The sequence below is a fragment of the Limnobacter sp. genome, assembly GCF_036846585.1.
Lineage (GTDB): Bacteria > Pseudomonadota > Gammaproteobacteria > Burkholderiales > Burkholderiaceae_B > Limnobacter.
Genome location: NZ_DAIUBR010000003.1, coordinates 1 through 57671, shown reverse-complemented (window position 1 = coordinate 57671; position 57671 = coordinate 1). Strand labels below are relative to the sequence as shown.

Annotated in this window: 50 protein-coding genes (1 of these 50 running past the window's edge); 21 read left to right on the top strand and 29 right to left on the bottom strand. The window is 54.1% G+C overall.

The features are described from left to right. From V7028_RS02185 to V7028_RS02175, 3 genes are all read left to right on the top strand, one after another. A protein-coding gene (locus V7028_RS02185) for a DUF1302 domain-containing protein (protein WP_334118472.1) crosses the window boundary here: on the top strand, positions 1-1554 show its 3' portion. 396 nt of this gene lie to the left of the window's left edge; 1554 of the gene's 1950 nt are visible here — the last part of the coding sequence; its start codon lies beyond the left edge, outside the window; the stop codon is at positions 1552-1554. A 288-nt stretch (positions 1555-1842) separates the two neighbouring features. Then, the gene (locus V7028_RS02180) at positions 1843-2301 is read left to right on the top strand and encodes a mobile mystery protein A (protein ID WP_334118471.1); all 459 of its coding nucleotides are present in this window, start codon (positions 1843-1845) and stop codon (positions 2299-2301) included. Next, on the top strand, positions 2301-2900 hold the full coding sequence (locus V7028_RS02175; RefSeq protein WP_334118470.1) for a mobile mystery protein B: 600 nt from the start codon (positions 2301-2303) through the stop codon (positions 2898-2900). Before V7028_RS02180 ends, V7028_RS02175 begins: the two co-directional genes overlap by 1 nt. Before the next feature lie 83 nt (positions 2901-2983). On the opposite strand, the gene V7028_RS02170 is transcribed toward V7028_RS02175, so the two are convergent. Beyond that, positions 2984-3376 carry a lysozyme inhibitor LprI family protein gene (locus tag V7028_RS02170; protein WP_334118469.1) on the bottom strand — a complete coding sequence of 131 codons (393 nt, stop codon included), beginning with the start codon at positions 3374-3376 and terminating at the stop codon, positions 2984-2986. Positions 3377-3539: 163 nt separating this feature from the next. Between V7028_RS02170 and V7028_RS02165 the strand changes: the two genes are divergently transcribed. Further along, entirely contained in the window at positions 3540-4139 is a 600-nt protein-coding gene (locus V7028_RS02165; protein WP_334118468.1) for an alternative oxidase, read from the top strand. Between the two features lie 65 nt (positions 4140-4204). Here the strand turns inward: V7028_RS02165 and V7028_RS02160 are convergent, their stop codons facing one another. Both V7028_RS02160 and V7028_RS02155 read right to left on the bottom strand, forming a co-directional pair. Further along, entirely contained in the window at positions 4205-4531 is a 327-nt protein-coding gene (locus tag V7028_RS02160) for a hypothetical protein (RefSeq protein ID WP_334118467.1), read from the bottom strand. A gap of 101 nt (positions 4532-4632) precedes the next feature. Next, positions 4633-5178 carry an NUDIX hydrolase gene (locus V7028_RS02155; protein ID WP_334118466.1) on the bottom strand — a complete coding sequence of 182 codons (546 nt, stop codon included), beginning with the start codon at positions 5176-5178 and terminating at the stop codon, positions 4633-4635. Between the two features lie 111 nt (positions 5179-5289). Between V7028_RS02155 and V7028_RS02150 the strand changes: the two genes are divergently transcribed. Next, positions 5290-6510 carry a cation:proton antiporter gene (locus V7028_RS02150; RefSeq protein WP_334118465.1) on the top strand — a complete coding sequence of 407 codons (1221 nt, stop codon included), beginning with the start codon at positions 5290-5292 and terminating at the stop codon, positions 6508-6510. A 14-nt stretch (positions 6511-6524) separates the two neighbouring features. On the opposite strand, the gene V7028_RS02145 is transcribed toward V7028_RS02150, so the two are convergent. Genes V7028_RS02145 through zwf form a run of 3 tightly spaced genes read right to left on the bottom strand, consistent with a single transcriptional unit; the run spans position 6525 to position 11583 of the window. Next, a complete protein-coding gene (locus tag V7028_RS02145; RefSeq protein WP_334118599.1) occupies positions 6525-7304 on the bottom strand; it encodes an FRG domain-containing protein in 780 nt (259 codons plus the stop codon). 44 nt (positions 7305-7348) lie between these two features. Further along, complete coding sequence (ppc, locus tag V7028_RS02140) at positions 7349-10093, bottom strand: phosphoenolpyruvate carboxylase (protein ID WP_334118464.1); 2745 nt, start codon at positions 10091-10093, stop codon at positions 7349-7351. After that, the gene (gene zwf, locus V7028_RS02135) at positions 10090-11583 is read right to left on the bottom strand and encodes a glucose-6-phosphate dehydrogenase (protein WP_334118463.1); all 1494 of its coding nucleotides are present in this window, start codon (positions 11581-11583) and stop codon (positions 10090-10092) included. The genes ppc and zwf overlap by 4 nt, the downstream gene beginning before the upstream one ends. A gap of 123 nt (positions 11584-11706) precedes the next feature. Here zwf and edd point away from each other — a divergent pair, with 123 nt between their 5' ends. The 3 genes from edd to V7028_RS02120 all read left to right on the top strand — a co-directional run bounded on the left by edd (position 11707) and on the right by V7028_RS02120 (position 15136). Next, entirely contained in the window at positions 11707-13500 is a 1794-nt protein-coding gene (edd, locus tag V7028_RS02130) for a phosphogluconate dehydratase (RefSeq protein WP_334118462.1), read from the top strand. A 13-nt stretch (positions 13501-13513) separates the two neighbouring features. Continuing rightward, complete coding sequence (locus V7028_RS02125; RefSeq protein WP_334118461.1) at positions 13514-14164, top strand: bifunctional 4-hydroxy-2-oxoglutarate aldolase/2-dehydro-3-deoxy-phosphogluconate aldolase; 651 nt, start codon at positions 13514-13516, stop codon at positions 14162-14164. Positions 14165-14290: 126 nt separating this feature from the next. Then, positions 14291-15136, top strand: coding sequence for a leucine-rich repeat domain-containing protein (locus V7028_RS02120; protein WP_334118460.1), 846 nt, complete (start codon positions 14291-14293; stop codon positions 15134-15136). A gap of 57 nt (positions 15137-15193) precedes the next feature. Here the strand turns inward: V7028_RS02120 and V7028_RS02115 are convergent, their stop codons facing one another. From V7028_RS02115 to def, 11 genes are all read right to left on the bottom strand, one after another. Then, entirely contained in the window at positions 15194-15442 is a 249-nt protein-coding gene (locus tag V7028_RS02115; protein WP_130557193.1) for a BTH_I0359 family protein, read from the bottom strand. A gap of 83 nt (positions 15443-15525) precedes the next feature. Beyond that, entirely contained in the window at positions 15526-15933 is a 408-nt protein-coding gene (locus tag V7028_RS02110; RefSeq protein WP_334118459.1) for a GTP-binding protein, read from the bottom strand. Continuing rightward, complete coding sequence (locus V7028_RS02105; protein ID WP_334118458.1) at positions 15930-17390, bottom strand: TrkH family potassium uptake protein; 1461 nt, start codon at positions 17388-17390, stop codon at positions 15930-15932. Before V7028_RS02105 ends, V7028_RS02110 begins: the two co-directional genes overlap by 4 nt. A 15-nt stretch (positions 17391-17405) precedes the next feature. Further along, entirely contained in the window at positions 17406-18782 is a 1377-nt protein-coding gene (trkA, locus tag V7028_RS02100) for a Trk system potassium transporter TrkA (RefSeq protein WP_334118457.1), read from the bottom strand. Beyond that, the gene (locus V7028_RS02095; RefSeq protein ID WP_334118456.1) at positions 18779-19501 is read right to left on the bottom strand and encodes a response regulator; all 723 of its coding nucleotides are present in this window, start codon (positions 19499-19501) and stop codon (positions 18779-18781) included. The genes trkA and V7028_RS02095 overlap by 4 nt, the downstream gene beginning before the upstream one ends. 18 nt (positions 19502-19519) lie before the next feature. Then, entirely contained in the window at positions 19520-21793 is a 2274-nt protein-coding gene (locus tag V7028_RS02090; RefSeq protein WP_334118455.1) for an ATP-binding protein, read from the bottom strand. Then, positions 21790-22407 carry a DUF4390 domain-containing protein gene (locus V7028_RS02085; RefSeq protein ID WP_334118454.1) on the bottom strand — a complete coding sequence of 206 codons (618 nt, stop codon included), beginning with the start codon at positions 22405-22407 and terminating at the stop codon, positions 21790-21792. The genes V7028_RS02090 and V7028_RS02085 overlap by 4 nt, the downstream gene beginning before the upstream one ends. A 9-nt stretch (positions 22408-22416) precedes the next feature. Further along, positions 22417-23784, bottom strand: coding sequence for a 16S rRNA (cytosine(967)-C(5))-methyltransferase RsmB (rsmB, locus tag V7028_RS02080; RefSeq protein ID WP_334118453.1), 1368 nt, complete (start codon positions 23782-23784; stop codon positions 22417-22419). Continuing rightward, positions 23781-24641, bottom strand: a complete 861-nt coding sequence (htpX, locus tag V7028_RS02075) for a zinc metalloprotease HtpX (RefSeq protein ID WP_334118452.1) — start codon at positions 24639-24641, stop codon at positions 23781-23783. Before htpX ends, rsmB begins: the two co-directional genes overlap by 4 nt. Before the next feature lie 88 nt (positions 24642-24729). Continuing rightward, positions 24730-25701 (bottom strand): methionyl-tRNA formyltransferase, encoded by a 972-nt coding sequence (gene fmt / locus V7028_RS02070; RefSeq protein WP_334118598.1) that lies wholly within the window; start codon positions 25699-25701, stop codon positions 24730-24732. A gap of 26 nt (positions 25702-25727) precedes the next feature. Then, entirely contained in the window at positions 25728-26237 is a 510-nt protein-coding gene (gene def, locus V7028_RS02065) for a peptide deformylase (RefSeq protein WP_334118451.1), read from the bottom strand. Positions 26238-26320: 83 nt separating this feature from the next. Here def and dprA point away from each other — a divergent pair, with 83 nt between their 5' ends. Further along, positions 26321-27409: a DNA-processing protein DprA gene (dprA, locus tag V7028_RS02060; RefSeq protein WP_334118450.1), complete on the top strand. Its 1089-nt coding sequence runs from the start codon at positions 26321-26323 to the stop codon at positions 27407-27409. 121 nt (positions 27410-27530) lie between these two features. Continuing rightward, entirely contained in the window at positions 27531-30095 is a 2565-nt protein-coding gene (locus V7028_RS02055) for a DNA topoisomerase III (protein ID WP_334118449.1), read from the top strand. A 6-nt stretch (positions 30096-30101) separates the two neighbouring features. Here V7028_RS02055 and mnmC read toward each other — a convergent pair whose 3' ends face one another. After that, complete coding sequence (gene mnmC / locus V7028_RS02050; RefSeq protein ID WP_334118448.1) at positions 30102-31523, bottom strand: FAD-dependent 5-carboxymethylaminomethyl-2-thiouridine(34) oxidoreductase MnmC; 1422 nt, start codon at positions 31521-31523, stop codon at positions 30102-30104. A 109-nt stretch (positions 31524-31632) separates the two neighbouring features. Between mnmC and V7028_RS02045 the strand changes: the two genes are divergently transcribed. Next, complete coding sequence (locus V7028_RS02045) at positions 31633-32064, top strand: YeeE/YedE family protein (RefSeq protein ID WP_334118447.1); 432 nt, start codon at positions 31633-31635, stop codon at positions 32062-32064. A 13-nt stretch (positions 32065-32077) separates the two neighbouring features. Then, the gene (locus tag V7028_RS02040) at positions 32078-32503 is read left to right on the top strand and encodes a DUF6691 family protein (RefSeq protein WP_334118446.1); all 426 of its coding nucleotides are present in this window, start codon (positions 32078-32080) and stop codon (positions 32501-32503) included. Here V7028_RS02040 and V7028_RS02035 read toward each other — a convergent pair. From V7028_RS02035 to V7028_RS02025, 3 genes are all read right to left on the bottom strand, one after another. Further along, a complete protein-coding gene (locus tag V7028_RS02035) occupies positions 32486-34645 on the bottom strand; it encodes a CHASE domain-containing protein (protein ID WP_334118445.1) in 2160 nt (719 codons plus the stop codon). The two genes, V7028_RS02040 and V7028_RS02035, sit on opposite strands and share 18 nt — an antisense overlap. Positions 34646-34757: 112 nt before the next feature. Beyond that, complete coding sequence (locus tag V7028_RS02030; protein WP_334118444.1) at positions 34758-35762, bottom strand: MBL fold metallo-hydrolase; 1005 nt, start codon at positions 35760-35762, stop codon at positions 34758-34760. 82 nt (positions 35763-35844) lie between these two features. After that, positions 35845-36426, bottom strand: a complete 582-nt coding sequence (locus tag V7028_RS02025) for a cytochrome P460 family protein (RefSeq protein WP_334118443.1) — start codon at positions 36424-36426, stop codon at positions 35845-35847. Positions 36427-36656: 230 nt separating this feature from the next. Between V7028_RS02025 and V7028_RS02020 the strand changes: the two genes are divergently transcribed. The 5 genes from V7028_RS02020 to V7028_RS02000 all read left to right on the top strand — a co-directional run bounded on the left by V7028_RS02020 (position 36657) and on the right by V7028_RS02000 (position 43351). After that, positions 36657-38060, top strand: a complete 1404-nt coding sequence (locus V7028_RS02020) for an alkaline phosphatase PhoX (protein WP_334118442.1) — start codon at positions 36657-36659, stop codon at positions 38058-38060. Between the two features lie 17 nt (positions 38061-38077). Beyond that, the gene (locus V7028_RS02015; RefSeq protein ID WP_334118441.1) at positions 38078-39832 is read left to right on the top strand and encodes an alkaline phosphatase D family protein; all 1755 of its coding nucleotides are present in this window, start codon (positions 38078-38080) and stop codon (positions 39830-39832) included. Between the two features lie 60 nt (positions 39833-39892). Then, positions 39893-40801, top strand: a complete 909-nt coding sequence (locus V7028_RS02010) for an acyltransferase (protein WP_334118440.1) — start codon at positions 39893-39895, stop codon at positions 40799-40801. A 66-nt stretch (positions 40802-40867) separates the two neighbouring features. Further along, positions 40868-41209, top strand: coding sequence for a hypothetical protein (locus V7028_RS02005; protein WP_334118439.1), 342 nt, complete (start codon positions 40868-40870; stop codon positions 41207-41209). Positions 41210-41296: 87 nt separating this feature from the next. Further along, positions 41297-43351 carry a TonB-dependent receptor gene (locus V7028_RS02000; protein ID WP_334118438.1) on the top strand — a complete coding sequence of 685 codons (2055 nt, stop codon included), beginning with the start codon at positions 41297-41299 and terminating at the stop codon, positions 43349-43351. Positions 43352-43367: 16 nt separating this feature from the next. Here V7028_RS02000 and V7028_RS01995 read toward each other — a convergent pair whose 3' ends face one another. The 4 genes from V7028_RS01995 to V7028_RS01980 are packed head-to-tail and all read right to left on the bottom strand — an operon-like array spanning position 43368 to position 46316. Further along, on the bottom strand, positions 43368-43931 hold the full coding sequence (locus tag V7028_RS01995) for a copper chaperone PCu(A)C (RefSeq protein WP_334118437.1): 564 nt from the start codon (positions 43929-43931) through the stop codon (positions 43368-43370). Continuing rightward, on the bottom strand, positions 43928-44617 hold the full coding sequence (locus tag V7028_RS01990; RefSeq protein ID WP_334118436.1) for a DUF4197 domain-containing protein: 690 nt from the start codon (positions 44615-44617) through the stop codon (positions 43928-43930). The genes V7028_RS01995 and V7028_RS01990 overlap by 4 nt, the downstream gene beginning before the upstream one ends. Positions 44618-44644: 27 nt before the next feature. Then, on the bottom strand, positions 44645-45310 hold the full coding sequence (locus V7028_RS01985; protein ID WP_334118435.1) for a response regulator transcription factor: 666 nt from the start codon (positions 45308-45310) through the stop codon (positions 44645-44647). Positions 45311-45362: 52 nt separating this feature from the next. Further along, a complete protein-coding gene (locus tag V7028_RS01980) occupies positions 45363-46316 on the bottom strand; it encodes a patatin-like phospholipase family protein (RefSeq protein WP_334118434.1) in 954 nt (317 codons plus the stop codon). Positions 46317-46506: 190 nt separating this feature from the next. Here V7028_RS01980 and V7028_RS01975 point away from each other — a divergent pair, with 190 nt between their 5' ends. The 4 genes from V7028_RS01975 (at position 46507) to cfa (ending at position 54240) form a co-directional block, all read left to right on the top strand. Beyond that, on the top strand, positions 46507-48228 hold the full coding sequence (locus V7028_RS01975) for an NADH-ubiquinone oxidoreductase-F iron-sulfur binding region domain-containing protein (protein ID WP_334118433.1): 1722 nt from the start codon (positions 46507-46509) through the stop codon (positions 48226-48228). Next, positions 48225-50963, top strand: coding sequence for a formate dehydrogenase subunit alpha (gene fdhF / locus V7028_RS01970; RefSeq protein ID WP_334118432.1), 2739 nt, complete (start codon positions 48225-48227; stop codon positions 50961-50963). The genes V7028_RS01975 and fdhF overlap by 4 nt, the downstream gene beginning before the upstream one ends. A gap of 154 nt (positions 50964-51117) precedes the next feature. Further along, the gene (locus tag V7028_RS01965) at positions 51118-52986 is read left to right on the top strand and encodes a hypothetical protein (protein WP_334118431.1); all 1869 of its coding nucleotides are present in this window, start codon (positions 51118-51120) and stop codon (positions 52984-52986) included. Positions 52987-53055: 69 nt separating this feature from the next. Then, positions 53056-54240: a cyclopropane fatty acyl phospholipid synthase gene (gene cfa / locus V7028_RS01960; protein ID WP_334118430.1), complete on the top strand. Its 1185-nt coding sequence runs from the start codon at positions 53056-53058 to the stop codon at positions 54238-54240. A gap of 205 nt (positions 54241-54445) precedes the next feature. On the opposite strand, the gene V7028_RS01955 is transcribed toward cfa, so the two are convergent. The 4 genes from V7028_RS01955 to V7028_RS01940 form a co-directional block, all read right to left on the bottom strand. Continuing rightward, entirely contained in the window at positions 54446-56245 is a 1800-nt protein-coding gene (locus V7028_RS01955) for a DUF2326 domain-containing protein (RefSeq protein WP_334118429.1), read from the bottom strand. Beyond that, complete coding sequence (locus V7028_RS01950; protein WP_334118428.1) at positions 56232-56480, bottom strand: ABC-three component system middle component 8; 249 nt, start codon at positions 56478-56480, stop codon at positions 56232-56234. Before V7028_RS01950 ends, V7028_RS01955 begins: the two co-directional genes overlap by 14 nt. After that, a complete protein-coding gene (locus tag V7028_RS01945; protein ID WP_334118427.1) occupies positions 56464-57423 on the bottom strand; it encodes an ABC-three component system protein in 960 nt (319 codons plus the stop codon). Before V7028_RS01945 ends, V7028_RS01950 begins: the two co-directional genes overlap by 17 nt. Before the next feature lie 57 nt (positions 57424-57480). Beyond that, positions 57481-57671: hypothetical protein (locus V7028_RS01940; protein WP_334118426.1), on the bottom strand; the 191-nt coding region annotated here is incomplete at its 5' end.

Here is a 57671-nt window from a genome sequence, read left to right as displayed (position 1 = left end):
GATTCAGGCTTTCCGGACGGCAGCCGTTTTGAAGACATTCAACTGCTCGACGCCTTTGGTTTTGCCAGCTTCCAGCCCATGGACAAATCACTGACCATCAAATTTGGACGGCAAGTGGTGACCTGGGGCGAAGCCCTGTTTGTACTGGGGGGCGTGAACCAGTATTCCAACTTCGATGTGGTCGCCCTTCGTCGGCCCGGCGCCCAATTGAAAGAAGTTTTTCTGCCAATTCCCCAAGTGTACGCCAACCTTCAGGCCACACAAAGCCTGTCGATCGAAGCCTTTGCGCAGTTGAATCACGAGAAAGTAGTGATTGATGGCTGTGGCACTCTGTTCTCACCCGCCGATCTGCTTAACTGCGGTAATTCCGGTTCTGGGCTCAACCCCGGTGCGCTGGCACTGGGCGGCACTGGCACCTTCATCAATTTCAGCCGTTACACAGATCGCCAAACGCTAACCGGGGGCGGCGATGCGCGGGTTGAAACAGCCGATGGCACCGACCTAGGCCCGGCCTCGACCCTGTTGGGCCTGGCCGCATCCACCGTCAATTTCAAAATGGACGAGGTAGCTGAGCGCCGCCCCAGCGACAAAGGCCAAATCGGCCTGGCTGCCCGCTTTTTCGCGGCAGAACTGGGCACTGAATTCGGCGTGTACGCCGTGAATTACCACCAGCGCATTCCCAACCTCAGCCTTGTGAACCACCCCACCAACAACAGCAATTCAATTTTTTCAGGGCAAGGCACTGGCGCCCTGTTTCAAATCCCGGGGCTCAGTTACTTCTTTGACTGGGGTGCCGAGGACATTCAGGTGCTTGGCTTTTCAGCAGCCACCGAACTGGCTGGTTGGTCCTTGTTTGGCGAGGTCAGTTACACCAAAGATTACCCAGTGCCTTACAACACGCCCGACCTAATCAAAGGTGCTGCCACGGGCACCGGCCCACTTTCGCAATACCGGGCACAAGCCAATAATGGTGAGCTTGGTACCGTGGTACTTGCAGGCTCCAAGCCACTGGACAAAATCCAGATGCAAGTGTCCACCATTAAGTTATTTCCAAGGCGCCTGGGCGCATCGGCCATTGCACTGGTCGGTGAAATTGGCGCACAAATATGGAAAGACATTGGCGACCCATTCACAGGCGAACGCTTCGGGCGCTCCCCTGTTTTCGGGGCGGCCTCGCATGCCACGTACAACAATGGCCAGTGCAACCTGGGCGTGAATGCTTCAGCCAACCTGGATCCCCGTTATTGCGCAGTGGACGGCTTTGCCACCGAAACCGCCGCAGGCTATCGTTTACTGGCGGTGTTCCAGTACCCCGATTTACTGGCCGGAATCAACTTTTCACCACGTGCATTCATTGCCCATGATTTCATGGGCACCTCGGCCGATGGAGTTTTTCTGGAAAACCGAATCAACCTGGGCCTTGGTTTGAAAGGCGAAATCAAGTCAGGCAAATACTTCGCGGACTTAAGCCTAAGCCTTTATGACGACAAGGCCTTTTACGACCCACTGAAGGACAAAGATTTCATGTCGTTCGTGCTGGGTGCCAACCTTTGAAGTGCTTTGGTTTGCGTCAATGGTAATACCCCCTATGCAGCCGAACATCTCATGAAAGAACAGCGCGCTGCTGCTGGGTTATTGAAGCCTAGCGAAACGTCAGATCCTATTTGAACGCCAAGCGATGCCATTCCAAAGATAAACTATCTGGCATACGCGCATTTATATTATCCCTGCAGGGTGTATATCTATAAATATCTTTAGCCTTTTGGGGATAATTAACAATTGATATTTTAGCCCCGTAGGGATACTATGCCCAATAGTAAATTGCCTCATGGGGATAAGTTTATGGACAAGTCCTATCGCTGGCTGCAACTTCGGCAAGCCGACGAGCAACTGAAACCGCTGCTGAAGCAGCGCCATCCACCGCGTCCATCTAATGGCTGGATACAAACTATCCGCGAAGCCCTTGGTATGACAGCGGTGGCACTGGCACGCCGATTGAATGTGAGAAGCAGCACCGTGCACAAGCTTGAGAAAAGTGAAGCGGACGACAGTATTTCGCTGGCTTCTTTGCGTAAAGTGGCCGAGGCACTGAACTGCGAGCTGCACTACGCGCTGGTGCCGCGGACCCCACTTGAAACAAGGCTTAGGGAGCAGGCCAAGTTGGTAGCCCAAAGGAACCTCCTGCCGGTTAGCCACACAATGGCCCTTGAGGACCAGTCCGTAACGCGCAAGGAACAGCAGGTGCAATTGGAGCTACTGGCAAAAGAATTGCTGGACGCCAACTGGCGCGAACTTTGGTGATGGCTAGATTGGAAATTATGTACCTGCCCGGGCAAACCCCGCTTGATCCAGACGAAAAAGCAGGGTTGAAACCCAAACACATCTCAACGCAGGGCGAGCTCAATGCTTGGGAGCAGCTCAACATCACCAAGGGTGTTCAATGGGCGCAGCGCCAACTGAAAAAGGATATCCTGGACGACTTGTTTTTGCGTGAGCTTCACAAGCGCATGCTCGGCAACACCTGGACTTGGGCTGGCACGTATCGGAAGAGCGACAAAAATATCGGCTGCGACTGGCGCCAGGTACCCGTGCGCGTCCGGAACCTGCTCGAAGACACAAAGTATCAGATAAAACATGCTGTGACAGAACCGGATGAGTTGGCCATTCGGTTTCACCACAGGCTGGTTCTCATTCACCCATTCCCCAACGGGAATGGTAGGCACTCCCGGTTTATCACAGACCTGTTGCTACAGAAGATGGGACTAAAGCCATTTTCATGGGGGAGTGGGGGTTACGCGTCCCTTGTGAGCCATAACGAACTTCGCGCTGCTTACCTGACCGCACTTCGCACTGCCGATCAAGGCGAAATCGCGCCCCTTCTCGCGTTTGCACGCAAATAATTTACCCTCGTAACCATATCGAACATAGATGAACGGACTGTGATAACCGCTCCTGGCCAAGGTAAACGGGGGGCCAGCAAGCCTCACCGCGTACTCCCCGTACACACATCACCCTCTACCACGGGCTCAAGCCACTGGCGCAATGTTGCAATTCGTTCTTGAGTTAAGCCAAGCCGACTAACACACTGGCACATCGGCAGCACCGATCCATAATCGAACAAATTTGCAGAAGGAAACTGCATGACCAATTCAGCATCCACATATTCCCTCCACTGTTTCTGACTTTTATTCATTGCTTCCAGAAATACCAAATCATTGCGCTTTTTCTGTTGAATTTTCGAAAACACATCATCCATTTCGGCTTTCGCGCTTTTCAGCAGGGCACAGAAATCTTCATCTGTTGTGCTGCTTGCTGACGACAGCACAGGCATGCCTATCAGGCCTATCAGGCAGAGCTTAAACATTAATTTATTCATGAACCCTCCCATCAAAATCGCTAGTATGCAAATTCCATAGATGAAGGCAAAAATGAGGTCCTGTCTGAATTTAACTGAGGCTAGCCTACCCTCCCCAACAGGCGTAGACTCATTCAACGCCAAACGGATCTGCGCAGTCACCGCATCACATGGAGTAGTACACATGGAACCAACCCCCAAGGACTTCTCAGACAAATTCGCAAAATCACTCACCATGTTCTTTCGCTGGTTTGCAGACACATTCTTTGCCAAACGCTACGGAAACCGGGCAGTGGTGTTGGAAACGGTGGCCGGGGTGCCTGGCATGGTCGCCGGCATGTGGATTCACCTGAAAAGCTTGCGGAAAATGCAAACCGGCTATGGGCCCAAAATACGAACCCTGCTGGAAGAAGCTGAAAACGAGCGCATGCACTTGATGATCTTCATTGAAATTGCAAAACCAAGCACAATGGAACGCTTGCTGGTTCTGTTTGCACAGCTGGTGTTCTGGCACTTCTACTTTGTGCTGTATGTTTTTTTCCCAAAAACCGCGCACCGAATGGTGGGGTACTTCGAGAACCAGGCCGTGATTAGTTATACCGAATACCTGGCGGAAATTGATTCGGGCAGAATTGAAAATTCAGTTGCGCCGAAAATTGCGATCGACTATTACAAACTACCGCCAGACGCCAAGCTACGCGATGTGGTGATTGCCGTTAGAAATGACGAACAAGGCCATGCTGATGTAAACCATGAAATTGCCGACAAACCAATATTGAATTAAGTCTGAACTACCGGGCATTACCCGGTAGTTGCCTTTCTCTACCCACCTTTAAACTGAATTTCTATTCAACCATCACTAGTGTGCAACGGATCATTTGGGTCAGAAGGAACGTCGGCATACTCCATACACCCAAAACTCAAACAACACAATCCAAGGGAAACGCCCCCAGAAATACCTCCGGCCAAACCGCTCACCGCATTCCCAAGCGTGGCGGTTACAACACACAAACCTACCCCACCGAGCACCAGGCTACACGCGCTAATATTCGCAGCGGCTCGCCGCAATGGAGAAGCTTTAAATTCAGCGAGTTGGAGATCGTAATTCGCATCATCCGACATGCTTTGAGGCTGCGGAGCAGTTACAGCATTGCTTGCAGTGGAGTCGATATTCATGATTGTTTCCCTTAATTGGTGAAGGAAGCACTGGGTAACAACTCCGCTACTTTTGTTCCATTGAATCACCTGCACTTTTTCTTTACCAAACGCTCACCACATCAACCCGTATGTGCCACCCAAAACGCCCCAATTATTGTTTTCACATCCGTCACCTCCCCAGCCTTGATCTGCTGCATCAGCTCGGCAGGTTCCACCAACACCACGTCCAGAAATTCGTTGTGGTCCAACTGCCTTTCTTGCAGGGTTAAACCACGCGCCACATACAGTTCAATTTTCTCGGTGGAATATGAAATGACCGGGTGAATGGTGGTGAGGTATTCCAGTGTTTGCGCCACATAGCCAGTTTCCTCCAGCAGTTCACGGTGGGCCGTGGCCACAGGGTCTTCGCCAGTGTCAATTTTGCCCGCGGGAAACTCCAGAAACACACGGTGCAGGGGGTAACGAAACTGCCGTTCCATCACAAAGCGGCCATCGTCCAGTATGGGAACAACGGCTACTGCCCCGGGGTGCACGGTGTATTCACGCACCGACTCCTCGCCGTTGGGAAGGCGCACCGTGTCCTGGTTTACCTTCATCAAATGGCCATCGAACACACGTGTGCTGGTGATACAGGTTTCTTCGAGATGCTTCTCTGAATTGGACATAAATGCAACATAAAATGAATCAACCCGCACATTTGAACACATTGAACTTACGCCGTTAACCTTTGCCTTGCCGGTGGTAAACTCAATCGCCATTCTTTTGTAAATTCCCCTATGTCACTGCTTTCCAGCCTGCTCTTGCTTATTGTGGTTGCCCGCTTGTTCGGGCGGCTGTTTGCACGCTATAACCAGCCCGAAATGATCGGTGAAATCATGGCTGGCGTGTTGCTTGGCCCCGCCATTTTGGGTTTGATCGCGCCAAACGACGGGTTGGCTGGCGTCACTGAACTGGCCGTGTTCCTGATCATTCTGAATGCGGGTCTGGAAATGCGATTCTCCGACATTTTCGGGGCCATGAAAGGCCGTGGCCTGATTCTCGCCGTGCTCAGCTTCTTCATTCCCTTCCTTGGCGGTTTGATGATTGCTGCGGCTTTTGGCCAAGACCTGATGCGAATGATTTTCCTGGGCCTGTGCATCTCGATCACCGCGCTGCCGGTGGCTGTCAAATTGATGGAAAACCTGGGCATTCTGCACACCCCGATTGCAAAGTTTTCCCTGGCCACTGCCGTGGTTAACGACGTGGTCGCCCTTTTCATTCTGGGCATTGTGTTGAACCTGCCCAAAACAATGACACTGGCCGATGCAAGCAGTGCCGTGGGCATTGCCACCCTCAAACTGCTTGCGCTGGGCCTGGTGGTGGTGGGGCTAAACCAGTTGCTCAACTGGCTTGAAAAACGCAATGTGAATGTGCAGGCTTTTCCTGAATCAATGATCCGCGTGTTCGGCCCGGAAGCCCTGTTCGGTATCGTGATCGTGTTTGTGCTGGTGTTTGGCACCATCAGTGAAGCGCTGGGGTTTCACTTTGTCATTGGCGCGTTTTTTGGTGCCTTGTTTCTGGACAAAAAACACTTCATCGCATCGCGCTACAAAGACCTGCACGGCACGCTGGGCTCGATCACCAACGGGTTTCTGGCCCCCATTTTCTTTGCTTACCTGGGGCTGGAACTGCAACTGATCAGCCTAAGCAACTGGGAATTCCCGCTGATCGTGATTCTGGTTTCCATTGTCACGAAACTTTTTGCCGGCTGGCTGGGCGGCCGAATTATCGGGATGCAGCACCGCGAAGCACTGGGCCTGGGCGCAGTATTGAATGGCCGGGGCGTGATGGAACTGGTTGTGGCAGGCATCGCCTACCAGAATGGTTTCATCGGCCCCACCATGTTCTCAACCCTGGTGTTGATGGGCATTGTGACCACCTTCCTTACGCCACTTTTCTTCAAGCAGGTTTACCGGGGCAACAAGCTTGAAGAATACCGGCAGGAAAGCCGGAGCTAAGTTCACTGAATGGCTCACGGAATTTTGTTTGCCGCGATCAAATGCCCCGGCCAGGTAATTTCAAGCTCGTAGGAAATGGAGCGGGACAAACCATCCAGATCCGGGAACAGCGTGGCGTGGGTAATGTTCATGCGGTACAACGCCAACATGGCTTCCTTGCGAATGCTGGCAGGCAAAATAAACTTGCGTATCATCGCCGGGCCGGTTTCGTAGTGCTGAATAATTTCATCAATCGGTTTGTCCAGCACACCGGGCACCACGAAGGTACCCGATTGCGCCACCAGCCGCCGGTCCATTTGGTCGGGTTCGCCCACCCACATGATGTCGTTGGCGTTCGTCGCAAAATAACGCTCGAAGTTGCCCTCGATCCGCGGGTCGATCATGTCGCGGTGCAGGGTGGCATTGTTGATTGGCGTGGCCATCCACAGGCGTGGCGTGTCCAGTGCAAACACCGCTGAATTTTTAACTGCCCTTTCCAATGCAAAAAATGCAGCCACAAAAGGCGACTTTGTGAAGTCGAGCATGCGCGTGGGCGCGCCGTGATGCTGCATCAGCGCAAGGCAGCGAATGTCGTCGTCCAGCACACTGGCGTCGGGCAAATAGTTGTGTGCTTTGCGGCGAAAAATGCGAAAGGCACGTTCTTCGCGCAAACGCCAGGACGACTTATCAGGCACGTAGTTTTGCAAATAGCGCGACAGCGAACTCAGCAAGGGCCAGTCTGCATCCTGCAAGCCACGAAAAGCCCAACCATCGCATTCGGTGCTTAGGGCAACAAACTCATTCCAGTCGGCAATGTGTATGGTTTCCAGAATTGACTCCTTGAATTTGGTCGCCGTTTTTACCCGCTATTCCTCAACCCCGTGGCAATGCCGTTAATCGACAAATGCACGCCGCGCGCCACGCGTTCATCCAGTTCGCCTTGGCGGTGCCTGCGCAGCAACTCCACCTGCACATGATTCAGTGGGTCCACGTACGGGAAGCGCGCCTGTATGGATCGTTTCAGCAAGGGGTTGTCAGAAAGTAACTCTTCCTGCCCAGTCAACCACAACAGCCCTTCCACCGCGCGCGCATGCTCGGCTGCAATGCGGCCAAACACTTTGTCGCGCAGTGCCGCATCTTCCACCATGGCAGCATAGCGCGACGCAATCGCCATGTCGGCCTTGGCCAGCACCATGTTCAATGTGGACAGCATGGTGTTAAAGAATGGCCATTGTTTGGCCATGGCTTGAAGATCAAGCAATTCGGCTTCATTCAAACTTTCACGCAATGTGGCCACTGCCGTGCCAAAGCCGTACCAACCCGGCAGCATCACGCGGCTTTGTGCCCAACTAAACACCCAGGGAATGGCGCGCAAATCCTCAATGATCCAGTTCGCTTTGCGCGAAGCAGGGCGGCTGCCAATGTTCAGGCTGGCAATCTCGGAAATGACCGTGGACTGTTTAAAGTACTCCAGAAAACCGTCGGTGTTGTACACCAAATTGCGATAGGCATTGAACGCATGGCTCGATAACCTCGCCATCAATTCCAGGTACCTGGCAGGCACTTCGCGTGTTAGCTCAGTGTGTTCGGACACCATCAGGTTGGCCGACACCAGCACTTCCAGGTTGCGCCTGCCCAGCGATTCAATGCCGTACTTGGCGGCAATCACTTCGCCCTGTTCAGTCAGGCGAATACGCCCATCCACCGCGCCGGGAGGCTGGCCGAGAATGGCGTGGTAACTGGAACCACCGCCACGGCCCACCGAACCACCACGGCCATGGAACAGACGCATTTTAATGCCGTGTTTGGCGAACACTTCCACCAGCCCAATTTCAGCCTGATACAGGCTCCAGCCCGAGGTTACAAAGCCGCCGTCCTTGTTGCTGTCCGAATAACCCAGCATCACTTCTTGCACATGCCCGCGTGATGCCACCAAGGCACGGTATTCCTCCATGCCAAACAACTGGTCCATGATTGCAGGGGCGGCCTGCAAGTCTTCAATGGTTTCAAACAGCGGCACAATGTTCACCGCCAACTCGCCCTTGGCCACATTCAGCAAATGCGCCTCTTTCAACAACACCGCCAGTTCAAGCAAATCACTGACCGACGCTGTTTTGGAAATAATGCAATTTTGAATGGCTGACGCACCCAACACCTGATGCGCCAGTTTGGCTTTGCGAAAAATCGCCATTTCCGAATGCGTGCGATCAACGTACTGAAGCGAATCGCTGAACAACAAGCGCGGTGTTCGAAGTTCGTCGCACAACAATTCAATTCGAACCGGCTCTTCACAGGCCAGGTAATCGGTTTGCCCCAAGGTGGATTGCTTGAGCAAATCAGCGACCACCTCTTCAAACACATCACTGTTTTGCCGCAAATCCAAGGCCATCAGCGAAAAACCAAACACTTTCACTTTGCGGGCCAACAAGGCCAGTCGCCCCTCGGCAATGCGTTGCATGCCGTTCTCGCTCAAGGCATTGAACAGGGTATTCAAATCGGCAAGCAATTCGGCAGGGCTTGCGTAGGCCTGCGCAACGCATTCGCCATTGGCGGCCTGTTGCAAGGTGGCTTGAATTCGGTTGCGAATCGCCACACAGGCACGGCGCAGGGTCTCGTCCAGGCGGTGTGCGGAATCCTCGCCCGAAGTATTGGCCAGCGCAGTTAAGGGTGGGTTGGGCTTCAAGAAATAATCGGTCACGCTGAATTCGCGAATCAGGCAATTCACTTCACTCAGATAATGCTCCAGCACTTTGCGGCTTTGAATTTTCAGGGTGGTGTCCAGTACCTGTGCCGTTACAAAAGGGTTGCCATCGCGGTCGCCACCAATCCATGAACCCACGGTGAGTACTTTGCCCAAGGGGTCTTCATGCACCGGCAAAAAATTATCCGTGCTGGGCAAATTCAACAGGCTTTGCAGCTTGCGGTAAACCTGCGGCACCTGGGCAAAAAACGTGGAATCGAAATAAGCCAGCGCGTTGTTCACTTCGTCAATCACACTCAACTTGTTTCGGCGCAGCAAGCGGGTTTGAAACAAGCGCTGCACGGCTGCTTTCAGTTCATCACGCCACGCATTGCTTTCTTCAAGCGTTAACTGAATTTCATCGCGGTGGCGAATCAGCGCGATGATGCTTTGCTGCGCATCCAGCACGCTTTTGCGCTGCACCTCGGTGGGGTGCGCAGTCAACACCGGCACCGATTCCGTTTGCTTCAGGCGTGCAAGCACCGCGCTGCGGTTCACGCCCACGCGCTGCAATTCGGCAACGGTGTAATCCAGGCTGGCTTCGCGCGGTGGCATGCCAGCCAGTTCATGCTGTCGGTTGCGGCGAATCAAATGGCAATCTTCTGCAATATTGCTCAACATCGAGAAAATCGAGAACGAGCGAATCAGCGAAATGGTTTCGTCTTGCGACAAAGCCTCAAGCCGCGCTTCCAGTTCGGTGCGCGCCGCATTGTCATCAAACCGGCGGTACTTCACCGACAACTGGCGCACTTCCTCAATGGCCGTGAACACCGGCAAACCCTGTTGCTCCGCAATAATTTCGCCCAACAAGGCACCCAACAGGCGAATGTCTTCGCGCAGTTGGGAATCTTTGTCATCAATCACAACCCGTCCTCCGACCACAAGGCACCAGCCCGCAAAGCCATGGCTGTGGCCGACGAGGGGCCATAAGTGCCGCTGGTGTAAGGCGCTGGTTCCATGCCGTGGCTTTTCAAGTCATTCAGTATACGGTCTACGAATTGCCACTGGGTTTGTACCTCGTCGCGACGCAAAAACAAACCCAGGCGGCCACGCAAAATGTCGGTGATCAAACGCTCGTAAGCATCGCGCACCGGAATGCGCCAAGTGTTGAAAAAATCCAGGTCCAGCGAAACAGGCTTCAAGCGCTCACGTTCACCCGGTGTTTTGGCCAACAGTTTCAATTCAAGCTTGTCTTCGGGTTGCAGGTGAATCACCAACTGGTTGCCCACCCACTGGCCGCCCACCGGCTCAAACAAAGGCTTGGGCACATCGCGAAACTGAATCACGATTTCCGCAAAACGACGCGGCATGCGTTTGCCCGTGCGCACCAAAAACGGCACGCCGGCCCAACGCCAGGTTTGTACTTCCGTGCGAAACGACACATACGTTTCCGTGGTGGAATTGGCAGCCACACCTTTTTCATTTCGGTACTTGGGCACGGGTTGGCCTTTCACATAGCCCTCGCCGTACTGGCCCACCACAATTTCCGGAACGCCTGTAATTTGGGGCACTTTCAGTGAACGCAGCACCTTCAGTTTTTCATCGCGCAGTGAATTGGCTTCAAGGCTGACTGGTGGCTCCATCGCCACAATGGCCAGCAACTGCAAAATGTGGCTTTGAACCATGTCGCGCAGCGCACCGGCATGCTCATAAAAACCGGCACGGTCTTCCACACCCAAATCTTCAGCCACGGTAATTTGTACGTGGGCCACATGTTCGCGGGTTAGCAGGGGCTCAAATATCCGGTTGCCCAAACGCAGGGCCAGCATGTTTTGCACGGCCTGTTTGCCCAGGTAGTGGTCAATGCGGTACACCTGCGATTCATCCAGTTTATCGGCCACCGCTTCTTCAATTTTTGCCGATTCTTTTGCATTGAAACCCAGTGGCTTTTCCAATACAAGGCGCAGCTTTTCCGGGTCGCGCACTTCATCCAGGCAATTGATCAAATCAATAAACCGGGAAGAAGGCAGGGCCGCATAATGCACCACAGGTTCAGGGCCGCCAGCCACGGCTTCGCGCAAGGCCTGGGCAGCCTCGGGTTCACCCAAGGTAAGCTGGCAGGTGCTTAAGTAAGGCTGGAGAGCTGGCAGCGATTTGCGTGCCGCCTCATCGCCCGCCTTCAACAGAAATTCATCCACACCGGCCAAGGCTTCGTCAGCGGTTTGGTTTTCGCGCTGAACAAACACCACGCGTGACTCCGGTGCAAAGTAGCCTGACAAAGCCAGGTGTGCCAACGCCGGAATGATTTTGCGCTTGGCCAAATCACCACTCGCACCGTGCAACACAAAAGTGAAACCACCCACAGGGTAGGGCGTTTGATCCGATTGCGCGCTTTGGTTTTCTTGACTCAACATGATGTCTCCGCTGATTCAGCTTTGAAGAAATTAGATTACATTTATTGCTTCTTTTGTGTAATTATGTTACAAAACAAGCATGATGACAAGCACTGTCGATTAAAACTCACAGGACATTTTTAAATGGCTTCAGCAATTCACCCCACCCTGCAGGCGCTTCGCGAACGCATCGAGCAACGCTCCAAAGCCACGCGCGCAGCCTATTTGAACAGCTTGCCACAAGGCCCGCAAAACCGCACGGCTGTGGGCTGCGCCAACCTGGCCCACACCACGGCAATTTACCCCGGCCCCACCAAGCGCGTTATTTCATTACACAAATCGCCACACCTGGGCATTGTGACTGCTTACAACGACATGTTGTCGGCCCACCAGCCATTTGCGGTATACCCGGAATTGCTTGCCCAACACGCCCGCGCACTGGGTGCCACCACACAAGTGGCGGGCGGTACACCGGCCATGTGCGATGGCGTTACCCAAGGTCGCGAGGGCATGGAATTATCGCTGTTCTCGCGCGATGTCATTGCGCTTTCTGCCTGTGTCGGCCTGTCGCACGATGTATTCGACGGTGCGATTTTGCTGGGCGTGTGCGACAAAATTGCACCCGGCCTGTTAATCGGCGCACTGGGCTTTGGCCACCTGCCTTTTGTGTTCATTCCCGCCGGGCCCATGGAAACGGGCCTGTCCAATTCCGAGAAAGCCAAAACCCGCCAACTGGCCGCGCAAGGAAAAGCCACGCGCGATGACCTGCTGCAGTCTGAAGAAAAGGCTTACCACAGCCCCGGCACCTGTACTTTTTACGGCACCGCCAATTCCAACCAGCTGATGCTCGATTTCATGGGCCTGCAGTTTCCTGGCGGTGCGTTTGAATTGCCCAGCAGCCCGCAACGCCAGGCCTTGATTGGCGAAAGCGTGCGCGCCCTTGAAAGCGCCACACGCAACCCCGCGCTGAAACTGGGCACACTGATTGATTCACGCTGCCTGATGAATTCACTGGTCGGCTTGATGGCTTCTGGTGGATCAACCAACCACACCATCCATTGGGTCAGTGTGGCCCGTGCCGCGGGCTATTTGATCGACTGGACCGACCTGGAAACCATTTCCAGCGTCACCCCCCTGCTAACCCGCGTGTACCCCAACGGCACTGAAGATGTAAACGCATTTCAAGCCGCAGGCGGCACCGCAGGCTTGCTAGCTACATTGATCGACGGCGGCTTTGTCGATGGCGAAGCACCCACCGTGTGGGGCACCACCATGGCCAACACCGTGGCCGAAGTGCTACCCACTGCGGAAAGATTTTCAACACGCAAACCGGGCGCTTCACGCAACACGGAAGTACTGCGTTCACACACCGACCCCTTCCAGCCCGACGGCGGCATTCGCCTGATGAAAGGCAACCTGGGCCGGGGCGTGTGCAAGGTATCGGCCGTGAAAAAAGAACACCGTTTTGTGGAAGCACCCTGCCGCGTTTTCACCGACCAACACCAGGTGATTGACGCATTCAACAAGGGCGAATTCACGCAAGCCGCGGTGGTGGTGCTGGCCCATCAGGGTCCGCGCGCCAACGGCATGCCTGAACTGCACAAGCTCACACCCATTCTGGGCATTTTGCAGGATCAAGGCCTGCCCGTTGCACTGGTGACCGATGGGCGAATGAGCGGCGCGTCAGGCAAAGTGTTGTCGGCCATTCACGTGTGCCCCGAAGCCAAAGCCGATGGGCCCATTGCACGGCTTCGCGATGGCGATGTGGTGCGGGTGGATGCCAATGAAGGCGTGCTGCACACCACCGCCGACTTAAGCACCCGCGAACCCATGGCTGAACCGGCACAAGCGGTAAGCCACGGGCGCGGCTACTTTCAGGTATGGAGAAACACCGTGACCAGCGCCGAAGAAGGCGCAAGCAATTTGTTTACAAAATAAGCGGAGACAACACATGAACGGCAATCGAAACGACAATCGAATTGAGCGCACCCACGGCTGGTTGCGCCAGGGTGTTTTGCCCGTGGTGGTAATTTCCAGTGTAAAGCAGGGACTGGATATTGCCGAAGGCCTGTTTGCCGGCGGCATTACCCAGATTGAAATTACCCTGCGCACCCCGGAGGCCCTGCAAGCCATGGGCGAAATAACCAAGCGATTTCCCGACATGCGTGTGTCTGCGGGCACGGTGCTGACCCCCGAACAGTTTGACCAAAGCGCCGACCTGGGCGCCACATTGTTCATTTCACCCGGCCTGACTGAAACCCTGGCCGAACATGCCTTGAAAAAAGGGTATGCCTGGGTGCCCGGCGTGGCCACAGCATCGGAAATGATGCGCGGGCTTGAACTGGGCTTCGAATTGCTGAAGTTTTTCCCGGCCATGGCGGCAGGTGGCCCCAAAGCCCTTGCCAGCATTACTGCACCGCTGGCGGCAGCGCGCATTGTGCCCACCGGCGGCGTCACACTGGAAAACCTGCCCCAGTGGCGTGAAATCAAGGCGGTGCAGGCTGTGGGCGGCACCTGGCTGACAACGGGGCTAGACCAGATGGCTGATGTGGCCAAGGTGGTTGAGCAGCGTGCGGCGCAGGCTGTAGCCGCGTGGATCTGAATTAATTAATCGGCCTTCAAAATTTCTTATTCAGGCCCGGTCATTCAACAAGTCAGTCTAATTAATGGAACTATCGCTTCGGCAATTGTTACGCAGCACGTTACTATTTTAATGAGACCGTCAATCATGTTGAGCAGACAAATTACTTCATCACCTAATGTGCTCCAATCAAGCATTCAAGCTGAGTCATCAAACGCAAGTGGGAACATAGAACTGAACGAATTTAGACAACAACTAAATGAGTGGTCTCAGAAGGCTGGTTATCCTGAGGAGCGAGTCGAAGCAAGTCGTAAAATATTTCTATGTTTTTCACAAAACCTTGAAGAACTTGACTTAAGCGATCATTTTTTAAGAGATCTTCCAGAGTGTTTCAAACATTTAACATCATTAACATCACTTTCTCTCGACGCAAATTCATTTACTGAATTGCCTTCTGTCGTTCACGAGATGACCAACCTTAAAAGCCTTAGCTTGGACAAGAACTCTATTGGCTCGCTACCTATGGATTTCTGGAAGAACAAAGTCTTCCTTGGTAAATTAAGCATTCAAGAAAATGACTTGGATGCCTTTCCAGGCCCACCTGTCAAATTACACGAGCCCATATTTGGCCGTGGGCCTAAAATCATGGGTATCCCGTTGAATGAAGCACCTCGAATTTCAGAACTTTTTTTATCTGGAAATAAATTGAAGGAGGTTCCGGAAAATCTTGAGTTTTTTCGATGTCTTCAGAACTTACAGCTCGACAGAAACAAATTGACTGAAATACCTGAATCAATTTGGGAAATGCAATCGTTGGGAGAATTAAATATAAGTAGAAACCCGATAAGGAAATTTGCCGCGCCACAATTAAAAAACAATAAAAAATTATCACTCTCTAATAGCAAGGGAATCTTTGCAGATGAAGGGATAGCCTCAGCAATACGTCCAGCCCTGTACAAATGGAGGGTCGCGGTTTCTACTGTATCCAGCTAATCAGAAAATATTAAAATGGCCATATACACTCGTGTATGGCCAAAAAATCCGACACAATCAATGCAAGGTTACCGGGTGTTGCATCCAGGGTTTGTAGCCTTCAATAAAAGCTTCGATATCATCGATATCAGGTTCTTGGGCAGCAAGGTATTTCACCTCTTCGCGGAATCGCTCAGCGGCATCGCCCTGCAAAAACAGTTCGCGCTGATTGTTCTTGTCCACGATTTCAATGCCAAGGCTGGGTTGCCCCTCGCTCATGACCAAATCCACCACGCAGTAAAAGGGGCTATCAATCATCATTAACATCGCAAACCTCCAAATAATACTTTCAGGTTGAATATGGTGATCTATCTAGCAATTTCAAGGCCACGCCTTGGGCGTCAAACCCCTTACGCAATGTTCTCCACAAGAGTTATATCGGCAAACCAGTCAGTCCATTGAGGCTCTTTTAATAACTGTAACACCTGTTCCGGGTGGCTTTGGCTTTCAAGTTCGACCAGCAGCACATTTGGCTGGTTCAATCTTAAGGTGCGAGCAAGGTGTGTGGACAGCACCAATTTGGAGGAGCAACACAAACAACCAGGGCTTAAACGCAGCACATGAATGCCACGGGCCTTGCGCTCGGTGTCCAGGCGAAACAGTTCAGCCTGCGCCTCAACCGGCGCGAACGAAAAAATTTCCGTGCTGGCCATCAAGGTAAGTTTTCCCGCTGCCGCGTGTTCTAACAACAACTGCTCAATACGCTGCGCACGCAGTTCCGGATTGCGGCCCGAAACAAGAAACACATGCGTTTTCATTTGCGCCAGAACGCCGGGGTGAACAAAACAAGAATGGTGAACATTTCCAGACGGCCCAACAACATGGCAAATGAATACACCCAGGTTTGGAAATCGCCAAGGCCAGCGAAGTTGGAGGCAGGGCCCAATTCACCCAAGGCTGGACCCAGACAGTTGATCATGGCGATGGTACCGGTGAGTGCAGCAATCGGTTCCAGCCCGGCGAACATTTGAATCATGGTGATCAAAATGATGCTCATTCCGTACATCAACATGAAGGCCAGCACACCCGAAATAATTTGTGAGTTGACTGCCGTGCCACGAATGCGAACCGGGTTGATGGCGCGCGGGTGCAAGGTGCGTGACAGCTCGCCCACCGCATGCTGAAACAGAATAACTGCACGCAGCATTTTGATACCACCGCCTGTAGAGCCTGCCGCGGATGCAAACACGCTGAGGAAGATCATCAACAGGGGTGCGAAAACAGGCCACTGGGCGTAATCGGTGTTTGCAAAACCGGTGGTGGTGGCCACCGACACCACATTGAACAAGCTGAAACGCAAGGCCTCACCGAAGGTGGTGTACTGTTGATGGGCCAACAAAAACACCGCAACCAACAGAACCGACACCAACATCAAGATCAGAAACCACTTGGTTTCCGGGCACACGGCATAAGGCCGAAACGACTTGCCGCGCCACGCCAGAAAGTGAACAGCGAAATTGATCCCGGAAATCAGCATGAACACCACAGCCACCATCTCAATGGCTGCGGAATCAAAGTACGCATAACTTGCGTCATGCGATGAAAACCCGGACAGCGACATGGTGGTTCCCGAATGCATGAAGGCATCCAGCCAGGTCATGCCAGCCAGTTTGTAACTGATGGCGCAAGCAAGTGACAGCACGAAGTACACCAGGTACAGCGACTTCGCAGTTTCAGTAATGCGGGGCGTCAACTTGCTGTCTTTCATCGGCCCAGGTGTTTCAGCCTTGAACACCTGCGAACCACCCACACCCAACAAAGGCAAAATAGCCACCGCGAGCACCAAAATACCCATGCCCCCCATCCACGCCAGCAAGCAGCGCCAAATATTGATACTTGCAGGCATACCATCCAAGCCACTCAGCACCGTAGCGCCTGTAGTCGTCAATGCAGACACCATTTCAAAGTAGGCATCGGTGAGACTGAGTTCAGGAAAGTAAATCATCATGGGAATGGTTGAGAAAGCGGGAAGCCCAGCCCAAACCATTGACACGAGCAGAAAACCGTCACGTGGTTGCAATTCTCGCTTGAACTTGCGGGTCAACAAATGCGAGGCCACGCCGATCGAGAATGTGACCACGAATCCAGTTGCAAAAGCTTCTACCGTGGGTTCACCTGTAATGTACGCATACCCAAGCGGCACCAAAAATGCCACCGAGAACAATGCGACGGCGAAACCCAGAACGGTAACAACCGGAAAAAACGAGTTCCTCATGCCGCGCGTACCACTTTAGATGAACCCCACGCCGACCTGGAACAGTTTCTCGACGTGCGGCACCAGTTTGCGGTTCTCCACGAAAGTAATGATGTGGTCTTCCGCCTCAATCACGGTGTCGTGATGCGCCATGATCACTTGATCGCCCCGCACAATGGCGCCAATCACGGCACCTTTTGGCATGTCGATTTTTTCAATGGCACGACCCACCACTTTCGACGACTTTGAGTCGCCGTGTGCAATGGTTTCAATCGCCTCGGCCACACCACGGCGCAAGCGGTGAACCGCCACCACATCACCACGCCGAATGTGCTTGAGCAATTCGCTAAGCGTGGCATTGGACGGCGCAAGTGCAATGTCAATTTGCCCACCCTGCACCAGCTCGGCATACACCTTGCGCTGAATCAAGGCAATCACGCGGCGTGCACCCATGCGCTTGGCCAGCAAGGAAGACATGATGTTATTTTCATCGTCGTTGGTCAGCGCGATGAATGTGTCGACATCCTGCACATTTTCTTCAGCCAGCAAATCTTCGTCGGTGGCATCGCCATACAACACCAAGGTGCGCGAACCCAGCTGGCTGGCCAAATCCTCGCAACGCTTTCGATCCGCATCAATCACTTTCACCTGGTAGTTTTCTTCCAGGCTTCTGGCCAGGCGCAAACCGATGTTGCCGCCACCGGCAATCATGACCTTGGTGACCGGTTTTGAAATTCGGCGAAGCTCGGCCATCACGGTGCGAACGTGTTCGGTGGCAGACAGACAAAAAACCTCGTCGCCGGGCTGAATCATGGTGTAACCCTCGACGGCCACCGGCTGGTTTTCACGAAACAGCGCCACAATGCGCACATCGACTTTGGGCAGGTGTTTGCGCAGGTCCTCGATGGGGTGCGAAACCAACGGCCCCCCCGCATAGGCGCGCACAGAAACCAGCGTCACTTTGCCATCGGCAAAATCAAGCACCTGCAAGGCATCGGGAAATTCAATCAGGCGTTCAATGTGTTCGGTCACGCTTTGCTCGGGGCAAATGACGTGGTCCACGTTAAAACCTTCGTCGCCGTGAAGGTTGGCCTGCTCCATCATTTCCGGCGAACGCACCCGCGCAATGCGGCGTGGCACGTTGAACATCAATGCTGCCATGCGGCAGGCCACCAGATTGGTTTCATCGCTGCGGGTCACCGCCACCAGCATGTCGGCATCTTCGGCGCCAGCCTGCTTCAACACGCGAGGCAAGGCACCGTTGCCGGCAATGGTGCGCAGGTCGTAGCGATCTTGAAGATCCGCCAGTACCGCGGGGTCTGGGTCAATCAGGGTGATGTCGTTGTGCTCGGACACCAGGCTTTCCGCGAGGCTGGCCCCCACACGCCCGGCGCCGACAATAATGATTTTCATGCGATATTTTTACGCGCAGTGCGGCCCACTTCCACACCCAGCTGCTTGAGTTTTCTGTACAAATGCGTGCGCTCAATACCGGTTCGTTCGGCAAGGCGGGTCATGCTGCCATTTTCAAGGCGCAGGTGATATTCGAAATAAATCCGCTCGAAAGAATCGCGTGCGTCGCGCAACTGTGCATCCAGATCCAGCGTGGAAAGTTCAGCCAAGGCTTGACCCAAAGGGCTGGTGTCAGGCACGGCCACCGAATTGCCCAACGCGGACATGGCACCGCCAGCAACACTGCCGGGCGCACCGGGAACACCGTTGGCCTTGGGCTGCGATTGCATCAAGGCGCGGGCCGACTGCACCATTTTTCCGCGGGCCAAACCCTTTTCAACGGCACCCAACAGCTTTTGCAGCGAAATGGGTTTTTCCAGAAAATCAAGTGCGCCGATGCGCGTGGCCTCCACGGCCGTGTCGATGGTGGCGTGGCCACTCATCATGATCACGGGCATGGTTAGCAGTCCTTTCACGGACCATTCTTTCAGCAGGGTGACACCGTCGGTGTCGGGCATCCAGATGTCGAGCAACACCAGGTCGGGTTGCTCTTGGTCGCGAAGCGTACGTGCCTGACTTGCATTTTCTGCAAGCAGCACGGCATGCCCTTCATCCCCAAGGATTTCGGACAACAGTTCTCGAATTCCAATTTCGTCATCAACAACGAGAATGGTCGCCATGGTTAGAGAGTTCCTTCTTTATGCGGCCTGACTATGTTCGGCATTGTTCAAGGTGTCCTGCAACACGGGGAAGGTTAATTCCACCGCAGCACCAACAACCCGCCCTTGTGCATCTACCCTGTTTCGAATGGCAATTCGCGCTTTGTGTTCATCTGCGATTTTTCGCACAATGGCCAATCCCAAACCTGTGCCTTTTGTTTTGGTTGTGATGTACGGTTCGAAGGCTTTGGCCAGCAAATCCGGATTGAAACCCGGCCCGTTGTCAGCCACCACCAACTTCACACCCACCAACTGTTCTTGTTCGCCTTCCGGCGCCTTCAAACCTTCGGTTCGCACTTCGACTCGGGGATTGTCGCAATCGACACAAGCGTCTAGTGCATTTTGCAACAAATTATGAATCACTTGGCGCAACTGCGACGAATCTCCGGCCACCAGTGGCAATTTTTCAGTCAATTTTGGAATGAAGCGCGATTCCACCTGTTCTTCAATGCCCACATGCACATCGTACAGCGCCAACACATCGACCACCAAGTCATTCAAATCCAGTGGTTTTAAATCAGCGGGTGGCAAACGCGCATAGTCGCGGAAATCGTTGACCAATCGTTTCAGGGATTCCACCTGGTTCACGATGGTCCGCGTGGCCCGCTGCAAAATACCGGATTCCGGTTCTTGCAGTTTGTCGGCCAGCTTCATTTGCAAACGCTCGGCCGACAACTGAATGGGCGTGAGCGGATTTTTGATTTCGTGCGCAAGGCGACGCGCCACTTCACCCCAAGCTGCCGTTCGCTGTGCGGAAATCAGTGCGGTAATGTCGTCGCACACCAGCACGTAACCTGCTTTCTCACCGGGTAAACGTGAACCCCGTACCAGAATCGATTTTGAACTTTGCGAATCAAAAGCACGCGGAATTTCAAGCTGCTTTTGCCAAATGCCGCTTTCTTCACCTTCATTGCCCTGGTTGTCGGCCACGCTGGCTCGCACCGCCATGGCAAAGCCTTCAAGGCCGGGCATGTCATCCAAAGGGTGGCCTTGGTTCTCAGCCAGTGAGCGGTCAAAAATTCGCAGTGCACCGTCGTTGTACATTTTCAGGCGCAGCTTGTGGTCCAGCACCAGCACACCGGCTGACAAACTGGTCAGCAAACTTTGCAGAAAATCGTTGTTGGCGGCCAACTGGTTTTGGTTGGCTTGCAGGCGGCGCTGCGCCTCCGACAATTGTCGGGTCATGGCGTTGAAGGAATCAACCAGTTCGCGAAGTTCGTCGTCAGCATTCACGGGCTGCATGGTTTTGAAGTTGCCGCTGGCCAGCGCCTTCGTGCCCTCGGCCAGCCACAACAGGGGCGACGACAACCTGGACGACAACCAGAACGCGGCCGCGACCGACACAAACACCGTGAGCAACAAAGCCAGCGTCAACGTGATGCCATAAATTTTCCGAAGGCCCGAGCGCGACAACTGCAGTTCCTGATAATCGCGGTACACGCTTTGCACGGCATTGGCCCGCTGTGACAGTGTGGTGGGCACCGGGTGCATGATTTGTACATAGCGCTGACCCAAATCAAAACTGGTCAGTGGGGGAGCAATGGGCACCACCACGCGCATGTAAAGCCTCTCCTCCGGGTCGTCCGGGTCGGGTTCAATTTGTTGGAACGGGCGGGTCATGAGCGCCTGACGCAACATGACCTGCGTGGGCAGGCTGGGCAACAGGCTGTCGAGTTGCCCGCCTGAACTGCCCAGAATTTGCCCGGTTTCGGACAACAGCGTCAGTTCCTGCACGTTGGCAGCATCGCGCAGGCGCGGCAGTTCCAGCAGCTGTTCGCTCGGTGTGGCACGCGACAGTTCAATCGAGATGGACTGCCCTTTCAAGGCCAGCTCATTGATCAAACTGTCGAGCGCGGTCTGCCCCAGATTCAAACCCGATTCCAGTGCACCATCCACGCGCACATCAAACCAGCTGTCGATACTTTTTGCCAGAAACTGAACCGACACCAGGTACAACACAAAGCCGGGGATCAAACCCATGAGCGCAAAAGACAGGGACATGCGCAGCATGAGCCGCGAGCCAAACACACCTGCGCGGTAACGGCGCACCATACGCACAATCAACAACAGCAAAATGGCAAACAGACCGGCCGCGATGATGCCGTTGAGCGTAATCAGCAACGGGTAATTGCTTTCAAAAAAATCGGTGTTCGATGAGGCCGATGCCAGCAAAAACAAAAACACACCACCCAGACCGCCCATGATCAAAAGGGTGTAACGCAACCAGCGGGTGTTCTCCAGCCAGGGATTCATTTCAAAGCCTCGCGCCTGGGCGTGAAATCAAAGGTCAGCCATTCCGAGGACAGGTCCCATTCGCTGTTCACCAGCGCACTGATCTGGAATGGCTTGGGCAATTCCGTCAACAACAGGCGAAAGCGAACCTGCGCTTCATAGGGTTGGCCAATGCTGATGCGCTCACGCGAAATGACAGCCCAGTCCCTGACCTTGGTCATGTACTGCATTGCGTCTTCCAGGGTGGGCGCATTGTAGGTGTTCGCGGGGGTGACCACCCGGTAGGTACGGGTCAGCGCGATGTAGGACAAACTCAATGGATACGTGGTGCTGACCACCTCTTCGTCCATCCAGTACCATCGCGAACGCGTCAGCTTGAAATCGACAGCAAATTGCAGCGGCAAGCCCCGGTCCACTGCCTCGCGCAGTTTGTGGCCCAGTTCAATGTCAAATTCTGCAGCAAGGTTCCAGCCCGCAGCCGCGGGTGGTTTGCTGGGTTCCAGCTTGACGGCGGTAACCCGCGTGATCGAATCTTGTTGCGCAAGGCCCACCGCGAGAACACACATTAGCAGCAGACCGAACAGGCCATGCGCAATGCGCGTCCAAGACAAGGTGTGGGCCTGGCTAAATTTCAAGGCACACCCTCAAGTGGTTGGAGATTTTTCAAACTTGGCGTAAAAGAACCCATCAGGAGACGCTTCATAACCTTCACTGCTGCTTTCCACATGGGTTGGCAACATGAAACCGGGGGCAGCTTGCGCCACGGCATCGGGATGATTGTCTTGAAAAGCTTTTGCCAACAGGGGCCCCTCTTCAGGAAAGATGGAACAGGTCACCAGCAAAAGTGTACCGCCCGGCTTTAGGGTAGACCACAAAGCGTTCAGTATTTTGTGTTGTATCTGCGACAACTTGGCAATATCGTCGGGTCTGCGCAACCACGGTATGTCGGGGTGGCGGCGAACCACGCCCGAACCGGTGCAGGGCACATCCGCAAGAATGCCGTCGAAGGGCACGCCGTCCCACCAAGTGTCGAGCAATTCAGCCTGCGCCACTTTCAGGCGCAAATCCCATTTGCCATTCAAGGTGGGGGCAATGCGGCGAATGTTGTCTTCCACGCGGCCCAAGCGCTGCGGGCTTGAATCAAGGGCAACCAGTTCAATGTCGGCCAGTTCCAGCAGGTGGCCTGTTTTGCCACCCGGGGCCGCACAAGCGTCCAGAATGCGTTGGCCGCTCTGTGGGTTCAACAGTTGCGCTGCCAACTGGGCTGCGCTGTCTTGCACCGACACCTGGCCCAATTCAAAGCCAGGCAATGCCGACACGGGCACCGGTTTGGCCAGCAACACCGCCTGTTCGCCAATGACGCTGGCCTGCATGCCCGCCGCATTCAATTGCTCGGCGTAGGCCTGTGCCGAACTGCTTCGGCTGTTGACCCGCACCACCAGTGGGGGGTGGCTTTGCGCCTGGCCCAGCAGGGCCTGCCAGTGTTCAGGGTGGCTGGCTTGCATTTTTCCAACCCACCAAACGGGTAGATTGTATTGGGCCAGGGGGTCTTCAAGCGCCTTGGTGCGCCATGTGTTTGAATCGCGCAGAAAGTTGCGCAAACAGGCGTTGGCCAAACCCTTGGCCCGCGCAAATTCTTCGCTGCCGGTGCAGGCATACACCATTTGGTCCACCACTGTGTGTGCGGGGTACTTGGGATTTTTGGCGTCCCACAGCAAACCAAAACCCAGTGCCATCAGTTCATTCAATGGCTCGGGGCTCAGGCTGGGTTTGCCGCTGATCAGCCGCGTAAGTACCTGGCCCTTGCCCATGTGACGCATGCCAAAGTAGGCAAGGTCTTGAATGGCACCCAAAGCCTGTGGTGTTTGCACACCCTTGGTCTCGGACGCAAGCGCCTGGTCAAGCGAACGCCCTTCGCGCAACACGCGGGTCAGCACGGCACCCGCCTTTAACAGTGCAAAGGCAAGGCTGGCTTCGGTCAGCTTGGGTGGTTTGGTGTTGACCGGCTTCAAAGTGGGCCGCCAGTGCTGCGGGCCAGGTCCATCAAACGGCGAATGCGTTCTTCAGTGGGTGGGTGGGTTGAAAACAGGCCGGCAATGCCTTGGCCTGAAAGCGGGTTCATGATCATCATTTGAGCGGTTTCCGGGTGCGCTTCAGTGGTACGGAACGGAATGCCTTTGGCATAACGTTGAATTTTATCCAGGGCGCTGGCCAAAGCTGCCGGGTCACCACAAATTTCAGCGCCTCCACGGTCGGCCTCGTATTCACGAGCGCGGGAAATCGACATTTGAATCAGCGAGGCCGCCAGTGGCGCCAAAATGGCAAGCGCAATACTGGCCACCGGGTTCATGGGTTGGCCGTTTTCATCACGCCCCCCGAAAAACAAGGCGAAGTTGGCCAAAGCAGAAATGGCACCCGCCATGGTGGCAGAAATGGTGGAAATCAAGATATCGCGGTGCTTCACATGGGCCAGTTCATGGGCCATTACGCCGCGCAATTCGCGCGCGGAGAGCACCTGCAAAATACCGGTGGTTGCAGCCACGGCGGCGTTTTCCGGGTTACGCCCGGTTGCAAAGGCATTGGGTGCGTTGTCGTTGATCAGGTACACGCGCGGCATGGGCAGCTCGGCGCGTTGCGCAAGCTCGGCCACCATGTTGTAGAAATCGGGCGCGCTGTTGGCATCCACCTGTTTTGCGTTGTACATCCGCAAAACCATTTTGTCGGAAAACCAGTACGCACCGAAGTTCATCACCAAGGCAAAGCCCAGGGCCAGCAGCATGCCGCCACGGCCACCCATCATTCCACCCAGCACCACAAACAGCGCGGTGACGGCGGCCATCAGCATGAAGGTTTTCATCCAGTTGAACATGATTCTCTCTTCCCGGCCGCGTGTGCGGCCTCGTTGATTCGACCATTTAAAAATAAAGCTTTTTCGCGAAATTTCAAGGTCGATGCAATCAGTTGGAGGGGTCGAACCCCAGTTGGGTTCCTGCCACCAACCCCAAAGCCTGTGTCACTAGCAGCGCTGGCTGCCGCTTGCCGCCCGCTTTTTGAAGCGTGCGAATGCGCAGCACACCTTGCCCGCACTGCACTTCAATGCCTGCGGAATCAACGGACAACACGTCGCCGGGTTTACCCATCAAACCAGCCACGGCAACGGTTTCTGCATCAAAACATTTCAGGGGTTCGCCACCCCACAACGTGTTGGCACCAGGAAATGGATCGAAGGCACGCAGTGTACGCTGAAGATCAACCGCGCTGCGGCCCCAGTTGATTATCCCTTCTGCTTTGGTGATCTTTTCTGCGTAGGTAACGCCCACTGCCGGTTGAGGAACAAGGGGCAGGGTTTCCGCCTGCAAGGCGTCCAGCGCCTCGACCAGCAGGTCGCCGCCCAGCACAGCCAGTTTGTCGTGCAGGGTGCTGGCAGTGTCGGTCAGCGCTATGGGCAACGCACGGTGCAAGCGCACAGGGCCGGTGTCCAGCCCCGCTTCCATTTGCATGATGCACACGCCGGTTTCAGTGTCACCTGCTTCAATACAGCGCTGAATGGGCGCTGCACCGCGCCAGCGTGGCAGAAGGCTGCCATGAATATTCAGGCAACCCAGGCGCGGGGCATCCAGCACAGCCTGGGGCAAAATCAGACCATAGGCCGCCACAACAAGCACATCGAGCGGCTGCCCATGCACGGCAGTTTTCAGGGTGTGCAGGGCGTGTTCGGCATCCTCGCCTTTTTTCAGGCTGAGCGGCTGCAACACAGGCAGGCCATGCGCCAGCGCCAACTGCTTCACAGGCGAGGCCTGCAGCTTCATGCCACGGCCAGCAGGGCGGTCGGGTTGGGTCAGCACCAAGTGCACTGGGTAACCAGCGGCCATGAGCTTTTCCAGCGCGACCCGGGCAAATTCGGGCGTGCCGGCAAAACCCACATTCAGGGTTCGGTTCATAGGGGGATCAGCAATCAAGCGGTTTGAAGCTTGTCTTGCTTCTTCATCTTGGTTTTGATGCGGGTCTGCTTCAGTTGCGACAGGTATTCCACAAACACCTTGCCATTCAGGTGGTCAATTTCGTGTTGAATGCACACGGCCAGCAGTTCGTCGCAATCAATCTCGAACCATTCGCCTTTCACGTTCTGTGCGCGCACTTTCACGGTGTCGGGCCGTTCCACTTTCTCGTAAACACCGGGCACCGACAGGCAACCCTCTTCGTACACCTTGCATTCGTTGCTGGCGTCGATGATTTCCGGGTTAATAAACACCGTCAAACCCGAATTGTCTTCGGTCACATCAATCACGATCACCCGCTTGTGCACATTCACCTGCGTGGCCGCCAAGCCAACACCGGGCGCATCGTACATGGTTTCTGCCATGTCTTGGGTCAGTTTGACAAGCGCGTCATCAAACCGGGTGACAGGGGTAGCAACCGTTTTCAAGCGCGGATCCGGATAACGCAAAATTGGGAGCAAAGCCATCTTTCTAAAAACCTTCACTGTCGATACTTAAAAGGATATACCTTCTGTGGCAAAAATAGTTCGCAAATTCCATGGCTTATTGCATGAATGACTTGCTCGCGGCCATGAACCTGGCCTACAACACCACCCTGAAAGCCCGCATGCGGTATGAGTTGGCCCAACAAGGGCCAGGTTGCATTCTACCCGCGCCATGCGATGCAGTTCGGCTTTGGCATTCCATTGCAAACACATGGTTGCTGCAAAGCAACACCCGGTTCTGGGTCAGTATTCACAGTGAAAATTACCCCGCAGGCCTGCTGGAACTGAAAGACCCGCCCTTGATCCTGTTTGGTGACGGCAACAGCGAATTGCTGCGTGCCCGCGGGGTGGCCATGGTGGGCAGCCGAAACGCCACGCGCACCGGCCTGGGCACAGCGCAAGGCTTTGCCAAAGCATTTGCTCAAGCGGGTTGGGCAGTGTTCAGCGGCCTTGCAGAGGGCATTGACGGCGCAGCCCACGCTGGCGCGCTACAGGCAAAAGGGGCAACCATCGCGGTGCTGGGTTGCGGGCCAGACGAGGTCTATCCCAAACACCATGCGGGTTTGAAAAACCAGATCATTCAACAAGGCGGGCTGGTGTTGTCGGAATACCCACCGGGCACTGCGCCCCAGCCTGCCTTCTTTCCACGGAGAAACCGCATCATCGCAGCACTGGCCGATGCCCTGCTGGTGGTGGAAGCCGCATTGCGGTCGGGCTCCCTGATCACTGCGCGTGTGGCCAGCGAACTGGGCAGACCCGTGGCCGCCATTCCCGGTTCGATCCACAGCAGCCAAAGCAAGGGTTGCCACGCCATGATCAAAAAAGGCGCGCTCTTGGTGGAAACTGCGCAGGAATTACTGGACGAAGCACAGGCCAGCCTGCCGGAATACAAAATTGCCAGCATGTTGCAAGAAGATGACAACCCCTGCCACGAAGATTTGAACTGCCATGACGACACTGACACTGAAATGGATGAGCGCATGGCACAGGTGTTGGCCAGCCTTGGCCATGACCCGCTTCACGTCGACACGCTGGCCGGTCAATTGGGTTTGAACACAGAAGACACCCTTGCCGCCCTGACCGAACTGGAGTTGCTGGGGCAGGTTCTGAGTGAAAGCGGCGGCCGTTGGGTGCGCGCAAATGGTGTATTTTAAAAAAGACTTGCAATCACCCCGAATTCAAGATTCTCCTGAAAGCCTTGATTTGTTGGATGACTGACACTTACACTTCGGCGCACAAGGCCTTGAAATTACACACACTGACGAGTTGGACTAATTGAGCAGCGAAACCCAAAAAAAATTGATCATCGCGGAAAAACCCTCTGTAGCAGCCGATATCGCGCGCTCGCTGGGTGGTTTCACCAAACACGACGATTACTTTGAGAGCGACGAGTACGTGCTGTCCTCGGCAGTCGGCCATTTGGTAGAAATCAAGGCGCCAGACGAATTCGAGGTCAAGCGCGGCAAGTGGAGCTTTGCAAACCTGCCGGTGCTGCCCACGCATTTCGACTTGAACCCGATTGCAAAAACCGAATCGCGCCTGAAGGTGCTGAACAAGTTGATCAAACGCAAAGACGTGGTCGGCCTGATCAACGCCTGTGATGCCGGGCGCGAAGGTGAACTGATTTTCCGCCTGATTGCACAGTACGCAAAATCAAGCAAGCCCGTGGAGCGCCTGTGGCTGCAGTCCATGACACCGGCTGCCATTCGGCAGGCATTTGCCAGCCTGCGAAGCGATGCTGAAATGATGCCACTTGCCGACGCCGCACGTTGCCGATCGGAAGCCGACTGGCTGGTGGGCATCAATGGTACGCGTGCCATGACCGCATTCAACAGCAAGGAAGGCGGCTTTTACCTGACCACTGTTGGCCGCGTACAAACCCCCACGCTGACCATTGTTGTAGAACGCGAAGAAAAAATCCGCAAGTTCGTGTCGCGCACCTACTTTGAAGTACGTGCCAGCTTTGGCGCACAGGCCGGTGCCTATGAAGGCAAGTGGTTTGACCGTGGCTTCAAGAAGGCCGACGACCCGGAACAACGTGCCGACCGCCTGTGGGACGAAGCCCGCGCCCAAGCCATTGTGGCAGCCTGCGATGGCAAGCCCGGCACCGTGGAAGAAGAAAGCAAACCCACCACACAAATTGCACCGCAGCTGTTCGATTTGACCAGCCTGCAACGTGAGGCCAACAGCCGCTTCGGTTTTTCAGCGAAAAACACGCTGGGCCTGGCCCAGGCGCTGTATGAAAAGCACAAGGTGCTGACCTACCCGCGTACCGATTCAAAAGCGCTGCCTGAAGATTACATGCCCACGGTGAACCAGACCTTGAAAAGCTTTGTAGGCCTTGATTCTGGCCACATCGCGGGTGCGTACGGGCCATTTTGCGAACAGATTTTGAAGAATAACTGGGTCAAACCGAACAAACGGGTGTTCGACAACAGCAAAATTTCAGACCACTTTGCGATTATTCCAACTCTGCAAGTGCCAAAAAATCTGAGCGAACCCGAAGCCAAACTGTACGACATGGTGGTGAAGCGGTTCCTGGCTGTGTTTTTCCCGCCCGCAGAGTTCAACGTGACCACCCGAATTACCACAGTGGAAAACCACCCCTTCAAAACCGAAGGCAAGGTGCTGGTGAAGCCGGGCTGGTTGGCCATTTATGGCCGTGCCGCTGCCGCTGCGGGCGACGACAGCCTCGTGGCCGTTGAAGCAGGTGAAAAAGTAAGCACCGACGAAATTGATGTGCACACCCTGCACACCAAACCACCCGCACGCTACAGCGAAGCCACGCTGCTTTCCGCCATGGAAGGCGCGGGCAAACTGGTGGAAGAAGAAGAACTGCGTGACGCCATGGGCACCAAGGGCTTGGGCACACCAGCCACACGGGCGGCCACCATTGAAGGTTTGATCAACGAGAAGTACCTGGTGCGTGAAGAACGTGCGCTGGTGCCCACCGCCAAGGCTTTCCAGTTGCTCACCCTGCTGCGCGGCCTGGACGTTGAAGAACTGACCATGCCGGAACTGACCGGCGAGTGGGAATACAAGCTTTCCCTGATGGAAAAGGGCGAGTTGTCGCGCGAGCAGTTCATGCAGGAAATCGCCAAAATCACGCAAAACATCGTGGACCGCGCGAAAAACTACACGGAAGAAACCATCCCGGGCGATTACGCCACTTTGCTTACGCCTTGCCCGAATTGCGGCAGCGTGGTGAAAGAAAATTACCGCCGCTTTGCCTGCACAAAATGCGAATTCTCCATTTCCAAAGTGCCGGGTGGTCGCCAGTTTGAAGTAGAAGAAGTTGAAAAACTGCTGCAAGACCGCGAACTGCCCATGCTCGACGGATTCCGCAGCAAGATGGGACGCCCCTTTGCCGCCGTGCTGAAACTGAACGGCGAGCACAAACTGGAATTTGATTTTGGCCAGGCCAAAGACGATGACAACGGCGAACCGGTCGATTTCTCTGGCGAAACCCGTTTGGGCCCTTGCCCGAAGTGCGCATCGAATGTGTATGAACAAGCCACCAGTTATGTGTGCGAAAAATCTGTCGGACCGAACAAAAGCTGCGACTTCCGTTCAGGCAAAGTGATTTTGCAGCAACCCATTGACCGCGAACAAATGGAAAAGCTGTTGCTGGATGGCAAAACCGATTTGCTGACCCGCTTTGTGTCGTCGAAAACCCGCCGTGCGTTCAAGGCGTTTTTGGTGAAGAAACCCGACGGTGCCATTGGTTTTGAGTTCGAGGCGAAAGCCGAGAAAAAACCAGGTGCAGCCAAAGGCAAAACAGCAGCCAAACCTGCCACCAAAACCGCGGCAAAGCCCAAAGCTGCCAAAGAAACATCTTGAATGCAGTCAAGCCCTGACACCCCGGGGCTTGATTTTTTCAAGCAAGCGAATTGACAGCGGCTGGCCCATGCAGTGGTCGGCCACCATCCACCCACCTAGGGCGGCCCATAGCAAGCCGCGAGATGCAAAACCGGTGCTCATGTACACCCCGGGCATGCCGGGCACCGGGCCAATGGCTGGCAGGCGGTCGTGCCAAACCGAACGCACTGCGCAACGGTGATCGAGCAGCTCCCCTAGGGGCCACTGCGGAAATGCGGCTTTGAAACGTGCAATGTTGTCGTTATCCGCTTGCGGGGTTGGGGTTAAATTCAACACAGGCCGCTCGTAAGTGGCACCTAGCACCATCCAGTTTTCATCGGGTGGGGCAATTGCATAGCTTTCACCCGACAACACCACTTTTGGCGCTGTCACTGACCTCAGCTTGCTGATTTGTCCCTTCACCGAGCCCACGCGAGCGCCTTCAATGGGTGCCAGCACAATGGATTGTTCAGCACAGCACACCACCACCACATCATGCTGCTGGCGAAGCGTTGCCAGATCGCCAACGGGGCTGTTGTAGTGGGTGCTCAGCAAACTGCCGCAAGCTTGCAAATTGGCCTGAACCCAACAAGCCGGTTTCACCCAGCCGCCCTGCGGAAAAAACAGGCCACCCAAAGGGCTGGGCAACAATTCATCCGGCTCAACCCAGCGAACCAGCGCCTCGGGGAAATTCAGTTGCAACAACGTTTCCCGCATGCGTTCTGTTTCATCAAGCGGCACGGTTTGCAAGTGGCCTGGGGTGTCCCAATCCTTGCCTTGTTGAAGCAAACCCTTCCCGGTCAATTCAGCGAGTGCCTGCACCGTGTGATCAAAACCCAGCCGGCTGAGCCTGGACAATGGGGAATCACCACGCGTGATGTGCGGGTGAAACGCCCCAACCCAGTTGCCAGATGCTCCCGTGGCAGGTTCACTGGCCGAATCAAACAGATGCACCTGCACCCCCTGTTTGCACAGTGCCAGCGCCACGCTGCTGCCCGCAATGCCGGCTCCAATCACCGCAGCACTGCGAATGGTGTTGGCGGGGGGCACTAGCTGCTTCAATCGCCGCGCAGGGGGTCGCTCTGCATCAGCGCACACAAGCGCATCCACTGGCCCTTGAAATTCTTGCAAACCTGCTTTGGCAGATCCAACCCACAGGTGCAGTTCGGCGTTGAATTGCGGCAGATAAAAGAAATGCAGACCCGGGGCAAGCTGCTGTTTTGGCAGCCTGGGCAATGCAAGTGTTGGGTGGTCCGTCACGGCCAGATAACGCAAACGGGCCTTGGGTTTTGTAGTCAGGAAGGCAGAGAAAACTACACCTTCTGCAAAATCCGGATCCAGCACCGTGAATACGCCATCGCTTGCCAGCCAAGACGCACGCGCAGCGTGAAAAGATTCCGGAAAGTGCATGGATACTGGGTGGATGATTCGGAACGGGCATTGTAACCCACACTTTGCATGGCAGTTTCAAGACTACAATGCTAATATGAGCACTCATTCATATTTGAACAGGTGCCACATGCTTTCCATCAACTGGGATGCCTTTACCCCCTATCCGGCCTTGCTGGGCGGGCTCTTGATCGGCCTTTCCACCGTGATATTGATTGTGGCAACAGGCCGTGTGGCCGGCATCAGCGGCATTCTTGGCGGGTTGCTGAAACCACAGGCCAATGAAACCCTGTGGCGTGCCACCTTTGTGCTCGGCCTGATGGCTGCGCCCTGGCTCTACATGGCAACCGTGGGGCCTTTTGAATTTGAAAGCCCCCGAGGCACAGTGGCGCTGATTGTTGCCGGCCTGCTGGTGGGTTACGGCACCCGCTTGGGTTCGGGCTGCACCAGTGGCCATGGCGTGTGCGGGCTTTCGCGCCTGTCGCCCCGGTCTTTGGTTGCAACCGGGGTGTTCATGGGTGTGGGGCTTGTGTTTGCATCCCTTGTGATGCACGTGATTTGAACCGGAGATTGACATGAAACACAACAACATCGGGTTTGCGCTGATCAGTGGTTTGACTGGTTTGATTTTTGGTGTGGGGCTGGTCGTATCCGGCATGGCCAACCCGGCCAAAGTAATCGGCTTTCTGGATATTTCGGTGCCTTGGGATCCCACGCTTGCGTTCGTGATGGGCGGTGCAATCGCCGTGGGTTTGCCCGGGTTTTACTGGGCCCGGCGCCTGAACAAAAGTTTGTTGGGCATGCCCATGAACTTGCCTTCTTCAGGGCAAATTGACAGGAAGCTGCTGATGGGTGCGGCGCTGTTTGGCGCAGGCTGGGGCATTGGTGGTTTTTGCCCGGGCCCCGCAGTGGTGGCCGCTGCCAGTCTGTTGCCCGATGGCTTGATTTTCATCGCAGCCATGCTGGTGGGCATGTTCGCTTTTTCAGTGCGTAGCCGATAAAAAGCGAACCAGAACCTGCTGCAACAAAGGCACGTTGACAGGCTTGGTCAAAAACTCATTCATGCCCGCCGCACGGCAAGCCAGCTCATCTTCATGCAAGGCGCAAGCAGTCAAGGCCACAATGGGCACATTCGCTGCGGGGCCGGGCAGTTGACGTATTGCACTGGTGGCATCAATGCCGTTCATGACCGGCATGTGCACGTCCATCAACACCAGATCAATGTCGGGGTTTTGCTGCACGGCATCGACAGCCAGTTCACCATTGCCAACCACTTGAACATTGACATTCAGGCGCGACAACAGTGCCTTGATCACTTGTTGATTAAGGTGGTTGTCCTCCACGACCAGAATCTTTTTTCCCTGCAGGGAAACGGTATCGGTGACGTGAACTGAATTGTCCACCAGCTCCGGCTCTACATCCATGCGCTGGCATCTGGCCGTGAAACCGAACATGCTGCCTTCACCAATTTTAGACGAAACGAACAAAGTACCACCCATCAGTTCAGCCAGACTTTTCGAGATGGCCAGGCCCAGGCCCGTTCCACCAAAACGGCGTGTGGTGGTGTTGTCCGCCTGCTCAAAAGGTGTAACAAGGCGTTCAAATTCACGCATGTCAAAACCAACCCCCTGGTCGTGAACTTCGGTGCGAACAAGCAATTCAGTCGGCTTGCGTGCTTCAATTTGCACCTTGACCAACACCCGCCCGGCCTGCGAAAACTTGATGGCGTTGCTCAGCAAATTGCCCAGCACCTGCGCATATCGTGTGGAGTCGCCCTTGATCCACACAGGGTTCGATGTATCAAATTCAATCTCCAGTTGCAAACCTTTTTCCGTGGCTCTCAGCTTGAACCGGCCCACTGTTTTCTCAACCTGATCGCGCAAGTTGAAATCAATCGATTCCGTTTTGGCGCGCCCCGATTCAATGTGTGAAAAGCAGAGCACATCGTTGAGCAAGGAAAGCAGGTGTTCTGACGCATCTTGGGCCTGTTGGGCATACCGGGCGGTTTGTGGATCCTTGACCTGCTCCTTGATGAAGCTGTTCAAACCGATAATGGCATTGAGCGGCGTGCGAATTTCGTGGCTCATATTCGCGAGAAACAGGCTTTTCGCCCTGCTTGCACTTAATTTTTTGCGTTGTTGCACCAATGAAAAAATTGTGAGAAACAACAACAAATTAATGATGCCACCCGCAAACAGGATCAACTTGGGTGTGACGTTGTGCACTTGTTCATCGAAACTTGGGGTGCTTTTAAACTGGACCATCCAGGTTCGCCCGGGCAAATCAATGGGCACCGTGGCCATGTGCCCGTGATTAGCCAGCGCAGACCTGGCATTGATCTTTTCGTCTGGCCTGGAATCATAAATCAGCGATTGCGGTGTCAAGTTTGCGGAATCATACAACTTGAAACTCAAAGGTGTCTTGCCTTGGCCCAATACATTGCCCATCAGGTCGACGCCGCGAAACGGGCTGTAAATAAACCCGCGAATGGCCTGCCTGCGGTCTTGTACGGAATTAGGTTCCTGAGCAGACTGGTACACGGGCAGGTACATCAGGAAACCGGGCGTTGCATTTTCGGCGCTGTCCTGTTTCAGCTGCACGATTCCGGACAGGGTGGCACGCCCCGTGTCCATGGCACGGGTCATGGCCTCTCGCCGAACGGGCTCGGAAAACATGTCAAAACCAAACGCGCGCTGATTCTGAAGGTCAAAGGGTTCAATCAGGGTTACGGGAAAATACAGGTCACGCTGACCACCCGGTGCAACGGTGTATTGTGGAAACCCTTCGGCCCGCACCCTGACAATGTGTTCGGGCAAATCGGTTTGATCAACCCGCTCAGCAAAAGCAAAACCCTGAAGCCCGGGCAAGTTAACCTGCAACTTCAGGGACGTTACATACTTGTTCCAGTGTGCCCGGCTTACATGCGTGTGCGCATCAAAAAATGCCACGCCGCCGCGCAAAATCTGCTCGTACCGGTTAAATCGGATTTGGATGCGTTGCTGGGCGTCTTGAACTTCAAAAGCGAAGCGGTCATCAGCGCGTTTCTCGATGGCTTGGGTCGACAGCATCCAGCCCAGTATCGTGATGACCAGCGTCAATGCCAAGGCTAGCCATGCAATGGCTTCGTGGTGGAATAAATCCACCACATTTTTTCGAGGTCTGTGAAACTGCAAGTGGCCTGGATTGATCATGATCAACGAAGGTTAGGTGACATACGCCGTAAGCCAGTATGCACGGATTCACCCGCGGGTGACCCTAAAAACAAACCATTTCCCACCCATCGAGCACTTGCAGATCCACATCATCCCGTTTTGAAAACATCTTTAACAATTCAAACGATCTCGGAAAATCGTCAAGCAACCTGGGCATAGGTTTCAAAGCCACTGGCTTGCCTTGTTCAAGCAGCGCTTGCGTGAAATCGTCCCAGTGAATCAAATAGACTTTTTTGGCCCGGGTGCTCACCACCATTTCCTGCCAGTAGTCTGCGATGTATTGCTCGTCCAGCTTGCCCAAACCACCTGTGCCCAGAAAAACGGTATTCACTGTCAGCCCTTTGTTTTGCCCGGCCACAAAACCTGCACTGGGCTGAATCAATGCAAACGGCGCTGGCCCCACGGCTGGGTGCGACACCACAAAGCTGTAACTCAACCCTTCCTTGAACGAGAGGGCATGCGCTGGCAAACGCACCGGCTGTGAATTGAAGCCACCCGTGAACCCTGTTGGCGCGTGCGCAGACAACACCAGTTTGACATCAAACTGACCCAGGCTGGCCACGCCCCCCTGCTGCATCACTTCCATTTGCATGGCCGGCAAGTTTTGGCCTTTGGCAATTTGCCAGGTGGATTGCGAACCATACACGCGACCCCCAAACTGCCGTGCCAAAAACGGTGCATCCATTGAATGATCGTAGTGCGAATGTGCCACCACAATGCCACTTAACGCAGCGGGCATTTCAAGCCTTCGAAATATTTCATTGGCCACTTCAAGCACTCGGTCTTCTTGCACGTTCAAACGCGACAACAACACGTTGCCAACCGCGTGGCGCGAGAAAAAGCCATCGACCAACCAGGTGCTTTTCCCATCCGTCCAGGCCATCGACGAGGTGCCCAAAAACAGCATTCGAACTGCATTGCCCTTGGGCTGCGCAGGGCGTTCCATGGGCAAAAAATCCGGATGCGTTTGCAACAAAAACGCCAAGGCACCCACCGCAATCAATGCAGCACAGGTCAAGACAATCAATGTAGTTCTCAACAAACGCATTCGGGTTCCTTGATTCAGTTCAACACCACCATGAAAAAAGCCACCCGGAATCGAGTGGCTTTTCCAGTGCACGGATCAGAAATTACTTGGTTACCAAGGCAGCCAAATGTGCTTCTTCAACCGACATTGCAATTTTGCCTGCATGGTCGTCCAAAATCTGGGCGCTCTTGCGGGTGTCGAAATATTTGTCGTAGTGAAAAATATAGTCTTTGTCGGCCAAAGGCACATGGCAACCTCGGCAGGTGGCGTAGTCAACCTTGGCAGGCTGACCATTGGCCTCAAAGGCCGCATAAACCCAGTCGCCAGTCTTCAGGCCTTCTGGTGCTGTGCTGCCCCAGTTGTTGCCTTTGTACATGACAAATACTTTTTCCAGGCCCGCTTTGGTCATTTTGTCACCAGTTTTGTTGGCCTTGTAAATTTCCATCACACTAACCGTGCCATTGGCAAAGGCGTCGCCTTTCTTGGCTGCTGCGCCTGTCGGGTTGATGTAAATGTCACGGATATGGCCCGTAGGCTTCTCGATTCCGGCCAGGAAAACGGGCCATGATTTGTAATCGGTGGGCTGAGCCAATTCACCATCTTTGGGGGCTGGGCCAAACGCACCGCCAGCGGCGCAACCCGCCAAAACTACAGCTGCAGACGCAGCAAGTATCAATTTCTTCATTATTTCCCCTTTTTTGTTTGCGCAACAGTTGTTACCCTCCGAAACATAGCGCTGTGGCCGATTCTTCGCAACTGTTGGATCAGGGCAGCATTGGATGCAAGGGTTTACCCTATATTCGTGCAGGCGCCATGTGTGACAAAGCAATGACCAGTCACACTGAGAACACCCTCCAACCAAAACTGCATTCCACGGGTATTACAGGCTGATGTTGTTCAATCTGGATGTCCGTCATGCCATTTTCACCCGCCTTGCTACCCAGCGTTAACCGACGCAATCTGCTCAAAACTTTTTTGTATGGTGCCAGCGCCAGTACGCTGCCTTGGCTGGCAGGTTGTGGTGGTTCAGACAACCCATCCGGCAGCACCGCCGGGCGCGTGGGTGCATCTGAATCAAACCGCTTTGGCGGCACGGCGATTAGCAACAACCAGTTTCGGTTTCGCAACATCGGCCCGTTGGGCGAACCCGATGCCAACGGCGTGCGCACCGCCGCCGGGTTTTCCACCCGCGTGGTCGCCATCAGCAACATGGCACCCGCACCTGGAGCAACGCCCTGGCACATTTTCAACGACGGAGGCGGCGTGGTGCCACGCGAGGACGGTGGCTGGATATATTGCTCAAACAGCGAAATTCCGGGCTTTGGCAGCCTGGGGTTTACCGTGCCGGAACTGGCCCCCGTTGGCAACACGCTGGAAACCTTCAGCCCTGGCCTGGGCGGTGCAAGTGCACTGGTGTTCGGGCCAGACGGCACCATTGAGGGCAGCTACCGGATTTTGGGCGACACCACCTTCAATTGCGCGGGTGTGGTCACCCCCTGGAAAACCTGGTTAAGCTGCGAGGAAATTCCAACGGGGCTGGTGTGGGAATGCGATCCCTTTGGCATACAAGCTGCGCGCGCCTTGCCAGCCTTGGGCATGTTCAGCCATGAAGCAGTGGCCATCGACAGCGAACGCCGTGTGCTTTATATGACAGAGGACATGCCCGATGGGCGCTTCTACCGCTGGGTGCCCACCGCTGGGGACTGGCCGGAAGGCGCTGAACGCGCCAACCTGAATCAGGGTGTGTTGCAGGTTTTAAAAGTGGACGGCCCCGTGGGCAACGCGTTAAACGGCCCCATCCGGTATAGCTGGGTGAACGCCGCCAACCCCAATGCACCGCAAACCGAGAACCGCCTGCCCGACACCGCAGTGTTCGATGGTGGTGAAGGTGTGTGGTACCAGAATGACCGCGTGTTTTTCGCGACCAAGGGCGACGATCGCCTGTGGATGCTGAACACCACCACCCAAACCATTGAAGTGGTCTACGACATGGCCACAGCCATGGCCCCCAACAACATTCTTTCCGGCGTGGACAACATCACCATGACCCCGTTTGGCGAAGTGCTGGTGGCCGAAGACGGCGGCAGCATGCAGGTGGTGGTGGTCTACCCCGATGGCAAGCTGGTGCCCCTGCTTGAAATTGTGGGGCAAGACCAATCTGAAATTGCGGGCATTGCATTCAGCCCCGATGGAAGGCGCATGTACTTCACCAGCGACCGCGGAGGCCCCGACGGGCAGGGCGGCTACGGGCTTGGCTTGGGCATGCTTTATGAACTGATGATCCCGGACTTCCTGCCAAACGCAGTACCCAACAACTAATTCAAGGATTTTTCACCATGTCAGGACCACGTCGAAAACGAAGCCGCATTCAAAAACGCGCCGGCATTACGCGCCGCTCATTCCTGAAAGGATTGGGTTTTGGCACAGCCAGTGTCACAGGTTTGGGCCTGCTGCACGGCTGCGGCAGCGACAACAATTCAAGCACACCGACCGACAGCCGCACCACAGCCAGCGACAACACGCCCACGCAGAATGTGCAGTTTCTGCACAGCGTGGCCAGCGGCGACCCCACATTTGACAGCGTGGTGTTGTGGACCCGCATCACGCCTGGTAATGGGCCTGAAAACACAAACCGCACCGTGGCGGGCCGCGTGGATGTATTCAAGGATGAAGCGCTGACCCTGTTTGTGAAGTCGATGAACTTCCAAACCACCGCCGATCAAGACTTCACCGTGAAACTGATTTGCGACGGGCTGGAACAGGACAGAATATATTTTTATCAATTCCGCAGCAACGGTACCACCAGCCCGGTGGGGCGCACGCGCACTGCGCCTGCGGCAGGCAACAAACGCCCTTTGAACTTTGGTGTGGTCAGCTGCTCAAGCCTGGCACACGGGTTTTTCAACGCCTACAACAAGCTGGCTGACCGCGACGACATCGACGCCATCATTCACTTGGGCGACTACATTTACGAATGTGGCACTGGCCAATACGGCAATGTGCGCGAATACGAGCCCGCCACTGAAATCATTTCGCTGGGCGACTACCGCACCCGTCACGCCCAGTACAAACGCGATGAAGACCTGCAAAAGCTGCACGCGCGTTTCCCCTTCATTACCATTTGGGACGACCACGAATCCACCAACAACTCCTACCGCGACGGCGCAGAAAACCACACAGAAGGCGCTGAAGGCGTGTGGGAAGAGCGTAAGGGCTTTGCCCAGCGTGCCTACGATGAATGGATGCCCATTCGCCTGCCGGAACCGGGCAACCGTGCCAAAATTTTCCGCCGCGTGCAGTTTGGCGACATGGTGGATCTGTTCATGCTCGACACCCGCCTGTTTGACCGCGACGTTGAAGCCGCAACACCTGTGAACCCCACCGATGGTGTTGCAAGCGAACCAAGCCGCACAATGATTGGCGAAGAACAGTACAACTTCCTGATCAACGGCATGCGTGAATCACAAGCCCAATGGAAGTTGGTGGGCAACCAGGTGGTGTTTCACCAGTGGATCATCAAACCCGGTGTCAACAACCCGGCACCCACACCGGTGGGCGACCTGCTTGCCCCTTCCGGCCTGAACGGCGACGCCTGGGACGGCTACAGCGCCGAGCGCCAACGTATCATTAACGCCCTGCGTGGCGATGATGGCGGCCCAGCGATTGACAACGTGGTCATTCTGACCGGCGACGTTCACAGCGCCTGGGTGGCTGACATCACTGACAATCCCAACCAGCCCGTGGATGCTGCTGGCGGCTACAACCCCGCCACAGGCGATGGCAGCGTGGCCACCGAGTTTGTGGTGAGCTCGGTCACCTCGCCCGGTCTGGACGTGCCCAATCAAATCATTGAAGGCATTCGCCTGAGCAGCCCGCACATCAAACACGTGAATGTGACCGAGCGCGGTTACAGCGTGCTTCGGGTGGCTGAAGACCGAACCACCTGCGAATACTGGGCAGTCAGCACCATTCTTGAGCGGGGCGGTTCCGAACAGTTATCGGCAACATTCGACGTTGCCGCAGGTGCAAACCGCATTACCCAGCAGGGCGTGTTCCCAGTAGACGAGGTCACCGGCCTGTTGGGTGTTTGAGCGTTTCTAAGGTAAGATCCGGGCTGTTTGATTGACCTGCTTTCAGCTCCGGATCCCCAAGTGCCCCTGTCCAAATTTCTTCCTGCCCCGGTCATTGGTGTCATCACCGTGATCCTGATGAGCCTGTGCATCACATTCTGGTTCATTGTGATGTTCCCGTTCATCCTGCTGCGCCTGGTGCCCGTGTACAAAGTGCAGCGCATGGCCTCCAACGGCTGTGTGCAAATTGCCACCAAGTGGGTCGGCTCCAACAAACGCTTGTACAAGTTTTTGCATGGCCAGCAAGGGCAGGTTGAAATTCACGGGCAGTTCAAACCCCACAGCAGCTATTTGGTGATCAGCAACCACGGGGCATGGGCCGACATTGTGGTGTTGTTTGATGTACTGCACGGGCACAGCCCGTTCGGCCGGTTCTTCTTGAAAAAAGAATTGATCTGGGTGCCTATCGTGGGTGTGGTGTGCTGGGCGATGGACTTTCCCTTCATGAAGCGCCACAGCCGTGCTGCCATTGCGCGCAACCCCGCACTGGCCAGCCAGGACCTGGAAACCACCCGCAAAACCTGCGCCGTGTACAAGGAAAGCCCGGTCACCGTAATCAATTTTCTGGAAGGCACCCGCTTCACGCCCGCCAAAAAGGCCAAAACAAAATCGCCCTACACCCACTTGCTGGGCCCGAAGTACGGTGGCTTGTCCGCTTCACTGAATGCCATGGGTGAACAGTTTGAAGGCATGGTGAACGTGACAATTGCCTATGGCCCAAGCCGCGGCAACACGACCTGGTCCTGGTTGTGCGGCCAGCAACCCAATATGCAGGTGCATGTTGAAATTCTGCCCATTCCCGCCGACATGATTGCTGGCGATTTCCGGGGTGACCGTGAATTCAAAAACCGTTTCAAAACCTGGATTGGCGGCATTTGGACTGCGAAAGACCAACGCCTTGCACAGATGAAGAACAAAGCAGGGCGATGACCGTGCTGGCCCCCTTGACAGCTTTGATACACTACAACAACTGTTGCAAACACAAATGACACACTGATGCGTTCCCGCTTCTTCCATCACCTGCTGATCGCGCTGGCCCTAATGGCCGCGCAATGGGCAGGGTTTGCCCACAGCATTGAGCACCGTCAGCATTTGCACACCGCACCGCACAGTGCGGAACACGCCGGTGAACACAGCGAATTCCCCACAGATTTGCTTCACTCCTGTTTGCTGTTCGATGGGCTGACCACCGCGCACGCGGCGGTGTCTAACCCCCCCACCAATTTGGTGTTGCCCCTGCTGGCACAGCTGGGCACCCAAACCACCGCAATTGCAGCACCCCGCAACACCTTGTTTGCGCAGCGCGTGCGCGTGCGCGACCCACCCCGTTTTTCCTGAAAATTTCCAACGCACATTGAACAATTGACCGCCCTTGCCAAGGCCACGAAGCCGGGCAGCGGCGGCTTGCCGCATTTCAGGAAAAACATGAACACCTTTCAATTCCAACGCCGGGCTGTTGCCCTGGCAAGCCTGCTGTTGATTGCCAACACCCAAGCCCTTGCCGAAGAGCCTGTGCTTGAATCGGTGGTGGTCACCGGCACAGCTGACAAACCCGATTCAATCACCAAACCTTTTTCAGTGATCAAATCCGATGAACTGAACGCCAGTGGCGCCAGCACCGTGGGTGAGGCCCTGCGCTATCAACCGGGCCTGTCCGCCACCGGTTTCGGCCCCAATTCAAGCCGCCCGATTGTTCGGGGGCAAGACTCAGATCGAATCAAGATTCTGCGCAACTCCGCCGCCACCGTGGACGTGTCTGCACTCAGCTTTGACCATGCATTGCCCGTCGATCCTTTTGCCCTGCATCAGGTCGAAATTCTTCGTGGGCCCACCGCACTGGCGTATGGTGGCAACGCCGTGGGTGGTGTGGTCAATTTGGTGGACCAACGCATCGCCCGCAAACCCGTTGAAGGTTTTCAGGGCGAAGTGAACCTGCTCAGTGGTGGCGCGGCCGATCAAACCGCAGGCGGCTTTAAACTGGACGCAGGGCTTGGGCGGGGCATCAGCCTGCACCTGGACGGCTTCAAGCGCACCACCCGCGACCTTGAAACACCCACCTTCACCGACCCCGACGGCGTAACCGGCAACCGCGTACAAAACTCCTCGTCGAAATCCGATGGTGCCGCCATCGGAGCCTCGTTTCAAACGGGCAACGGCTACATTGGCGTGTCCGCCGAGCGGTACAACAACGAGTACGGCGTGCCCAAGTCGCTGGACGTGCGCATCGGCATGGAAAGTGAACGCCATGCACTGGAAGGCGAACAAAACTTCAACGGCACAGCCTTCGGCAAAGTGAAATATCGATTGGCCAAAACCGATTACCAACATCAGGAATTTGAAGACGGCGAACCAGCCACCCTGTTTGTAAACGATGGCGTTGATGGCCGTGTGGAAGTGGCCCTTCGGCCGCTTGGACTCGGCGGATTGAACATCAACACCGACGCTGGCATACAGTTCGAACGCACAAACTTTTCCGCCGTGGGCGATGAAGCATTCGTGCCCGGCACCAGCACCGATCAAACTGGCGTGTTCACCATTTTCCGGGTCAGCCGCGGGCAGGAAAACAGCGGCGTTTTTGAATTCGGTTTGCGTGCAGATCAAGTCGATGTGAATGCCGCCAGCAGTGGTTTGTCACCACAAAACGGCCCCGTCGCAGGGGCGGGTGTCACCGCCGGGCCGGCAATCAGCCGCGCCTTCAGCCCCAACTCGGTGTCACTGGGTTACACCACACCAATTGGCAACGGCTGGTCACTGGGTGGTTCGCTGTCGCGCGTTGAACGCGCACCTTCCAGTTTCGAGCTGTATGCCGACGGTGTGCACGTGGCCACGGACGCCTATGAAAAGGGCAATCCGGATTTGAAAGAGGAACGTGGCCGCCACCTTGAACTGACCAGCACCTGGGCACAAGGGGAATCGAAATTCAACGCCACCGCCTTTGCAAGCCGTTACAGCAACTACATCGCCTTGATCGCCCGCACCGGGGCCGACGCGCAGTTCAACGATGGCGGCGAGCAGATTGATGTGTTTGACTTCACTGCCGTGCCTGCAGAATTTCAGGGCCTGGAGCTGGGCTATCAAACTGCCTACGCCATGGGTGCAGGCAAACTGCAACCGGCCATTCAATACGATTTGATTCGCGGCAAACGCACCGACGGGGGCAGAAACCTGCCACGCATCAGCCCACAACGCGTGGTAGCCAGCGCAGCCTACACCCGGCAAGGCTGGACCATTGCGCCAGAAATTGTCTGGCTAAGTGACAGCAAAGCTGGCGAGGGCGATGTGCAGGTAGAAGGGTATGAACTGGTGAACCTGCGCGTGGCCAAATCGTTCACATGGGACAATGCAGGTGGCGAAGTGTTTGCCACGCTGCAAAACCTGACCGATGAATTGGCTTTTTCAGCCACCACCTTGAACACGGTTCGCGGATACACCCCACTGGCAGGGCGCTCCGCGCTGGTGGGGGTAAAGCTCGCGTTCTAGGCGCTGCTTTGCCTGTTTAGTGTTTGTGGTCGCCGCCGTCACCATGACTGTGGTGGCCACCGCCCGCATTTTGAGCTGCCATCGCTTTCACAGGCATTTCAATCTTGCTGCCATCGGGTTTTTCAAACTGAAGGCTCAACTCAATTTCCTGGCCTGCTTCAATGGGTGCCGTCAGCGCCATCAGCATCACATGGTAACCACCGGGCTTTAATTCCAATGGCTCACCTGCTTTCAAGTCGATGCGTTCGGCCATGCGCATGCGCATGATCTCGCCATCCATTGTCATTTCATGCACTTCGGCAATTTCAGCCGCAGGTGTGGCCACACCCACCAAGGCAACTGCTTCCTGGCTGGTGATGGTTAAATAAGCGCCTGTGGAATCTTGCTCGCCCACCGTGGGGCGTACCCAGGCTGTTTGAACAGCAATGCCGTCCTGAACCTGTGAAGGGCTTGCAGCTTGTTCTACCGGGGCAGGCGTATCATGCGCATGCCCGGCTTCGTCACCATGGTCATGGTGCTCGGAACAGGCTGCAAACAGCACCACGGTCGACACCATGGCCAAACGAATAAATGGTTTCACTTCATACTCCCGAAAACTTTTTTAAGCACCGCGCTGCCCGCTGCAACCGGATTGGCCCGAATCGCTTTTTCTTCCTCGGCCACCATCAGAAATAACGCATCAAGCGCCTTGTTGGTGACATAACCCTCCAGGTTTGCATCCTCGGCTTTTACCAAACCAAAACGGCTTCCTTTGGCGGCCAACGCATTGTATTGCTGGGCAAGGCCGACCTGTGCGGTTTTGTTTTTCACGATGGGCAGCAATTGTGTATACAAATCAGCTTGGGATTTGCTGCGGAAAAAATCAGTCACTGCAGTGTCGCCACCACCAAGCACCTGTTTGGCGTCTTCAACCGTCATGTTCTGAATGGTTTTCTTCAGCACCGCTTTGGCCTGTGGCACGGCGGCTTCTGCGGCGCGGTTCATGGACACTTCCATTTGATCCAGCTGCGAACCCATGCCCACCATTTTCAGCATGCCTTTGCTGTTTTCCAGAAAATCAGGCAGCTTGATTCGCACCGCCGGGTTGCCCAAAAAACCATCGGCCTTGCCCAAATTGCCCACAGCGGCATCTGCGCCTTTGCTCAGTGTGGTGCGCAAGGCAGTTACCGCTTCCTTGCTGGTAATGCCAGATAAATCAGCAGACTGTGCAAACCCTGCAAACAGCATGGCGAGCAACACCAGCAAGGAACGAACGGAATTAATCATGTTGTGGTCTCCAAGCCAGATCGATTTTCAGGTGTCCAGCAAACGCGCCTTGCGTTCTGCCCGAATGAAAATTTCAACGGCCTGGCCCTTGTTCTTGGCACCCAGGCGCAGAAAAATTTCCTTGATGTGACCACGCACCGTGTCCGGGCTGATGTCCATTTCACGCGCCACTTCCTTGGCCGACAAGCCCTCGGCGGTTTTGCGCATGATTTCCACCTGCTTCCAGGTCAACGGTTTGTCGGAACCCGGCGCGTAAATATTCGAATGGTATTCGTTGGTGGTTTTTTCTGGGTGCCGGGGCGTGTCACTAAGCACACCGGCCTCAACCAGCAGCAAGTGCAGGGTGCGCAAAAGTTCCGGATACGTAGACGCCTTGTTAACATAAAAATAACCCGCACGCTCTGCTTCACGCGCCAGGTTTTTATCAAGCACGCCAGAACAAATCAGCTTGGGGCAATCCGGAAACAACACAGCAAAGGCATTGATGGTGTTCACGCCTTTGGAATCGGGAAGGTCGAGATCGGCAATGACCACCTTGGGCATGGCATTGACAGCCTTCGCTTTCTCCAGACAGTCCACCACAATAATATCGCTGTTGACAATGAGCTGTTCGATCATGTCAGCCAGCATGATGGAAATCATGGGATGGTCTTCAACAATCAAAATGGTGGGTTTGTCCGTCTGCGAACCCATGTCAGCGAGCCCTGCTTTTTCTTGTATCATCAGACCATTGTACTGCGAAAATCTAGAGTCGTGCCGGTGGGTTTGCCTGTGCCATCAGCCGCTCGCGGCTGCTCTGAATGGCAGCTTGTATTTTCGGAACCAGTTGCTGGGCTACCTTCTCACCCTCCAGCAAAAATTCGTGGCGTTGATCCAGATTCAGGGCATCAGCGTGCTGCACGCTGGGCTGAATCACCACATCGGCGCGCGCCAGTTCAGCACGAATGGCTTGCTGACTTAAAATATTGATACTTTGGTCTAGCAAACCCCACCAGCCCAAAGCCGCAGCACCCGTCCTCGGCTTCGCGGAAATGTCCACCGCGATCACCACGTCTGCCCCCATTTCACGGGCCGTCAGCACCGGCACCGGGCTGACCAAACCTCCATCTACAAACTGGCGCTTGCCAATGCGGGTGGGCAAAAACACATTCGGAATACTGCACGATGCACGCACAGCCTGCCCGGCATTGCCGTAATTGAATGCCACTTTGTCGCCGCTTTCCAAATCGGTGGCTACCGCTGCAAACCGGATCGGGAACTGCTGAATGGCCTTGTTCCTGACCTGGGTGTTGACGTATTGCTGCAACTTCTCGCCCACCAGAAAACCCTGGCTGCTCAGGGTCAAGTCGCGAATGTCTGTCTCGTGCATACCCAAAGCCACACGCTGAAGCGCGTAACCATTCATGCCGCTGGCATACAAGGCCCCCACAAAACTCCCCGCACTGGTACCCACCACAATACTGGGCTTGATACCGTGGTTTTCCAGCACCTTGATCACGCCCACATGGGCAAACCCTTTCACCCCGCCACCGCCCAACACCAACGCCACCACGGGCTCTCGGGTTCTGGGCAAAACAGGTTCCTGGGCTTGCGCTTCAGGCAAGGGGGCAGGCTCAGGTACAGGCGCAACAGTGGCGCAGGCCGACAAAACCCACACCAGCAATACAGACCACAACGCGCCAAACGGCTTGTTTTTCATACAAATTTTCAAAGTTTTACTTAAAAACCAGATGCTACCGCAGCGCAACAAACTTGGGTGGACTGAATACACTAACGGCAAACATACCCGATCGTTTAACAGGAACTTGAATCAGACTACCGTGTCCTAGAAAGGACCATGTAAGTTCCATACGGGCTTAATAAGACCAATAATTCAAGGTGGGGACAACATGAATCAAGCAATCATTCCGATTGCCCAAACTGTTGATTTTGCGCAACAGCATCGTCGCGCACCCAAAGGTCGACAAGTTCAGGCGCAGGCATTGGAAACAGTTCATTACCTGCTTGGCGAACACCCTCCACGCAGGGATTTGCTGATTCAATACCTGCACTTACTCCAAGACCACCTGGGCTGCCTGCCAAAAAACCACCTGGCTGCGCTGGCCCAATGCCTGAAACTCAGCCAAACCGAAGTATTCGAAGTGGCCACCTTTTACCACCACTTTGATGTAGTGGACTCTGAAAACGCAATAAGCCACACACTGACCGTGCGGGTGTGCAATGGCCCTTCCTGTTGCATGGCCGGAGCAGAAGACCTGATCGACAAGTTACCGGCACTGCTGGGCAGCACCGTGCGGGTTCAAGCCGTACCCTGTATTGGGCGTTGTGAACAGGCACCCGCCGTCGCCGTGGGCCAGCATGAAATGGGTAGCGCCAATCACCATGAAATTATGGAAGCTGCGTTTGGCCACCACAGCAAAGCCTTGCCACCGCCCCATACCTGTATCGCCAAATACAAAGCCACGGGGGGTTATCAACTTTTGCAGGAATGTGTTGACGGTGAGCGAAGCGTAGAGTCAGTCATCAACACCCTCTCGGATTCAGGCCTGCGAGGTTTGGGTGGTGCGGGTTTTCCAGCTGGTAAAAAGTGGGCCATTGTGCGCGATCAGGCCGCGCCACGGCTGATGGCCGTGAACATCGACGAAGGCGAACCCGGCACCTTCAAAGACCGCACCTACCTTGAAACCAATCCGCACCAGTTTCTGGAAGGCATGCTAATTGCTGCCTGGGCGGTACAAGCCAGTGTAATTTACATTTACCTGCGCGACGAATACCACGCCTGCCGAGCCATGCTGCACGCTGAACTGGCCGCGCTGAACACCAAGCCGCCCATTCCCAACATGCCAACCATCGAACTTCGTCGGGGTGCTGGCGCTTACATTTGCGGTGAAGAATCGGCCATGCTCGAATCAATCGAAGGCAGACGCGGTCTGCCCCGGCTGCGCCCACCCTATGTAGCCCAAGCGGGTTTGTTCAAGCAACCCACGCTGGTTCACAACTTTGAAACCCTGTACTGGGTGCCTGCCATTTTGCAAAAAGGTGCCGCCTGGTTCAAAGAGCAAGGCCGCAACGGGCACAGCGGCTTGCGCTCCTTCTCAGTGTCGGGTCGGGTCAACAAACCCGGTGTGCACCTGGCCCCTGCGGGCATTACCCTGCACGAATTAATTACCGAGTACTGTGGCGGCATGCAGGCTGGCCACACCCTGTACGGTTATTTGCCGGGCGGAGCATCGGGCGGCATTTTGCCTGCTGTACTGGCCGATGTGCCGCTCGATTTCGACACCCTGCAGCCCCACGGCTGCTTCATCGGTTCAGCAGCCATTGTGGTGTTTTCACAGGCGGACAGCGCCGTGGGCATGGCCCGCAACCTGATGCGTTTTTTTGTGCATGAAAGCTGCGGCCAATGCACACCTTGCCGTGCAGGTACGGCCAAAGCGCTGGCCCTGATCGATCAGCCACAATGGAACGTGCCTTTGCTCCAAGAGCTCTCCGCCGTCATGCGCGATGCCTCCATTTGCGGCCTGGGCCAGGCCGCACCCAACCCCATTGACTGCGTTATCCGATACTTCCCTCATGAAATTGAAAACAATGCCCGGGGTGATCCAGCATGAACACACGCAACATACTGGGCTTTCAACTCAACGGAAAAAACGTTCAAGCTCTGCCCGGCGAGACACTGCTGCAGGTTGCTCAACGGGAAGGCATCGAGGTTCCACACCTTTGCAACAAGGCAGGCCTTGAACCCGCGGGCAACTGCCGCGCTTGCGTGGTGGAAGTGGAGGGCGAACGAACGCTGGCAGCATCGTGTTGCAGGCAGGCAGCGGCGGGCATGGTGGTGTACACCGACAGTGACCGGGCAGTAGCCGCTCAAACCATGGTGTTGGAACTTCTGTACAGCGACATGCCTGCGCAGCCCTTGGCCATACCCTTGAAAACCGACAATGAACTGGCGCACTGGTGCCGGAAAATGGGTATTGAAGGCACTCGGTTTGAACCCCGGTCCGCGGTGCCTGTAGACCTTTCTCACCCCGCCATTACAGTGAACATGGACCACTGTATTCAATGCACCCGCTGCGTGCGTGCCTGCCGTGAAGTACAAGTGAATGATGTAATTGGCCTGGCCTACCGGGGCGAACACGCCGCCATTGTGTTTGATCAAGGCGACGCCTTGGCCGATTCAACCTGCGTGGCCTGCGGCGAATGCGTGCAAGCCTGCCCCACAGGTGCGCTAAGCCCCGCCAAAGCAGCGGCACATCAACAGCCTGACAAAACCGTCGATTCGGTGTGCCCTTATTGCGGCGTGGGCTGCCAGCTTACCTACCATGTTAAAGACAACACTATTTTGCGCGTGGAAGGCCGCAATGGCCCTGCCAACGAAAGCCGCCTGTGCGTAAAAGGCCGCTATGGTTTTGATTATGTTCACCACGCGCAACGCCTGACCCACCCGCTTGTTCGCCGTGAAGGCGTGCCCAAAAACCCGGTTGATCTGCTTGATCCCGAGCAGGTGAATACCGCATTTCGCCAAGCCACCTGGGATGACGCACTGGCCCTTGTCACCAGCACACTCAGCCACATCAAGACCACCCACGGCTGCAATGCACTGGCCGGTTTTGGTTCCGCCAAATGCAGCAACGAAGAAGCCTATTTGTTTCAGAAACTGATACGCACCGGCTTTGGCACCAACAACGTTGACCACTGCACACGTTTGTGTCATGCGTCGTCTGTGGCCGCGTTGCTCGAAGGCATCGGTTCCGGTGCCGTGTCCAACCCGGTGATGGACGTAGGCCAGGCAGAAGTGATTTTCGTGATTGGCGCCAACCCCACGGTGAACCACCCAGTGGGTGCCACCTGGATTAAAAATGCTGTGAAAAAGGGTGCCAAGCTGATTGTGGCTGATCCACGGCGATCAGACCTGGCCCGACACGCCACCCACTTTTTGCAGTTCAAAGCCGACAGCGACGTCGCATTGCTCAATGCCTTGCAGCACGTCATCATTGATGAAAACTTGATTAACCCTGAATTTATTGCCGCCCGCACCGAAGGCTTCAATGAATTGAAGGCCAATGTGGCCAGTTGCACTCCCGAAGCCATGGCCCCGATTTGCGGAATTTCCCCCGATGAATTGCGCGCGGTGGCCCGCCTGTACGCCAAATCCAAGGCGTCCATCATTTTGTGGGGCATGGGTATTTCACAGCACACCCACGGCACCGACAATGCACGTTGCCTTATTTCACTGGCACTGATCACCGGGCAAATTGGCCGACCCGGCACAGGCCTGCACCCCTTGCGCGGACAAAACAACGTGCAGGGCGCATCGGACGCCGGGCTTATTCCCATGATGTACCCAGACTACCAACACGTCTGCAATCCCGATGCACACCAACGGTTTGAAGCCTTGTGGAACACCCGGCTCAGCAACAGGCCAGGGCTGACAGTGGTGGAAACCATACAGGCCATTCTCGCCGGCACGGTGAAAGGCATGTACATTCTGGGCGAAAACCCCGCCATGTCCGACCCCGATTTAAACCATGCCCGCAAGGCGCTCGCCGCGCTCGATTTCCTGGTGGTTCAAGATATTTTTCTGACCGAAACCGCAACGTTTGCCGACGTGGTGCTGCCCGCCAGCGCCTTTCCCGAGAAAACCGGCACCTTCACCAACACCGATCGCCTGGTGCAACTGGGACAACAGGCCATCGACCCACCCGGGCAGGCACGGCAAGACCTGTGGATTATTCAAAGCATTGCCCGAGGCCTAGGGCTGAACTGGAATTACAACAGCGTGGAAGAAGTGTTCGATGAAATGCGCCACGCCATGCACAGCATTGAAGGCATAACCTGGCAGCGCCTGCAACGCGAGCATGCGGTGGTGTACCCCTGCGCCCATGAAGGGGACCTTGGCGAACCCGTGGTGTTTACTGAGCGTTTCCCGACACCGAGTGGGAAAGCTCGCCTGGTGCCCGCGCAATATCGCGGCGCGGCCGAAACACCCAATGCCGAATTTCCATTTGTATTGATCACCGGGCGGCAACTGGAACACTGGCACACCGGCAGCATGACCCGCCGTGCCAGCGTGCTGGATGCCCTTGAACCCGAACCTACGGCACTGCTGCACCCCGGCGATCTGGAGGCCCTGAACATTGCAGCAGGCAGCACAATACGGCTTCAATCTCGCCGTGGCGAAGTGCAACTCTTCGCCCGGGCCGACGCCGGCACGCCACCGGGACATGTGTATGTGCCCTTTTGTTACGCCGAGGCAGCGATTAACAAACTGACCCATGCAGCACTGGACCCTGACGGCAAAATTCCCGAATTCAAATACTGCGCTATTGCGGTGCACAAAAAATAGGGGAAACCCTGATTTTGTCAAACTTTATTGAATAAAGTGACACATAAAGGGTGATACCTATTTGCCCGGTTTTGGACAAATTCATCATTTGTGACATGTTTAGCTACAAATAAAACACCAAATGCACCGTGAATGTGCGTGTCGGAGACCTGTTGTGGCCTTGCAAATTACTGTCTCGCCGAATTTGATAACGCCCGCCCTTGATCGCGGGATCAAGAACAATATTGCACGCAAATCGGGCAATAAACATGTAAATGGCGACACCTACAAACGGCGCACTAACTGGAAAAAGGTTTGCGATTTCGTGAGCTCCACACGTGCAATTAATGTGGTCGGCAAAGCCCATTTTGAATCCAAACAATACTCCGAAGCCGCCATTCTCCGGAAAGACTATCAAGCCAGCCAAAAATCACTTGCCCTGGACCGGGACCTCACCGATCAAGAGTACGACGACACCGTCTGGAATTCTGACGGCGTTCAAAACCGCTTGATGCGTGAAGACTATATTCGTTACAGCCCCAATTACTACAACAGGGAAAACGGCACCACGCCCCGCAACCTGTGGGCCCGTCGGTTTTCCAAGTTAAGCCATGTGTTGCATGGACTGTGCGAAATGAATGCCGCACCCACTGGCATGACCTACAACATCGTACGCAACACCGGCGCAAGTGGCGTTGACGAAAAAAGCACCAAAAACAAAATTCTCATGTTCAACTTTCTGGGGTTTATCGGTGTGGGTACTACCGAACTATTGAATTACATCCAAAGCCATTCGGACAACACTGCCACCTTCTTGGGTCAAGGCATTTTGGGTTTACTCATCGCATTCCCTATCGTTTCTTCCGCGTTGGGGTTTCTGGGCTTTTGCAGCGGCCTGGCCAGCCAAATTACAGTTCAAAAACAAAAAGTAAACCTGAAACAACAAAAAAACCTGTCGAAAGACGTCAGTGAAAATCTTCAGAAAATACTGTTTCAACTTAAATCAATCAAAAACAAACCCGAGCAGATCCAGATCATGGCCAAAGCCATGCAAGGCAAATATCACATTCGGAAAAAAATTAAATCGAACAGCCTGGATTCGCAAGGCATTCCCAAAATTCTGAATAGCGCACTAGCGGCAATCAACCCGGCCAAAAGCGACCTTGAAAACATGCACACCCTTAAAAATGCACTGGGTGCTTACATGCAGATTGAAAAACCAGCTGGTGCGTCAGCCACTTTGTGGGCACGCTACCGTTATGCCAAAGCAGTGACTACCAAAGAAAGCCACTATGTTGCGCTGGCCGGTACCGTCGACCACATGGAGGTTGACAATCCCCATGCTAAGGCGATGAAGGATGCACGGCGACAAACCGAAGAAATTGTTGCACCTGCCATACACAATTTTTCCCTTAAAACACTTGCCTACCCCGCTGCCTTGTTCGATTGGATAGCCAATACCAAAATTGCGCCCACCTTGCGAAAATGGGCCGACAAAGACTACCAAAAAGCACAAGCTAAAAAAATGATCGACCCAAGCAGGGCCGCAAAAAATTGTTTCAAAGGTGAGTACATGGCCAAGAATATTCACCAATACGGGCCCGTGACACGCGCATGTATAAAAATTGCAGAGGGCATTCGTCTGATTAACTTGAACTTGGTTCTGGCCTCGAATGCCAACTTGTCAAGAATCTTCAACAACATTGCCCTTCAAATTCACAACACTGTGGGCACCAGCCCGGCTTCCCGTACCATGTGCAACAGCCTCGGGCGTTTTTTCGGTGGTGCCGTGTTGGCAGTCATCTTTGGTACCTTCATTCCAATTGCTGCAGACGCAACAGGTAGCCCGTCCACAGTCAGTACCAATGGAAATTTTCCGGTGAATTTTTCCATGACCAACATTGGTATCTTGATGTTTTTGCTATCTGCACCCACGCTACTGGTTCAAGGGCTTGCACACTTGGCAGCCCGCATGGAAGGCTGGAAAGGAAATATCAACAAAACCGTTCCAATCGGTGTTCCCGCCTTTAAATTTCCGCATTGAAAAACCAATTTGGCAATGACCATTTAAGTCTGCGATAATCAGTTCGTCGTCATAGCAGCTTTAGGGTCTATGAAAACAAGCACTTACGAATTGATCGATCGCCAGCGGGTCCCCAAAATTATTGCCGAGCTGTTGCACAATGCCGGCATTGCGATCAATGGCCCCGAGCCACACGACATTCAAATCCTCGATGAACGCTTGTTCAGTGCCGTGCTTGGCCATGGTTCACTGGGTTTGGGAGAGGCTTACATGAGCGGATGGTGGGACGCCGAGCGGCTTGACCGGTTTATGTTCAAACTGATGCAAAACGATGCGGATGAGCAAACCAAAGCATGGAACAAAATGCAATGGTTAATGCTGGCCCTTCGAGAAAAAGTGATAAACCTGCAGGCACCCACTCGCGCATTCCAGGTGGGTGAACACCACTACGACACTGGCAACGACCTGTTCGAGGCGATGCTGGACCCGCTCATGATTTATTCCTGTGGCTATTGGGAACATGCTGGCAATCTTGAAGAGGCACAGTTGCACAAGCTCGACATGATATGCAAAAAACTGCTATTAAAACCTGGCGAAAAAATGCTGGACATTGGTTGCGGTTGGGGTGGTTTGGCCTGGTTTGCCGCAACACACTATGGCGTTCAGGTGCTGGGCATCACTGTGTCTGCGCAGCAGCAGATGTATGCGCGCGCACGTTGCAAAGGCTTGCCTGTGGCCATTGAGCTGATTGATTACCGCGATTTGACAGGCCAATTCGACAAAGTGGTGTCAGTAGGCATGTTTGAACACGTGGGCTTGAAAAACTACAGCGATTATTTTGAGGCCGTGCGCCGCCTCATGAAAACCGAAGGGCTGTTTTTGCTGCACACCATTGGCGGATTTGAAAAAACCGAAGCCACTGACCCATGGATTGACAAGTACATATTTCCGAATGGAAAAATTCCGTCACCCAGCGAAATCATGGCGCACGCCGAGGGCAAACTGGTGCTCGAGGATTGGCACAATTTTGGCACCGATTACGACAAAACACTGATGGCATGGCATGTCAATTTCGAGAAAGCCTGGCCAACACTGAAGGCGAATTATGACGAACGTTTTCGCCGCATGTGGACGTATTACCTGATGACCTGCGCAGCCTATTTCCGAGCCAGAAAAGGCATGTTATGGCAGTTGGTATTTGGTCACAGACAACAGCCTGACACTTATCGAAGCATCAGACCGTTCAATTCCGCAGTGGAGCGAAAAAATAAATGACCAAAACCCCAACGGCCAGAAGCACCTCCCCACGGGTTTCAGAAAAATAGTTGGCCAAGTTGCTGCGAAATAAATGGCCAGAAATCAAACGCCTAGAAACCTCTTAAAAATCAACAGCATAAGATCTAACTATCGTCCTAACTGAGTCAATGCTGAGCTATTAACAGGTTCAAATACATTTCAACCACAAGCATTCAAAAATTGATTACCACGACTTCATGCGGAACAAACGCCCGTCTTCACCTTCGTCATGTAGCTTAAGCACGATTTCATCAGCCGAAAATACCGGTACCTTAAGATCCGCTTGAGGTGGCATATCTGAGTCAATCAAGGTGATGACAGCCTGCACACCAAAGTCCGAATATTGGCGAATTACATTCAGCAGATTGGCCTTTTTCCGATCATCCAACGATTCAAACACACCATCGTGATAAACAAAGTGCGGAAATCGGTCGGGGAGATGGGCTCTCAATACAGCTAGATCAAAAGCAATACACAGCAATTTCCGGTAGGTATGCCCTAAATCAGCACTTGTTGACTTTCCTTGGTCATCAAGAATCTCCGCTCGAAACTCTAGGTGTCCCTTTTCGTTTGGGGACACGCTAAGTAACCCTTTGTGGGCTAATACCTCTTCAACAATCTCACTGAAATACAGGCGGATCAAGGAAAATAAACTTGATTTATTGGTATTTTGAAACTCAACATCTGTTTCAATATCAGATTGCAACTTCACGCAACTATCGGTTAAAGAACGAATTTCCTTGCGCAGCTCCTGCAAGCGACCTAAAAACCCCCGTTGCTTTTCTAGCATTGAAATATCAGCTTTCAACCTGACCAGATCGTCAGTTACTTGCTTATATTTATCAAAAACATCTGTGCTACCCAGAAAGCTAAGAACACCAGATCGGTGTTTATTTAGTGAATCAAGCTCTTCAGCAATTACCTGTAACTCGCCCTCAATATCTGAAAGTTCTTCCTTCAAATACACGCGGCGCTCATCAGTAATCGCCTTGTTAAAAGCAATTAACTGACCAAAATCTTTCTTGATTTGCCCAGAAAACAAAATTCCTACTTCGTTGAATAGCTTCTCAGCCTGATCTGGTTTGAAAAGAATTTGATCTTCCTGCAGGGACTCAACAATCTTGCGGCGTGCTTGATTCAATGAATACCGCCGATTATTAAGCTCAGCGATTCGAGTATTTATATCTTCAACGAGCTTATCGGTTAAATCTCTGTCTTGCTGGCGAAAATCGAATGCATCGAGTAATTGTTGCTTTTTGTCGGCATCATTCCCTTTTAATTGAAGGAGCCCTTCGATTTTGCTCAGATCATCAACTGATCCCCCTAGCTCTGTTTGCACAGTCTGCGCTATGCCTCTCTTATCTTCTAACTCATCAAGCTTTGAATAGTAATCTAGGATAGGTTTATGGTTGAAACCGAGGATGTGCGCGACATATGGCTTCCAATCCTTATGCTTTCCAATAGAAAATCTTCTTAGCTGAAATATGTCCTGGTAGTCCTCTTGACTACGCAAGTGGTAGCCAAGTCCTTTCCTAAAATCCCAGGGCGAAACAGCACGCCAATCCAAAATGCCGTCGAGTAAGTCTCGGGCTCGATCAAACGATAAATTAAAGTGATCCCAATCCGAATCCGCCAGCTCGGTTAGGTCTTGGTACGCCGCTGAATGTTTCTTGAAACATATTCTTGTATGCTCTCGAACGCCCCGCCTAATGGTGAGATAAGTCGAATCGGCTAGTTCGATCTCAAGAAAGAAAATGAAGTCCTCAAAAATACTCTCTTGTTTAAACAGGAAGAAATTCTTATCTCGCCCTGCTAAGAAGCAAAAGTCGATCATGCGACCTAGCGTGGTTTTACCGAGATTGTGAGTATCCTTGTCGTTGTTCTTAGCTAAACGTATTTCAGCAAGTACCACATTCAGACCTGAATTGAATTCAATTGGCCCAAAAATTTTTGATTTGTTGCTGTAAAGCCTAGAGAGCTTCATTTGGTCCCACGTATTCAATAGCATCAGTTTTGGGTTTGTACTCAATCAACCCAAGCAAAAACAAGAAATTCAGTGCCGGCAAAAAGAGGGAGTCGCTACCCTTAACTGACTTCTTAGAAAAGGCCCGTAAATCACTGTACCGTCCAAAACGGTTTTTGCGTAAATGCTTCAATAAGACTAGCGCAACGTTCACAACGGTACGGTCAGGGTGAGAATGCTTAGTTGGTCGCAACATCTTCTCCCTCCCCGATATCACAGTTCCAATACATGTAAAAGAGCATCATACGAGTCAGTCTCTTGTTTGCTCGCAACAAAGGATCCCGATCTATTAACAAGCACGCAAGGTGATTCATCACCTCATCAAAGGTTTGATAGTCTTTTCGCTTAGCAATAATATTAAGCTGGAATTCCTCCACAACGGTCTCATAAAGGCGTAAGAGGTTCTCGTTGGCTGGTTCAGCAAGAAAAGCCTTCAACTGCGCGGTGTCTTTGAGATACCGGCGCCTGAGTTCCTTTGCGTACTCTGGTGTCATATTGTTCAGAGTATTTTTTCTCTCGTATCCGGTACGTGGAGTCGGTGGCGTATCCATTTCACTCGCTGCGCTTTTGAGATGCTTGGCAAAAGCCTGCACCACCTCAGACAATTCGTCTGGACTTACAATCAAAGGAGAATCAATGGGATCGAGGTTGATTTGCGATGCAACTTCAGGGAACTCCTTCAGCCAAGCTTCAATTTGCTCGATTCCACACAACATAATCGAAGTTTCCGGAATACTGCATTCCTTTGAAATATGGGCTCGTATATTGCTCTCGGCTCCTCCCGTGAGTTTGCGATTGGCAAACAAAACGTAGTGATCTAATTGTTTCGCCCCTCGCAACTTCTTAATTCGAGGTATCTCTTCGGCAATAATATTCTTCGAGGACTCCGGATTGAAGAAATCAGTCTCAGAAAAGCTGCGGTTATAACCATAGGTGTGCTTGGCCTGAACAATAATTGTTCCTTTCCATGAATCTTTACTACTTGGCAAAAGCTCGGCTGTGCCAACAAACTTAGCATCACGCCCACCGTCAGGTCCTTTAGCAAAGCCTTGAGCAGCCATACCCAAAAGCCTTCTACACAAGGCTACGACCAGCTCTTCGAACCTTGTATCTCCTAGGTCTTCGTAAGCATATTTCATGCAACCTCAAACTCCGCTGTCAGATTCTCTATTTTTTTACGTTGTCCCGATCAGAACTCATTTCTCAGGATTTTTGCGAAAGATTGCGCCATAAGGGCATTTCACAAGGGGAAAATATTCTCCCAATTGTCTGCATTGTGATTTTAGCGTCAAAGAAGCATTGGGGATAAGAAATGGACGTCGAACACGTGAATGAACCGCCCCGGATTTTGAGGAGGCTCCGTTATTTGAGACAATGGAGTCATCAT

Bases quoted from the DNA above. Each gene is read 5' to 3' on its own strand.
- V7028_RS02180 (WP_334118471.1), top strand. From the start codon at position 1,843: ATGGACAAGTCCTATCGCTGGCTGCAACTTCGGCAAGCCGACGAGCAA.
- V7028_RS02175 (WP_334118470.1), top strand. From the start codon at position 2,301: ATGGCTAGATTGGAAATTATGTACCTGCCCGGGCAAACCCCGCTTGAT.
- V7028_RS02170 (WP_334118469.1), bottom strand. From the start codon at position 3,376: ATGAATAAATTAATGTTTAAGCTCTGCCTGATAGGCCTGATAGGCATG.
- V7028_RS02165 (WP_334118468.1), top strand. From the start codon at position 3,540: ATGGAACCAACCCCCAAGGACTTCTCAGACAAATTCGCAAAATCACTC.
- V7028_RS02160 (WP_334118467.1), bottom strand. From the start codon at position 4,531: ATGAATATCGACTCCACTGCAAGCAATGCTGTAACTGCTCCGCAGCCT.
- V7028_RS02155 (WP_334118466.1), bottom strand. From the start codon at position 5,178: ATGTCCAATTCAGAGAAGCATCTCGAAGAAACCTGTATCACCAGCACA.
- V7028_RS02150 (WP_334118465.1), top strand. From the start codon at position 5,290: ATGTCACTGCTTTCCAGCCTGCTCTTGCTTATTGTGGTTGCCCGCTTG.
- zwf (WP_334118463.1), bottom strand. From the start codon at position 11,583: ATGTTGAGTCAAGAAAACCAAAGCGCGCAATCGGATCAAACGCCCTAC.
- edd (WP_334118462.1), top strand. From the start codon at position 11,707: ATGGCTTCAGCAATTCACCCCACCCTGCAGGCGCTTCGCGAACGCATC.
- V7028_RS02125 (WP_334118461.1), top strand. From the start codon at position 13,514: ATGAACGGCAATCGAAACGACAATCGAATTGAGCGCACCCACGGCTGG.
- V7028_RS02120 (WP_334118460.1), top strand. From the start codon at position 14,291: ATGTTGAGCAGACAAATTACTTCATCACCTAATGTGCTCCAATCAAGC.
- V7028_RS02115 (WP_130557193.1), bottom strand. From the start codon at position 15,442: ATGTTAATGATGATTGATAGCCCCTTTTACTGCGTGGTGGATTTGGTC.
- V7028_RS02110 (WP_334118459.1), bottom strand. From the start codon at position 15,933: ATGAAAACGCATGTGTTTCTTGTTTCGGGCCGCAATCCGGAACTGCGT.
- V7028_RS02105 (WP_334118458.1), bottom strand. From the start codon at position 17,390: ATGAGGAACTCGTTTTTTCCGGTTGTTACCGTTCTGGGTTTCGCCGTC.
- trkA (WP_334118457.1), bottom strand. From the start codon at position 18,782: ATGAAAATCATTATTGTCGGCGCCGGGCGTGTGGGGGCCAGCCTCGCG.
- V7028_RS02095 (WP_334118456.1), bottom strand. From the start codon at position 19,501: ATGGCGACCATTCTCGTTGTTGATGACGAAATTGGAATTCGAGAACTG.
- V7028_RS02090 (WP_334118455.1), bottom strand. From the start codon at position 21,793: ATGAATCCCTGGCTGGAGAACACCCGCTGGTTGCGTTACACCCTTTTG.
- htpX (WP_334118452.1), bottom strand. From the start codon at position 24,641: ATGTTCAACTGGATGAAAACCTTCATGCTGATGGCCGCCGTCACCGCG.
- def (WP_334118451.1), bottom strand. From the start codon at position 26,237: ATGGCTTTGCTCCCAATTTTGCGTTATCCGGATCCGCGCTTGAAAACG.
- dprA (WP_334118450.1), top strand. From the start codon at position 26,321: ATGAATGACTTGCTCGCGGCCATGAACCTGGCCTACAACACCACCCTG.
- mnmC (WP_334118448.1), bottom strand. From the start codon at position 31,523: ATGCACTTTCCGGAATCTTTTCACGCTGCGCGTGCGTCTTGGCTGGCA.
- V7028_RS02045 (WP_334118447.1), top strand. From the start codon at position 31,633: ATGCTTTCCATCAACTGGGATGCCTTTACCCCCTATCCGGCCTTGCTG.
- V7028_RS02040 (WP_334118446.1), top strand. From the start codon at position 32,078: ATGAAACACAACAACATCGGGTTTGCGCTGATCAGTGGTTTGACTGGT.
- V7028_RS02030 (WP_334118444.1), bottom strand. From the start codon at position 35,762: ATGCGTTTGTTGAGAACTACATTGATTGTCTTGACCTGTGCTGCATTG.
- V7028_RS02025 (WP_334118443.1), bottom strand. From the start codon at position 36,426: ATGAAGAAATTGATACTTGCTGCGTCTGCAGCTGTAGTTTTGGCGGGT.
- V7028_RS02020 (WP_334118442.1), top strand. From the start codon at position 36,657: ATGCCATTTTCACCCGCCTTGCTACCCAGCGTTAACCGACGCAATCTG.
- V7028_RS02015 (WP_334118441.1), top strand. From the start codon at position 38,078: ATGTCAGGACCACGTCGAAAACGAAGCCGCATTCAAAAACGCGCCGGC.
- V7028_RS02005 (WP_334118439.1), top strand. From the start codon at position 40,868: ATGCGTTCCCGCTTCTTCCATCACCTGCTGATCGCGCTGGCCCTAATG.
- V7028_RS02000 (WP_334118438.1), top strand. From the start codon at position 41,297: ATGAACACCTTTCAATTCCAACGCCGGGCTGTTGCCCTGGCAAGCCTG.
- V7028_RS01990 (WP_334118436.1), bottom strand. From the start codon at position 44,617: ATGATTAATTCCGTTCGTTCCTTGCTGGTGTTGCTCGCCATGCTGTTT.
- V7028_RS01985 (WP_334118435.1), bottom strand. From the start codon at position 45,310: ATGGGTTCGCAGACGGACAAACCCACCATTTTGATTGTTGAAGACCAT.
- V7028_RS01980 (WP_334118434.1), bottom strand. From the start codon at position 46,316: ATGAAAAACAAGCCGTTTGGCGCGTTGTGGTCTGTATTGCTGGTGTGG.
- V7028_RS01975 (WP_334118433.1), top strand. From the start codon at position 46,507: ATGAATCAAGCAATCATTCCGATTGCCCAAACTGTTGATTTTGCGCAA.
- fdhF (WP_334118432.1), top strand. From the start codon at position 48,225: ATGAACACACGCAACATACTGGGCTTTCAACTCAACGGAAAAAACGTT.
- cfa (WP_334118430.1), top strand. From the start codon at position 53,056: ATGAAAACAAGCACTTACGAATTGATCGATCGCCAGCGGGTCCCCAAA.
- V7028_RS01955 (WP_334118429.1), bottom strand. From the start codon at position 56,245: ATGAAGCTCTCTAGGCTTTACAGCAACAAATCAAAAATTTTTGGGCCA.
- V7028_RS01950 (WP_334118428.1), bottom strand. From the start codon at position 56,480: ATGTTGCGACCAACTAAGCATTCTCACCCTGACCGTACCGTTGTGAAC.
- V7028_RS01945 (WP_334118427.1), bottom strand. From the start codon at position 57,423: ATGAAATATGCTTACGAAGACCTAGGAGATACAAGGTTCGAAGAGCTG.